This window comes from Pseudomonas sp. SDO5522_S412, assembly GCF_054071215.1.
In genome coordinates this window covers 1-50,610 of sequence record NZ_JBSVWQ010000025.1, presented here as the reverse complement: position 1 = coordinate 50,610, position 50,610 = coordinate 1, and the positions used below count along the sequence as shown (strand labels likewise).

The following is a 50,610-nucleotide window of genomic DNA, read 5'->3' as shown; positions in this document are numbered from 1 at the left end:
ATGCCGCCTCGGACGCTCTGCGTCCGCCTTCGTGACGCGGAGCGTCACGGGATGCATTCCCACGCGGAGCGTGGGAACGATCGACAGGTCTGCTTTGCCTTCTTCAATATCCTGCCGGCCTATGGCGCCCGCTCGCTGTTCAAGCGCTACATCACGGGCCCAACTGCACGCCAACTGATGATCGTTCCCACGCTCTGCGTGGGAATGCCGCCTCGGACGCTCTGCGTCCGCCTTCGTGACGCGGAGCGTCACGGGATGCGTTCCCACGCGGAGCGTGGGAACGATCGACATCACGCCAGTTTGCTTTTCAGGCTCTGCATGACGGCTGCCTTGTTTTCGAGGTAGTCGTTCAGGCCACGTGCGCGAAGGTTGCACGCGTCGCAGTTGCCACAACCCGTACCGATAATGCCGTTGTAGCAGGTCAGGGTCTGGTTGCGGATCAGGTCCAGCTGCTGGTGATCGTCCGCCAGGGCCCAGGTCTCGGCCTTGTTCAGCCACATCAACGGCGTTTCCAGGCGCACGTCGTATTCCATGCCCAGTTGCAGCGCTTTGTTCAGCGCCTTGACGAACTCGTCCCGGCAATCGGGATAGCCGGAGAAGTCGGTTTCACACACCCCGGTGATCACCGTTTCCGCCTTGACCTGGTAGGCGTAGATCGCCGCGAGGGTCAGAAACAGAATGTTCCTGCCAGGCACGAAGGTGCTCGGCAAACTCTCGCCCGAGCTGTTCACCGTGGGTACCGGAATGTTGTCGCGGGTCAGGCTGCTGATGGCCAGCTCGTTCAACAGCGACACGTCCATCACTTTGTGAACGGTGGCGCCCAGCTGTTTGGCGAGTTTCTGTGCGACTTCGATTTCCGCCACATGGCGCTGGCCATAATCGAAGGTAATGCAGTGCACCTCGTCATACAGCGCCAGTGCCTGGATCAGGCAGGTGGTCGAATCCTGCCCACCACTGAATACGATAACGGCTTTTTTACTCATCACGCTGCTTCCTGCATTTGTAAGATTTGGCATAGTTTAAAGGCCCCTCAATAAAAAACCCCGCGCTTCTTTCGAAGGCGGGGTTTTTTACTGCTCGATCACTCAGTGAGCGTACGTCAGCAGCAACTCTTTCGGCACCTGGAAATCCAGGGACATCATCACGCTCAAGGCGGTGATGGTGAAGATCGAGAAGACAAACAGCTTGCGTGCCCAGACGGTGTCATCCACCGCCTTGTAGCCGGTCCAGGCCATGTACAACCAGTACATGCCCATGGCGGCGGCAACGGCGAGGTAGCTCATGCCGGCGTAGCCACTGAAGGTCAACATCAAGGTCGCCACGAGGAAGGCCAGGATGTAGAGCAGGATGTGTTTCTTGGCGACCTTGATGCCACGCTTGACCGGAAGAACCGGAATCGAGGCAGCCAGGTAGTCGTTGAAGCGGAAGATCGCGATGGCATAGGAGTGCGGCATCTGCCACAGGCTGAACATCACCAGTAGCACCAACGCGGCCATGTCGAAGCTATTGGTCACAGCCACATAACCAATCACCGGCGGCATCGCCCCCGACAGACTGCCCACCAGCGTGCCGTGAACCGACTTGCGCTTGAGGTACAGGCTGTAGAAGCCGACGTAGATGACAAAGCCGATCACGGCAAACAGCGCCGCCAGCGGGTTGGCCACCTTGTACAGCAACACCACGCCGGCGATACCCAGGATGGTCGCGAAGATCAGTGCCAGTTTCAGGGAGATAAGGCCCTGGACCAGCACACGATTCTTGGTGCGTTCCATCTTGATGTCGATATCGCGGTCGATGCAGTTGTTGAATACACAACCGGAAGCTACCACCAGGGACGTGCCGATCATCGCAGCCAGGAAAATGGCCAGATCGACATGCCCCTTGGAGGCCAGGAAGAAACCGCCTGCCACAGAAAGCACGTTACCGAAAATGATCCCCGGTTTGGTGATTTGGATAAAGTGCTTAAGCGACATCGGGTCTTACCTCACTTCGCCATCATGAACGTATGGATGCTGAACATGATCCATACCGACAGGCCAACCAGCAGGAGGATCACCAAACCTGCGAACACGAAAGCAATCACGTTATCGCGCTGAGCCTTCGAGCGGTCCAGGTGCAGGAAGTACACCAGGTGAACCAGGACCTGGATCACCGCGAACGCCAGGACGATCATCAAGGTGATCGACTTCGGCAAGGTTGGGTACATCACCAGGCCGAACGGGATCAGCGTCAGGATGACCGACAGGATGAAGCCAATGGCGTACGACTTGACGCTGCCGTGGCTGTCATCATGGCTGTCATGGGAATGTGCATTAGCCATTACAGAGTCCCCATCAGGTAGACAACGGTGAAGACGCAGATCCAGACCACGTCCAGGAAGTGCCAGAACAGGCTCAGGCAGCTCAGGCGAGTCTTGTTGGTGTTGGTCAGGCCATGTTTGTTGACCTGATACATCATGGTCGCCATCCAGATCAGACCGGCAGTCACGTGCAGACCGTGGGTGCCTACCAGCGTGAAGAACGCCGACAGGAAGCCGCTACGGTGCGGGCCGTAACCTTCGGAGATCAGCAGGTGGAACTCGTTGACCTCCATGCCGATGAAGCCCAGGCCGAACAGGAAGGTCAGTGCCAACCAGCTCAGGACGCCTTTCTTGCTGCCCTTGTAGAAGGCCAGCATGGCGAAGCCGTAGGTGATCGAGCTGAACAACAGCAAGGCGGTTTCGCCGAGCACGTAAGGCAGTTCGAAGATGTCGTGGCCCGACGGGCCACCCGCTACGTTGTTTACCAGTACCGCGTACACCGCGAAGATCGACGCAAACAAGATGCAGTCGGTCATCAGGTAGAGCCAGAAACCGAATACGGTCATTGGCCCCGAGTCGTGGTGATGGTCATCGTGCCCATGGTCATCGACATGGGCGTGTCCAGCATTGGTCACTAAGTTCGACATGGTTTAAGCCTGTTCCAACGAGGTTTCAACACGGTTGGCCGGGATCTTCTTCTCGGCAACCAGGCGAGCGTGTTGCTCGGCTTCGATGCGTTCGATCACGTCGACCGGCACCATGTAGCCTTGGTCATCACGGGCAGCGTGAACGATGAAGTAGCCGATGGTGCCCACCAGGCTCACGATGGCCAGCCACCAGATGTGCCAGATCATCGCGAAACCGAACACGGTCAACAGCGCGCCCATCACAACGCCGGTAGCGGTGTTGTTAGGCATGTGGATCGGTTCGTAACGCGCAGGCTTCTGGTACGCAGTACCGTCTTCCTTGGCTTCGGTGAACGGATCGATGCTGTCAGCCTTCGGCAGTACGGCAAAGTTGTAGAACGGCGGTGGCGACGAAGTCGACCATTCCAGGGTGTGTGCATTCCATGGGTCGCCGGATTCGCACATGTTCTGCTTGCGATCACGCACGCTGACATACAGCTGGATCAGCTGGCAGGCGATACCCACAGCGATCATCAGTGCACCCACCATGGCAACGTACAGGTACGGTACCCACTCAGGGTTGGTCGTGGCGTTCAGACGACGGGTCATGCCCATGAAGCCCAGAGCGTAGAGCGGCATGAACGCGACGAAGAAGCCCGAGATCCAGAACCAGAACGCAGCCTTGCCCCAGCCTTCGTGCAGCTTGAAGCCGAACGCTTTCGGGAAGTAGAAGCTGAAACCTGCGATGTAGCCGAATACTGCGCCGCCGATGATCACGTTATGGAAGTGAGCAATGACGAACAGGCTGTTGTGCAGTACGAAGTCAGCACCCGGGATGGCCAGCAGTACGCCGGTCATGCCGCCGATCGCGAAGGTCACCATGAAGCCCAGGGTCCACAGAACCTGGCTGGTGATACGCAGACGACCGTGATAGATGGTGAATAGCCAGTTAAATAGCTTCACCCCCGTCGGGATGGAAATCAGCATCGTCGCCAGTCCGAAGAACGCGTTGACGCTGGCCCCCGAACCCATGGTGAAGAAGTGGTGCAGCCAAACCATGAAGCCCAGTACCGAGATCGCGCCCGAGGCGTAGATCATCGAGTGGTGACCGAACAGGCGCTTGCCCGAGAAGGTCGAAATCACTTCAGAGAAGATACCGAACGCTGGCAGGATCAGGATGTACACCTCAGGGTGACCCCATGCCCAGAACAGGTTCACGTACATCATTGGATTGCCACCAAGTTCATTGGTGAAAATGTGGAAATCCAGGTAACGGTCAAGCGACAGCAACGCCATGGTTGCAGCCAGGATCGGGAACGATGCAACGATCAGTACGTTGGCCCAGGTGCAGGTCCAGGTGAAGATCGGCATGTCCATCAGCTTCATGCCAGGGGCGCGCATTTTCAAGACGGTGGCCAGGAAGTTGACCCCCGTCAGTGTCGTCCCGAGTCCTGATAACTGTAGCGCCCAGATGTAGTAATCCACACCCACGCCCGGACTGTAGGCCAGGCCCGACAATGGCGGATACGCAACCCAACCGGTCTTGGCGAATTCGCCGACGCCCAGGGACAGGTTGATCAGCACTACGCCGGATACCAGCAGCCAGAAGCTCAGGGAGTTCAGGAACGGGAACGCAACGTCACGCGCACCGATCTGCAGCGGCAAGGCAAGGTTCATCAGGCCGGTGAAGAAAGGCATCGCCATGAAGATGATCATGATCACACCGTGGGCGGTGAAGATCTGGTCATAGTGTTCAGGAGGCAGGTAGCCAGGCGAACCCTCGGTGGCCATGGCCAACTGGGTACGCATCATGATGGCGTCGGCAAAACCACGCAGCAGCATGACCATGGCAACGATGACGTACATGACGCCGATTTTCTTGTGGTCGACCGAAGTCAGCCACTCGGTCCACAGGTAGGTCCACTTCTTGAAGTAAGTGATACCTGCAAACAGTGCCAGACCACCCAGCGCGATCATGGCGATGGTCACCATCACGATCGGCTCGTGGAACGGGACCGCATCCCAACTTAATTTACCAAACATCGTTTACTCCTCTGCCCCAGCAGTTGAATGCGAGCCCGTGTCAGAACCTTCAACCGCGGCCACTTCTTTCTTCTCGTGCTCGATCGGCTTGCCTGGCTTCATACCTTCGTACTTGTCGACGATTTTCTGAAACAGGTCCGGCTCGTACGTGGAGTACAGGGCGACTGGGTTGTTCTGGCTTGGTTTGGCAAGGGCGTCGTATTCAGCTTGATCAAGCTGTTTAGGTGCGGCCTTGACTTCGGCTACCCAGGCGTTGAAATCTTCCTGGCTCGTCGAGATCGCTTTGAATTTCATGCCGGTGAAGCCAGCACCGCTGTAGTTGGCGGAGATGCCTTCCATTTCAGCTTTCTCGTTCGCGATCAGGTGCAGACGGGTCTGCATGCCTGCCATCGCGTAGATCTGGCCACCCAGTGCAGGGATGAAGAACGAGTTCATCACGGCGTCGGAGGTGATCCGGAAATTAAGCGGGGTGTTCTCCGGGAACCGGATCTGGTTCACAGTGGCGATACCCAGGTCCGGGTAGATGAACAGCCACTTCCAGTCCAGCGCGACCACTTCGATGTTGATCGGCTTGACGTCGGAGTCCAGCGGACGGTACGGGTCCAGCTCATGGGTCGACTTATAGGTGATGTAACCCAGGGCGATGATGATGAGGATCGGCACCAGCCACACCGCGATTTCAATCTTGGTGGAGTGCGACCACTTCGGCGCATAGGTGGCGCTGGTGTTCGACGCGCGGTATTTCCAGGCGAACGCGAACGTCATGATGATCACGGGCACCACGACCAACAGCATCAGCAGGGTGGCGGTGATGATCAGGTTGCGTTGATCCAGACCGACCTGACCTTTAGGGTCGAGCAAGGTCCACTTGCAGCCTCCCAGCATTAACATCATGCCAAGCAGCGGCAAAAAGCCTAGTAATCGGGGGTACCTGTTTTTACTCATCTCACGACCTCTAAAGCAGCTTGCGCAATGCAGTTGGGTTTTGATCGCCAACACTTCACCCTGCCAAGGGTTGGCATTTCTCTTCGATTGAATAAGGGCCTGCCCGTCGCACCTTGCGCGAATCGACACGTCCCGGGCTAGCGGTGAGTTCTTATTCGAATTCGTTGGTCAAAGGCCTTGTTACAGACCAATTCCATTTGGTGCGGATAGTTGAAAGGCTGCCGGCACCTGGGGTCGCATGAAACGTTACATCCGCTTCTCGACCGCCCTAGTTTGCTCAGGGGTGAGCAGCACCGGACATTCAGTGCGGGCGATTGTAGTTAGCTAGCGATGTATAAACCATGTCTTATCCAGAAATAATTTTTATCGTTTCCAGCAATAATCCTTCACCATTATTGCAAAGGTCCGCGATCGTATCGCGTTTGATTCTCGACAAAAACCACAAAAAATGCCGTGTTATTGGGCAATCTGCCACATCCCTTACAGCCTGTAAGGGCATCGAAAACGGATCCAAGTCCCCTAAAAACAAGGCATTCGGACATCGGGCAATGTCGCCGACCGCACGCCACTCGCGGCGTCGGCCAGACGACGAACTGACAGCCATAAAACGCCGCTTCATGCAAATTTATGGCGCGTTTACGAGCGTCAGAAACGTCCTGCGGCAGCTTCCGTGTGACAACATGTCGCACGCTGCGCACACCCAAACTTGCCCCGCGTCACGGCCTCTTCACAAATGCCTACAAACAAAAACGCCCCAGCCTTCTTTAGAGGAAGGCCGGGGCGTTGAGTTGTAACCGCTTAGGCTTTGCCCTGGCGATTACGGTAAATGCCCAGTGGCACCAGGATCACCGTCAGCACAAAGGCCACCAGCGCCCACTGGGCCAGGGACAGGCCGAGCACGGGCGGGTACGGCGTCTCGCAGAAGCCGTCGACCTGGAACCCCAGGGGAAACACCGAGGCCAGCGGCAAGCCATCGACAATCGGTTGCAGCACGTCGATGCCGCAGCTGACCTTCGGAAAGAACTGGATGTACACGTGATAGCCGGCAGCGGCGACGCCCCCCAGGGCGCTGAGGGTCACCAGTGCTTCAAACACCGTGACACTGCGGGTGGTGCGCATGGCGGCACCGATGAAGGCGAAGATCGCGATCAGCAGCAAGGCATAACGTTGCAGGATGCACAGCGGGCAAGGGGCCTCGCCCAGCACCACCTGCATGTACAGCGCCCCGCCGATCAGCGCCAGGCAGATGATGCCCAGCAGTACCAGAAAGCGTCGCTCCCTGCCCAAACGCAATTCGTCGATCATCCCCGTTTCCCTTTAGCCAATGATGGTTGTGCCAATGGCCGCAAGTTTACACGCGGACGGTGAAAGTTGAGCAGTTGGCGTGTGGAGGTTTAAACAGGAGGCATTAACAGGAGATTAATCAGGGAAAATGGAGATCAAAATGTGGGAGCGGGCTTGCTCGCGAAAGCGGAGTGTCAGTCACTGAATGTGTGCCTGATACACCGCCTTCGCGAGCAAGTCGAATCGTCGCACCGCCGCTCCCACATTTTTGACCGAGTAAGTTATTCCAGAGCCGACGCCGGCCCAAAGAACTCATACCGGCTCTGCGCTTCCGGCACACCCAGGGCCTTCAAGTGACGCTTGATCGCCGCCATGAAGCCTTTAGGCCCCAGGAAGTACGCATCCACATCGCGCTCCTGGGGCAACCACGCCGCCAGTTGCTCCTGGCTCAGCATCCCGACCTTGTCCGCCGCCGGGCTCACGCCATCATCCTCGGCGTAGCAATAGAAGCGCTTGAGCTGCGGATGCTGCGCGGCCAGGCCATCCACCCACTCACGGAACGCATGCACGCCGCCATTACGCGCGCAGTGGATAAAGTGAACCGGACGCTCGGTGGCCAGCGCCGCTTCGAGCATCGGCAATGTTGGCGTGATGCCCACGCCGCCGCTGATCAGCACCAATGGCTTGTCGCTGGCCGCCAGGGTGAACTCCCCCGAAGGCGGGAACAGATCGATGGTCGCACCCACCTGGAACTGGTCATGCAGGTAGTTCGACACCCGCCCACCGGCTTCGCGCTTGACGCTGATGCGGTACTGGCCCGAATCGCCACGCGCCGACAGGGAATAGTTGCGGCGCACTTCCTCGCCCTCCAGTACCAGCTTCATGCCGATGTACTGCCCAGGCTCGGCGGCCAGGATCGGGCCGTTATCCACAGGCGCGAAGTAGAACGAGACAATTTCCGCGCTCTCCTCCACACGCTTGACCAAGGTGAACGGCCGCGCGCCACGCCAGCCGCCCGGTGCTTGTTCCTTCTCTTTATAGATAGCCGCCTCGGCACCGATCAGGATGTCGGCCAATTGGCCATAGGCGGCGCCCCAGGCACTCATCACTTCAGGGGTGGCGATTTCGCTGCCCAGCACTTCGGAAATTGCCCGCAGCAGGCAGGTACCGACAATCGGGTAATGCTCCGGCAGGATCTGCAGGGCCACGTGCTTGTTGATGATCTTTGCCACCAGATCGCCCAACTGGTCGAGTTGGTCGATATGCCGGGCGTACATCAGCACGCCGTTGGCCAAGGCCCGGGGCTGGTCGCCGCTGGCCTGGTGGGCCTGGTTGAACAGCGGACGTACTTCTGGGTATTCGGACAGCATCATCCGGTAGAAATGGGTGATCAGGGCTTCGCCGCCACTTTCCAGCAGGGGCACGGTGGATTTGACGATGGCACGGTCTTGGGCACTAAGCATGGCAGACTCCTGAGTCTTCTTACTGAATACCCTTTACTACTCAGTATTCATGCCAACCAATAAATCCTTATAAATCAAATGCTTAATATTAATATAGTCAATATGACTTCCTACGTTATATAGTCACTATGACTACAAGGAGTCATTATGACTGCGAAGCCGCTGCTCACCACCCTGCTGCCCCTGGTCGCCGACCTGTCCCGCGAGTTGCCCGAAGGCGAGCGTTACCGGCGCCTGCTCCAGGCCATGCGCGCCCTGCTACCCTGCGACGCGGCCGCCCTGCTGCGCCTCGACGGCGAATGGCTGGTGCCGCTGGCAGTGGATGGCTTGAGTACCGACACCCTCGGCCGGCGCTTCAAGGTCAGCGAACATCCGCGTTTCGCCGTGCTGCTCAGCAGCCCCGGCCCTACCCGCTTTGACAGCGACAGCGAACTGCCCGACCCCTATGACGGCCTGGTGGATGGCCTGCACGGGCATCTGGAAGTCCACGACTGCATGGGCTGCCCGCTGTTTGTCGACGACCGGCCCTGGGGCCTGCTGACCCTCGACGCCCTGGATACCGAGCGCTTCGAACGGGTGGAACTGGACGCCCTGCAAGCCTTCGCCAGCCTCGCCGCCGCCACCGTCAATGTCGCTGAACGCATTGAACGCCTGGCCCTGCGCGCCGAAGACGAACACCAGCGCGCCGAAATCTACCGCCAGGCCAGCGGCCAGCAGCACAAGGAAATGATCGGCCAGAGCAAGAGCCACAAACGCCTGGTGGAAGAAATCAACCTGGTGGGTGGCAGTGACCTGACGGTATTGATCACCGGCGAGACCGGCGTGGGCAAGGAGCTGGTGGCCCAGGCGATCCATGCCGCATCAAACCGCGCCGAGAAACCGCTGATCAGCCTCAACTGCGCCGCCCTGCCGGAAACCCTGGTGGAAAGCGAACTGTTCGGCCACGTGCGCGGGGCGTTTACCGGCGCGCTCAACGAACGCCGGGGCAAGTTCGAGCTGGCGAATGGCGGCACGCTGTTTCTTGATGAAGTGGGCGAGTTGTCCCTCACCGTGCAGGCCAAGCTGCTGCGGGTGCTGCAAAGTGGCCAGTTGCAGCGCCTGGGGTCTGACAAGGAGCACCAGGTGGATGTGCGCCTGATCGCCGCCACTAACCGGGATCTGGCCGAAGAAGTACGCAGCGGCCGCTATCGTGCCGACTTTTATCACCGTTTGAGTGTGTACCCGCTGCAAGTCCCGGCGCTGCGTGAGCGCGGTCGCGATGTGCTGTTGCTGGCGGGCTTTTTCCTTGAACAAAACCGCTCACGCATGGGCCTGGGCAGCCTGCGCCTGACCAGCGATGCCCAGGCGGCACTGCTGGCTTATACCTGGCCGGGGAATGTGCGCGAACTGGAACACTTGATCGGCCGCAGCGCCTTGAAAGCCCTGGGTAACTGCCGGGAGCGCCCGAAGATTCTCAGCCTCAGCGCGGCGGATCTGGACTTGCCGAACGCCACCGCGCCACCGCTCGAAGCGCAGCCCGACCCCGTGCCGGACGTCACCGGCGACCTGCGCCTGGCCACCGAGAACTACCAGCGCCAGGTCATCAGCGCCTGCCTGGAACGCCACCAGCACAACTGGGCCAGTGCCGCCCGCGAGCTGGGCCTGGACCGGGCCAACCTGGGACGAATGGCCAAGCGCCTGGGCCTGAAGTAATGAACGGTGATTCTCAGGTAAAGGAGATCAAATGTGGGAGCTGTCGAGCCCCCCACACTAAACCTGCTTCGCCTTGTAGATTGGATTGATCGGCGCGCCAGCCTTGGGCTTGCGAAACACCAACACATTCCCCAGCATCACCAGCACCAACCCCGCCAACGCCGGCGCCGTCCACTGATAGCCCTCGGCAAACGCCGAGACGTTCAACGCCACCACCGGGAACAGCACGGTGCAATACGCCGCCCGCTCCGGCCCCATGCGCCCGACCAGGGTCAGGTAGGCGGTAAAGCCAATCACCGAACCCGGGATCACCAGGTACAGCAGCGAACCGATGTACCGGCTGTTCCATTCCATGTCGAACGGAATGCCCTGCACCGCGCAGTACATCGCCAGCATCGACGCACCATAGGCCATGCCCCAGGCATTGGTGGTCAGTGGCTTGAGGCCGGCCTTCTGCTGCAGGCTCGACAGCATATTGCCCGCCGAGAAACACATGGTGCCGAGCAATGCCAAACCCAGGCCGAGCAAGGTTTGCGGGCTGGCGGTGTGCCCCACCAGTTCCGGCCAGAACAACAGCCCGAGGCCGAGCAAGCCAAGGCCGCCTCCCATCAACACATTGCGTGCGACCTTCTGCCCGAAGAACACCCGGGCGTTCAGCGCGTTCCACAAGGTGGCCGTCGAGAACACCACCGCCACCAGGCCGCTGGGAATCCACTGGCTGGCGGTCAGGAAGCACATGAAGTTGACGCAAAACAGGCACAAGCCCTGGGCCAGGCAGATCAGATGCCCGCGCCGGTTCATCACCTGCAGCTTGCGGCTGAGCAGCAGCATCACGAACAGCACCAGCGCCGCGAGGCCAAAGCGATAGACGATGGACACCGGAATCGCCACCACGCCCAGTTGCCACTTGAGGGCAATCCAGGTGGTGCCCCAGATCAGTACGGTGAGTAAATACAGGAAAAGGTTCATGGCGGGCTCCGAGGGTTGAGCTACAGTTTCGCCCCTGGCGGCACCAGGTCTCTTGCACATTCTTGCGCTTTTGTCGGCTGCCGGGATCACAGCCGCCGCCGCGGGGAGTAGGATGCAAGCCGTCAGAGAGTACGAATATGCCGCCACTGGAAACCCTGCAAGTCTTTCAATCCCTCAACCGTTCGCCCAACGCTCGCCTCGAGCTGTGCGCCGAGCTCGGTGACGGCTTGTCTGCAGCCTTGTGGAGCAACCATCACGACGCCCAGGATTACGAAGCCCCCGACCACCACACCTTGTCCTGCTACATCGGCGGCGGCACCGGCACCTTTCGCCGCGACCAGCCCGGCACCAAGGGCGGCCCGGACAAGCTGTGCATCCTGCCGGCCGAGCATCAGTCGGCCTGGGTGATCAACGGCGAAATCCGCCTGGCCCACGTGTATTTCAGCCCCGAGCAATTCGCCCTGGGCTGCGTCACCTTGCTGGACCGCGAACCCCGCGAGTTGCAACTGCGCGAGAGCACCTTCCTCGACGATGCGCGGCAGGCCCGGCGTTTTCACCAGTTGATCGGCCTGAACTGGAAAGAGCCCGGCGAACGCCTGCTGACCAGCAGCCTGGCCCATGAAATGCTCAGCCATACCTTGCTCAGCCAGGTGGGGATGCGCGAGGGTTTGCGTTTGAAAGGCGGGCTGGCCGCCCACCAGCGCCGGCAACTGGTGGAGCACATCGACCAGCAGCTGGCAGAGCCGATCAGCCTGGGGCAGTTGGCAGGCTTGTGTGCGTTGTCGGAGTACCACTTTGCGCGGATGTTTCGCGAGAGTTTTGGACTGCCGCCCCATCAATATCTGCTGGCGCGGCGCCTGGCCCGCGCCCGGGAGTTGTTGCGGGGTGGGTCGTTGCCGCTGGGCGAGATTGCCCTGGCGTGCGGGTTTTCCAGCGCGAGCCACTTTACCAACCGGTTCCGCCAGGCGATGGGCGCAACCCCTGGTGAATACCGGCAGGCGTTCCTGCCTTGAAATGCAATCTGCCTGACAGCACAGGTCCAATGTGGGAGCGGGCTTGTTCGCGAAAGCGCTGGATCAGTCAGTACATCTGTTGACTGTCACACCGCATTCGCGAGCAAGCCCGCTCCCACCTTTGATTTTCGGTGCTCAATAGTCCGTGCTGTTGGCCAGTGCCGTGGCCAGGCGGTTTTCCAGCGTCTTGACCCGCGCGCCTGCGACCACGTAATTGTTGGTCACCATCGAAAACACCAGCTTGCGCCCATTGGCATCGGTGACATACCCGGTCAACGACGACACGCCGCTCATGGAGCCGGTCTTGCCGTGCAGGTTGTTTTCCGCAGCGGTGCCCCGCAGGCGGTAACGCAGGCTGCCGCCCACCAGGCGCTGCGGATTACCGGCAACCGGCAACGCGTTGTACCAGGCGCTGAACCAGGGCTGTTTGCTGGCGGCCAGCAGCACATCCGTGAGGTTCTGCGACGACACCAGGTTACGCCGGGACAACCCCGAACCGTCCACCTGGTTCAACGTCGCCGTATCAATCCCCTGACGTTTCAGGAACCCGCCCACCGCCGCCACACCGGCAGGCGCCGTACCGGCATTCACGGTCTTGCGCCCCATGCTCTTGAGCAAGGCTTCAGACATGTTGTTATTGGAAAGCTTGAGCAACGGCGTGATCAGTTCCTGCAACGGCGCCGACTCATGCAGCGCGAGCACCGTCGCCGTGGTCGGCGTCACACCCCCGATCATCCGACGCCCCTGCACGACAATCCCCTGCTGCGCCAAGGCCTGTTCAAACAGGTTGGCCACCAGTTGCGTCGGCTCCCACACACTGACCAGTTGCGGGCTCTGCCTGCCCGGCGCCAGCGCGCCACTGAGGCGCAACAGGTTGGTGCCGTGCTGGCGATTGATTCCATAGCTGTTGCCTGTGCCGCTGACCGCACGGTTGCTGAGCTGCACGTAATCGGTAGCCGGGCTGATCTCCACCGTCACCGGGCGCCCTGCCACGACCGGCGCCCTGGCCGTGACCAGCAGGGAGCCCGCATCAAAGTCGTCATTGGGCGATACCGTCAGCGCCGAAATCTGCGCGCCGTAGTAGGTGCTTTCATCGTCCTGGGACCAGTCGGTGCCCAGGCGCTCGGCGTCGAAGAACGTGTCGTCGAACACCAGGTCGCCCCGCACCTGCCGGATGCCCTGCTGCGCCAGGTTGGCCGCCAGCGCCTGGTAATCCGCCCACTGGATCGTCGGGTCGCCCAGGCCGCGCAGGTAGAGGTTACCGTCAAGCACCGCGCCCTGGCGGATGCCGTCGCTCAACAGTTGCGTGGAAAACCGATACTGCGGCCCCAGCACATCCATCGCCGCCGCGGTGGTCAACAGCTTGAGGCTCGAAGCCGGGCTCAGCCGCGTACGCGGGTTGTGCTGGTAGAGCGTGTTGCCGCTGCGGGCATCGCGCACCATCAGCGACACGCTGGCGCCGTGCAGTGCCGGGTCGGCCAGCAACTGGTCGAGACTGGCGCTGGTGGAGGTTTTCGGCGCCGTGGCGCAACCGCCCAGCAACAAGCTCAAGCCCAGCAGCAGCCCGCCGGTGTGTATCCATCGTCCCAACTGCATCGCTATCGTGTTCCCGCAAAGTCATTAATGGCGGCCACGCTAGCAGCTCGACAACCGTATGGCGAGGCAGCCGGCTACCGCGCCATAGGGTGTAGCCGAATTTAGAACGTCAGAGTGCTGGACACCGACACCTGCCGCGCATCGCCGATGGACACGAACTGGGTGTTCACGGCCGAGGTGTAATAGGTGCGGTCAAACAGGTTCTTCACGTTGAGCTGGAACTTGACCTTCTGCCCCTCGATTTTAGTGTCATAGGTGGCGAACGCATCGGCCACGGTGTAGCCCGGCAGTTCGAAGCTGTTGGCCGCGTCCCCTGCTCGCTCGCCGACATAACGTGCCCCGGCGCCGACCCGCAGTTGGTCGCCACCGAGAATGCTGCCGAAGTCATACACCGCCGACAGCGAGCCGGTGTTCTTCGCCACGTTTTGCAGGCGATTACCTTTGTATTCGGGGTCTTCGGTGACTTCGGCATCGGTGTAGGCATAGCTGCCGATCACGCTCCACTTGTCCGTCAGTTGGCCGCTGGCATCCAGTTCCAGGCCTCGGGAGCGCACTTTGCCGGCGACGCTGTAGACCGAGGTCAGGCCATCGCCGACCTGCACCAGCACGTTGCGTTTTTCGATGTTGAACAGGGCGGCGCTGGCGGTGATGCGCCCCGGTATGTCGAGCTTGGTCCCCAACTCCCAGGACTTCGACTGCTCCGGCTCAAGGCTGCCATCCAGCACACTTTTGTTCGCCAGCGGTGCGATGGTGGAGTTGGGCTTGAACGACTCGGTGTAGCTGCCATAGAACGACAGCTCGTCAGTGTAGCGGTACACCAAGCCCGCGCGTGGCACCCACTTCTGGCCATTGCCGTCGGTGTTGGCGGTGAACGGGACACCCTTGCCGGCGTATTGGTCGTACATCTGATAACGCGCGCCACCCACCAGGATCCACTGGTCAGTGAGGTGGATCGCATCCTGCAGGAACAGCGAGTCGCTGCGCAGCAGGTCCATCTGGTTGCTGTCCGGCGCGCTGACGGTGGTGCCCGCCACTTCATTGCCATAGACCGGGTCGTTGTAGTTGAACGTGCCACGGGGCGCCTGGCGGATCAGGTCGGCCCGGTAGATCTTGCGGTATTCGTCATCCAGGCCGAAGGTCAGGTCGTGCTGCATGCCTGCGACGTTGACCTTGCCTTCAAGGCTGGCGGTGGCGAAGCGGTCGGTGGTCAGTGCGCCCTGGGTGCCGTCCATGCTGCGGGTCAGGGTGCCATTGGCGTTGACCTTGACCACACGCACCTGGCTGGCGTCGTAGGTCTCGCGGTTCCAGCTGTAGCCGAAGTGGGCTTTCCAGTCGTCATTCAAATCGTGATCGGCCTCGAAGCGGTACAGGTCGGAGCGGCCTTCCATGTTGTTGAAGGGCTCGTCCAGGCGGCGAGTCGACGGGATGTTGAGCGGGTGGTTGGTCTTGGGGTCGATGGCGGTGCCCCGGTCGAACGGCGAGAGAAACTCCCGGTGCTCATAGGCAAACAACAGCTTGGTGTTGTCGCCGTACCAGGCCAGCGACGGTGCGATCAGGCTCTCGCGGTGAGTGCCGTAGTTGCGCCAGTAATCTTCGTCTTCGTGATCGACGATCAAGCGGTACGCCAACCCGCTGTCACCGATGGGCCCTGTGGTGTCGAGGTTGCCGCCGCTGCCGTTCTTGCCGTCGCCAAAGGTCGAGCCGCGCACGGTCAGCGAGGTGGATTGGATCAGCTCGGGTTTCTTGCTGACGATATTGACCACGCCGCCCGGATCCTGGATGCCATACAGCAACGACGACGGGCCCTTGAGCACTTCGACGCGCTCGGCGGTGGAATTCAGCGCGCGGCCCTGCACCAGCGGCATGCCGTCCTGCATGATTGAACCGTTTCGGTTGTCACCAAAACCCCGCAGCATCACCGCGTCCTGGGTGCTGCCCAAGGTGTTGGCCTGGGTGATGCCACTGATGTTGGTCAGGGCATCGTCGAGGTTGCGCGGCTGTTGATCGCGCATCACCTGGGCCGGTACAACGTTGACAGTCTGTGGGGTTTCCAGCAGCAGGCCGTGGGAACGCATCACCGAACTGGTAGGCGGCGGTTGATAGCTGGTGGTATCCGAGGCCAGGGCGGCACCGTTGATGGTGGTGGCGCCGAGGTTCAGCGCGCCGTCGGTGGGCAGCGGTTCCAGGGCCAGGGTGCGGGCGTCGATCTGGCGGAAGGTGAAGCCGGAATTACCCAGCAGGCGTTGCATGGCCTGGGCCGCACTCATCTGCCCGGTGATGGCCGGGGCCTTGATGGCGTACGGCGCTTCGTCGGTGTAGACCACGCTGATGCCGGTCACCCGGGTGAAGTCGCTCAAGGCCTGGGGCAGCGGCTTGGCGGCCAGGGCAAAGTTGAACAGCGTGCTCTGCTGCTGCGCCTCGGCCGCCTGCGCCACGCCCAGGGGCAACAGCGCCAGCCCCGAAACTGCCAATACCGAGGCTCCCAGCCAATGTTTAACCGAACCCGCCGACGTTGCCCTGGACTTCATGCTTGAGAACCCGTGTGTAAAAAACGCTGTTAATGCGAATTAATCGCAGTTTCAAGCACTACACGGATGGCCGACAGGTTTACCTCACACCGATTTGAAAATAATTTCAGTCACGCCGGTTGGATCCGAAATCCGAAGCGCGGAACGTGCACATGCACGGTGCCGGCGCGGTCATCGGTGCGCCGCAGAATCAGCTCTTCGCGGCCGGCAAACAGCAACTCCCCGGCCACCGGATCGGTGCCGTAGTCGGTGGCGCTGATGGTCACTTGCTGGCCGGGCTTGAAGCCGTTCGGGTCTTCGAAGATTTCTTCCGGCAGGTTGGCCGGCGTGGCATTGCGCGCGACTTCCAGGGCTTGCTCGGCACTCATCTGGCTCGACGTGCCATGCCCGAAACCCAACACCCGGGCGAGCCAGGCGGCCACCGCAGGATAGGTTTCCACCAGCGGCGAGGTCACCGACGATCCCATGAGGAACCACAACGGGTGCGCCAGGGCGAAGTCGGCAATCGACGGCTCGCCGAACAGGAAGTCGCCCTGCTGGTGCTGCAACTGCTGATTGATACGACCGATGATCACCGGCCATTGATGCTTGGCCTGATCCAGTTGCACACGGGTGGCCGTGCCGCCACTGAACAATTTGCTGCGGTCGGCCACCAGCACCTGGAGCATTTCCGGCGGCACTTTGGCGAACTTGACCGCCAGGGATTCCGGCTGGAACACCAGGCTCACGGCATGGGAGAACACCGTCGAATCAGCCCAGGCGGCGAAGCTTTGGCTGACCAGTTCCAAGCCTTGGGGAAACAGCGCCGGCGCGGACTTTTCCTGCTCCAGGCGGCGGGCGATCAGTGCGGTGTCGCAGTAGATATCGGCGCCCACCTGCAACACCGGGGTCTTGCGATAACCACCGGTGAGGGCCGTCAAGTCAGGCTTGGGCATCACCGGCGAGATGTGCACCGAACGCCAGGACAAGCCCTTGAAGCCCAGCAACAGGCGGGCTTTTTCGGCAAACGGGGATTGCGGGTAGTGGTGCAGGATCAACTCAGTCATGCCAGGCTCCGCTCAATGAGTGAGCGTCCAGCTTAGCCTGCAAACCCGGCAAAGGCGCGCATGGGAACCTATCAGTCAAACTGATGGGCCGATCGCCGCCAGGCACTCCTTGGCGCTTTTCTTGAGTTTCTTGATCAGCCGTTCCTGGCGCAGCGCCTCGGCCTTGCTGATGCATGCCTCGGTGTACACCAGCGCCACGGCGGGGCTTGAGAGGAAAAACCGTGCGCCCTTGCCACTCTGGTGCATGGCAAAGCGGCGCACCGGGTCATTGCTGATGCCGCAATAGAGCGAGCCATTGGCGGCGCGCACCAGGTAGACAAACCACGGTTTGGCTTCAGAAGGAGTCGTCACGGATCAATTCGGCAAACCAAAGGAACGCCAATCTTATCAACGACTGGCCTGGAACGCCTTCAACCCTTTCAGCGCCTGGGCCCGCACGGCGTTTTTCACCAGCGGCGTCCAGCCCAGCAACAGGCCTTTGGTGCCCAACGCCTGCCGCGACCAGCGCCACAGGTCAAAGTGGTCGTGATGCTCGCAGATCTTGCCGTCACGAAACACAAAGCGCGCCCGGATATCGTTGACTACGGTGTTGCCCGTCGCACTGAACAGGTAGGTCGCCACCCAGTGGGCGCTGCCGGTGATTTCATCGCTGCGCACACTATCGAAGGTCAGGGAAAAGTCCTTGGCCCGGGTGGTCAGCATGCGCCACATGTCGCCGGCATCACGGCCACGCAGTTCACCGAATGCCGGGTCGCTGAACACCACGTCGTCGCTGTAGCAGGCGCTCATGGCCTCGGCATCCAGGCGCTGGAAGGCACTGTAGAACTCGGTGATCAAGGCGTTATGGGCGTCGCTCATGGGCAGGTTCCGCAAAAGAAGTTGGGATGGCCGGTACGATAATCCCCAAGGCCGGGGAACACTACTGGCATCAACGCCAGGAATACCTCATCCCGTCCCTTCAGGGCACCATTCCGCTGCTGCGAGCATAGTGGAACAAATCCACATCGGTGGAGATACACAGCCGGTTCATCGCGGTACTTTTCTGTTTGCTGATGGTGGAGATGCTGCGATTGACCCGCGCGGCAATCTGGCTGACGGTCATGCCGCTGGCCAGCATGCGCACCACTTCGCGTTCCTTGCCCGACAGTTGCGGCGGTTGTGATTGATCGCCCGTGCCGGCCTGCACCAACTGGGTCCGCAGGGACTCGCTGACGAAGGTCTTGCCCTCGCAGACTTCCTTGATGGCCGTGGGCAACTCCTTGGCCGATGCACTCTTGGCGACAATGCCTCGGGCGCCCTCGGCGAACGAGGCACGCAGGGTGGCGATATTGGCGAACATCGTCACCAGGATCACCGGCACCCCGGGGTATTGGCGTTGCAACAAGCCCAACAACACATAGCCGTCAGCCTGCTGCCCGCCCGGCATGGCGAAGTCCGTCACCAGCACATCGCAAGGGGTGCTGCCCAGTACCCGCAGCAACTCATCCGGGCCGTTGGCCTCACCGACCACCTTGCACTTGCCGTTGGCCTCGATCACCACCTTCTGCCCGATCCGAACAATGGGATGATCGTCAGCAATAATTACGCGAAGCATAGAAACCCATGAGTGATGGCAAATTGATTTGCGCAAAATAACCCTGTCCGTCCCGGGCAACAACCGCCCACCTGGGAGCGGTTTTCAATGGCGTCCCGTGTTCTTAAGCGGGTGATTTTTTACTTACAACAAAAAAGGAAACCACCTACAAACTAAGCCCACAGACAGAGGTAATACCCCCTACAGAATCGCTGAAAATGTCATAAATCTGTCAAATAGCGCAGATACACCAGCAGGTCCTGGTCGAACCGCTGCAATGCCCGCCTGTTGCACCGGATCCCGTGCTTGCGCACCTGTTCGATCAACTCCCCCGCACAGCGATCCAGCTCCGTCTCGCCAAAAAACGCCAGGCTTCCCGCCAGGCGATGCAGGCAGTCGACCAATGCATGCGGGTCGACGATGCGGCAAGCCTGTACCAGGCCGGCGTAATCAGCCTCGGCCTCGCGCACCAGGGTGCGCAACATCTGGTTCACCACCTGTTCATCACCAAATGTCCTGATCAGTTCGGCACGAGTCGGCCAGTGCGCCGCGGCGCAGGCTGTGGCAGGCGGGTTCGTACTGGCGCCCGGCGGCTGTGGCAGCCACTGCTCCAGCACCCCGCGCAATTGTTCCAGGGTCAGCGGCTTGAGCAGCCAGGCATCCATGCCGGCCTCAAGGCAGCGGCGCGCATCGTCCGCAGAGAGTTTGGCGGTCAAGGCAATGATCGGCACACGCGGGCGGCTGTGTACGGCCTCTCGCCGCCTGATCTCACGAGCCATGCTATAGCCATCCAGCACCGGCATGCGGCAATCGCTGATCACCAGGTCGAAATGCCGCAGGGCGATGGCGGTCAACGCGGCCTGCCCGTTGCACACCAGTTCGTGATCGACTTCGAATTTTTGCAGGAACCAGCCCATCAAGGCGCGATAGGCCTGATGGTCCTCGACGATCAGCACGCTCAGGTGCTTCCAGTGAACAGGAGGACTGCGCCATGGCACCGTTTGCTGCCTGGGGGCGTCGTCAGCAAACACGCTTGGCATCATGGCCACCTCGATATCGGCGCCGACCTGCCAGGGCCATCAGACGGCCCTGGCATATCGTCTAGTGAGGGTGCGCTTGACGGTGATCCTTAACCCATCCGCCTGGCACCCATTACCGAATCAAGCTATCCACATGAATACCACTCTTGCGATACAAGAACTACGAAAAGACAGTTTTTCCTACAGCTCCGCCCACCTATTCCGACTTGACGCAGGCGAGCTAGAGGGATAGCGGATTGTCGTAATTCTTGTATTTCCCCTCCTCCCCCCCGGCGCTAAATTGCGCCCCACCCCAAGAGGGCAACCCGCCAACTCACCTGGCGGCCAACTATCCGAACTGACCCGACGCCCAACCGCGCCTCTTTCTGCGCTGCGGTGAGCTGCACCCGTCAGTTGATCCAACACCGAGACAATACAACCATGAACAAGCACCTGATCGCCGTCGCCAGCGCCCTGCTGATCACTGGCACCGCCCCCGCCTTCGCCGCCAGCACCGTGGACCTGACAGTCAAGGGCATCATCACCCCGAATGCCTGCACGCCGAGCCTGTCCAGTGGCGGGGTCATCGACCACGGCAAGATGTCGGCCAAGGACTTGAACGCCACCCAGATCACCCTGTTGCCGAAAGTCACGCTGCAAATGACCGTGACCTGCGATGCGCCGGTGATCTTCGCCCTCAAGGCGACCGACAACCGTATTGGCTCCGGCAGCGGCAGCGGCTTCGGGCTGGGCTTTATCAACGGCACGCAAAAGCTGGGTTCCTATAGCTTGACCCTTGGCGCCAACGGTAGCCCGCCCCAGGCCGACGGCGAAACCGTGCAAGCCATCGGGTCTTTCGACAATGGCGTCACCTGGGAGCGTTGGAACAGCTTTGAAACCGGCACCTATCTCTCGGTCGCCACCCTGGCAGACGCCAGCACCCCGCGTGCCACCCAGCAACTGGTCACCCCCGTGGCCTACAGCGGCTACATCAACCGCACCGACGGCCTGGACCTGAGCAACGAAGTCAATATCGACGGCTCGGCCACCATTGAAGTGCTCTACCTGTAACCCACCTTCGCCCCTGACCTGCAACCAAAAGGTGCTGCTCGATGATGAATTCCTCACCCGCTGTCTTTCTCGCCACGTTGCTGCTGGCCCCCACCGTCCTGGCCGCCAGCAGTACCGACTTCGCCGTCACGGGCACCATCACGCCGAATGCCTGTGAACCCATGCTCTCCGGCGGAGGCGTGGTGGATTACGGAAAAATGCCGGCCAAGGAACTCAACACCGACAGCCCGACCTCACTGCAGCCGCAGACCATGCAAATGGAAGTCCTGTGTGAAGCGCCAACGTTCATCGCGCTGAGCACGATCGATAACCGCGCCGGCACTTCGGCAATTAACGACTACTGGCATGGCCTGGGGCTGACGGACAGTGGCGAAAAACTTGGCGCCACCGCATTCGGCCTGCTCAACCCGGTCGCGGACGGCGTCACGGTCAAGACGATCAACTCGACCGATGGCGGGGTGACCTGGCTCCCGTCGATTTACCTGGGCCACTACACCCAGACCTCGGTCGCCACCAACGGCGGTGCGAACACCCCGATTGCGATACGGCAATTCAGTGCCGACCTGCGCGTGTACACGATGGTCGACGGCACCGACCGCCTGACCGTGCTCGACGAAGTGCCGCTGGACGGCCATGCCACCGTGCAACTGAAGTACCTGTAACCCTTTATTCAACCGGCCCCACTCGAAAGGAAACGTGTGCCCCATGAAACTTACGCTCAATGCCCTGGCCACCGCGCTGCTGCTCAGCACCAGCGCCTCTGCCCTGGCGGCGTCCACCGTCGACCTGACTGTCAAAGGGGTGATTACCCCCAACGCCTGCACACCTGGCCTGTCCGGCGGAGGGATGGTGGACTACGGCAAGATCTCCGCCAAAGACCTGAACCTCACGACCCCCAAACAACTGCCACGCACCACCTTGCAACTGACCATCACCTGCGACGGCGGCACCCTGTTTGCCGTCAAGGGCACCGACAACCGCGCCGGGTCCAACTCCACCGGCGGCACCTACGGCCTGGGGTTGATCAACGGTACCCAGAAGCTGGGGGCCTACGACCTGATGCTGAATAACGCAGTCGCAGACTCTGTCGCCGTCACGGTGCTGGAATCCGGGGATAACGGCACGACCTGGGCAGAGTCGGCGGACGCGATCCTGCCACCCAGCGCATTGGCGGCTTTCGGCGATAGAACCTCGGGCACCTGGCTGCCGGTACCGATCCAGCAAGTCGTCAGCGACCTGGTGGTGTATGCGCAGATCGCCCGGGCCGACAGCCTGGACCTGAGCGATGAACACCCGATCGACGGCTCGGCCACGCTGGAAGTGAAGTACCTGTAAACCCGCGGCCTCGTCGTTCGCGGCGAGGCGCCTTACTTGCACCGAACACATTGAAGACCGAATGATGAACAGAACCCTACGCCTGTGCACGGCGCTGTTATTGCTCAACACCGGCTCTAGCGTGTTTGCCAGCACCGCCACCGAGATGACCCTGTCGGGCCTGGTTACCCCCAGCTCCTGCACCATCGCGCTCTCCGGCAGCGGCATCATCGACCACGGCACCATCCCTGCCCATCTCCTCAACCAGGTGGCTCCCACCCCGTTGCCCACCCAATGGCTGGAGGTAGAGATCCACTGCAGCGGCCCCTTGTTGTTTGGCCTGATTGGCCTGGACAGCCGCGAAGATTCGTCCGCCGCACCGGACACTACCTACGGCCTGGGGAGAAACCCCATCGCGCCCGCGGAGCAGTTGGGTTACGTCGACCTGGCGTTCGAAGCGGCGCAAGGAGACGGACAGGCCATGCAGTCACTTGTGTCAAACCCCGAAGGCGGCCTCTGGGCTCCCCAACCGGCCATCCACCCCAAGACACTCATGGGCTTTGCCCGTCCCGGCCGACCGTTTCCGGAACCCATCGTCACCCTGACCACCCGGATCCGCGCACAGACCACCATCCACCCGGCGAACCGTCTGACCCTCAGGCAAGACGTTCCCCTCGATGGCTCACTGGTCCTGGATTTGCGTTACCTCTAAGCCCTGTGATCATTTTAGGAACTGCGTCATGAAGACCTATCCAACCTTGCTGGCCCTGGGCTGGCTGCTGAGCACCCAGGCGTTTGCCGACGGCATGGTGCCCGACACCTCGGTGGTGATCGTCAACGAGGCCGACGGCGAAGCTTCGGTGTCGGTGACCAACACCGACGGCGAACTGGCCCTGCTGCACGTCACCCTGGAAGACATTCCGGAAGACACCGAATCGCTGCTGTTCGTCACCCCGCCCCTGTCCCGGGTCGAGGCCGATAAAAGCCAGCTGGTGCGCTTTATCCTGCGCAACCCCACGCCCCTGAAAACCCAACGCCTGAAGCGGGTGATCTTCGAAGGCATGCCCAAGGACCGTGACGCCGCCCAGGCTGGCCATGCGCGGGTGGGCGTGACCGTGCGCCAGAACCTGCCGGTGATCATTCATCCCAAGGGCCTGGCGCCGAACCGCACACCCTGGACCGGGCTGACCTGGTCGTTGAACGCCGGTCACCTGAACGTCGCCAACCCCACGCCTTACGTGGTGCGCCTGGCCCAGGAGCTGCAATTGCTGCCCGGCAAGCAGAGCCTGGTGCTGCCGCGCACTTATGTGTTGCCCGGCGAAACCCTGCGGCTCAGCACGCCCCACACCGCCACGGCCGTACGCCTGCAACCGGCCACCGTGTACGGCTTTGCCGTCGCCGCCTATGAAGCACCGATAACCGCCGCAAACGCTGAATAACGAAGTGACAGCCCTGTGACTGTCACCGGGAAGCCCGCCAACCGTTGCCGGCTTCCATAACCTGAGTGCCTTTACGTGAACACAGTAACCACTGACCCGGCTGGCGAAGCCGTGCCCGACTGTCCTTTACGCCCCGCCCGGATGCGGGCCGCGCTGCCACTGACCATGGCGTTGCTGTCGGCCGATGCCTGGGGCGACGCCTTCGACGCGCAAACCCTGCACCAGCGCGGTATCGACCCGGAACTGGCCTACCTGTTGCTGGACGCACCGCGCTACACCAGCGGCCGCCACGCCGTGAGCCTGACGGTGAACGGCCAGCGCCGTGGCCGCCTTGATGTTCAGTTCGACAGCCAGGGGGCGCTGTGCTTTGACCGCCCGCTGCTGGACGCCGCCGACCTGGTGATACCCGCGCCGCTGGGCGACAGCACCTGCCATGACTTCCTCGGCGAATACCCGCAAACCGTGGTGGAGCAAGACCCCGCCAGCCTGAGCGTGAGCCTGATGGTGCCCACCGATGCCCTGCGCCCGCGCCAACGTGAGCTGTCCGGTTATGAAACCGGAGGGTTCGCCGGCTTGCTCAACTACGACCTCACCGGTTTGTACAACCGTTATGGCGACGACGCCAGCCGCTTCGGCTCGGCCAATACCGAGCTGGGCTTCAACGCCGGCGACTGGATCGTGCGCAGCCGCCAGGTACAGACCTGGCAAGACTCCCGGTCCCGCAGTACCCACCTGGAAGCCTATGCCCAGCGCACCTTCGCCGAGCAGCAGGCGGTGTTGCAGGCCGGGCAGATCAACCTCTACAACCCGGTGCTGTCGTCCGCGCAGATCACCGGCATGCAGCTGTTTACCGAACAGGCCCTGCAGGACCAGGAACAGGGCTCGACCATCAGCGGCATCGCCAACAGCCCGGCCCAGGTCGAGGTACGCCAGAACGGCGCGCTGATTCACTCCACGGTGGTGCCGGCCGGGCCGTTCTCGCTGACCGACGTGAGGCGCCTGAACACACGCTCGGACGTTGAAGTGACGGTCAAGGAAAGCACCGGCGAAGAGCGGCGCTTCACCGTGCCGGCGGCGATGCTCGGCATCGGCTTGCCAGCGCCGGGTTACTCGTTGGGAGCAGGCCGGGTGCGCAATATCGGCGATACACGGGGCGACGATCCATGGGTAATCAGCGGCGGCTGGAGCGGTGCGTTGAACCCGCGCCTGAGCCTGGGGGCCGGCGCACTTGCCGCCGAAGACTACCGTGCCACGGGTGCCAGCCTCGGCCTGTTGCCGTGGCCAGACGGCCAGGTACAACTGTCGACCCAGATTGCCGATGCTCAACGCCTGGGTGAACGCGGCGTACAGACCGACCTGAGCCTGTCCCAGCGCCTGGGCCGGCAATGGTCGATCACCGCCGGCACCTCCCACCGCACCATGGGCTACCGGGAGCTGGAAGACGCCGCCTACTACGACTCACGGGACGACGAGGGTCGCCTCACCCGCTATCGCGACCAGCAGAGCCTGGCCCTGGGCTGGGCCCATCCATGGCTGGGCGCCTTCAATGCCGGCCTGTCGCGCACCACCACGTTCAACGGCGAAAACAGCAGCCGTGCCCTGGCCTCATGGGGCACCAGCGTGCGCGGCGTGTCGCTGTCGGCCAGTGCCGAGTGGCAGGTCAGCGGCCGGCAGAATAACGAGAACGCGGTGTACCTGAACCTGAGCGTGCCACTGGGTGAGAACCGGCGTGGGCGCTCCTGGGTGCGCAACTCCGGTGGCGAGCATCGCATCGGCCTGGGGGTGAACGAGCAGGTCAACGATCAACTCAGTTACCGGGTCAGTGCCGAGCACGACAGCCGCGACCAACAAGTGGAATCCACCCTCGGCGTGTCCTATCTGCCGCGCTATGCACAACTGGACATGAACTACAGCCGCTCTGACGCCGAGCGCTCCAGCTACCAGGGCGGTGTGCGCGGTGCAGTGGTGGCCCACAGCGGTGGCGTGACCTTCTCGCCTTATCCGGTGCGCGACACCTTTGCGCTGGTGTCTGTCGGCGATATGGCCGGGGTCAAGCTCACCACGCCCAGCGGCCCGGTGTGGACCGACTTCCAGGGCCAGGCCGTGGTACCGCAGGTGTCCGCCTACGGGCGCAGCCCCGTGGAAGTGCAAACCCAGTCGCTGCCGCGCAACGCCGATATCAGCAACGGCCTGGCCGTCATCAGCGCCGGGCGCGGCGCGGTGGATCGCGTGGAGTTCGGCGTGGCGCTGACCCGTCGCGCCTTGCTCACGGTGGCAACCGACCACGGTACGCCACTGCCCCGTGGCGCCACGGTGAGTACCGCCGATGGCGAGTTCGTGACCCTGGTGCAGGAAGGCAGCCAGGTGTTCCTGCCGAACGTGCTGGACCCACGTCCCCTGTGGGTCAAGGCACCGGGCATGAGCCGCTGTGAACTGCAGGTTGAACTCGCGGAAAAAGCCGACCCGCAGGTGTATTTCGAAACCGCCCCGGCCCGCTGTGTGACGCCATGAGGAAGACTGTGATGAAGCGATTGTTACTGCTGGGATTGGCCCTGGGCGCCATCGTCCAGAGCCGGGCGCACGCCGACGAATGCCAACTGACCCTAAGCCAGTCGCGCCTGGATTTCGGCGTGATGAACCGCGCCGTGCAGCGCAACCCCGGCGCAGAAATCCTGCTGGGAGAACGCCGCCTGAGCCTCAACCTGAACTGCCCGACGCCCACCGATATGCACGTGTTCTACCGGGCCCTGGCCGCGACCGCCGAGCGCTACCGCTTTACCGAGCGTGGCAGTTACCGCGTGCACATCAGCGATGCGGTACTCGACGGCCAGGCTGTTGAACTGGGGTTGACCAGCGGGCAAGGCCAGGCGCCCAGTGCCAGGGGCAGGACACTCGACTGGCGGCCCGACCAGGCCATCGTACCGTTGCGCGACGGTGCGCCGACCACCGGCAGCAGCTTCTCGGCGCAATTGCTGGTCAATGCCTGGGCGCAGGCCGACGCCCTGCAAGTGCGCGACGCGGTGACCTGGGAAGCCAGCGGCTTGATCGACGCCGTCGCCAGCGAACGCGCACGGGAGTTGTCGCTGCAAGCCGGCTTCGCTCCGGCGGCCTGCGAGACCACGCTGTCCAACGGCGGCATCATCGACTTTGGCCGTATGTGGTCCAGGAGCCTTAACACCGACAAGGAAACCGGGCTGGTCTCCCGCAGCCTGCTGCTGAGTATCGGCTGCGACGGCCCGACTCATTTCGCCTTGCGCATGCATGACAACCGCAAAGGCTCGGCCACCGGCGGCACCGATGAAACCGCCTACGGCCTGGGCGTCGATGACAGCCGCAATAAGATCGGCCGCTACTTTCTCTACTTCGACCCTTTCGACCTGCGCGCCGACGCCCTGCCCCAGGTGTACCGCACCGACTCCACCACTGGCGGCGTGGCCTGGAGCAGTTCCAGCGCCTACCCCATTCCCATCGGCAGCAGCAGTTTGCTCGGCTTTACCGCTCTACCCGGCAGCAATGCCGGCCCGACCGCGATCCAGAACCTGAGTGGGCAGATCAGCGTGCGCGCCGTCCTGTCCCCCATGAACAGCCTGGACCTGCGTACGGAAGTACTGCTCGACGGTTCGGGCACGATTGAAATCATCTACCTCTGATCAAGGAGTATGGTCATGCACCTACGCCAGCTTTCTCTCGCAACACTTGCCCTGCTGACCCTCAGCAGCGGTGCCACGGCAGCCTCCAGTGTCGAACTCGGCATCACCGGCTTGCTCACTCCCAGTGCCTGTACACCGGCGCTGTCGAGCAACGGGCTGATCGACTACGGCAAGATTTCCCAACAGGAGTTGAACATTGATCGCGGCAAACGCCTGCCGGTGCGCTACCTGAGCGTGACCATCAACTGCGAGGCAGCGACTCGCTACGCCCTGCGCATGAGCGACAACCGCGACGGCACCGCCAACGTCAACAGCGAAATCTACTACGGGCTGGGACTGGACCCAAGCGGCAACAAGATCGGGCTGTACTCCCTGACCTTCGACCCCAAACAGACGGTGATCGACAGCCTGCCTGAGGTTTACGGCACCGAGTCCACCAGCGGCGGGATCGCCTGGCGCACCGCCAACAGCAACCCGATCGACATCGGTTCGCGCAGCTTTCTCGGCTTTACCGACACCGTCGGCAGCACCAGCGGGCCGACGGCCTTCCAGACGCTGAGCAGCCTGGTCAGGGTCGATACGGTGATCGCTGCCAAGAACAATCTCGACCTCAGCAGCGACGTGCATATTGATGGTTCCAGCACCATGGAAGTGCTGTACCTCTAGACCTTTTCGCTGGTCACAGCGACATACCGCGCACGCCCGGCGCCCAACCCCGCGATGATCGCGCCCAGGCCGATCACCGCGAAAATCCAGCCGGTGGCGTTCCAGCCACCGGTCCAGTCATGCACCAGCCCGACCGCGAACGGCCCCATGGACGCCAGGGTGTAGCCGATGCCCTGGGCCATGCTCGACAGGTTGGCGGCTACATGGGAGTCCCGTGAACGCAGCACGATCAAGGTCAGCGCCAGGCTGAAAGTGCCACCCTGGCCCAGGCCCAGCAGAATCGCCCAGCCCCACAAGCCGTCCAACGGTGCATACAGGCAACCGAACAGGCCGCCCAGGGTCAGCACCATCACCACCACGATGGCCAGGCGCTGGTCCTTGCCGCGGGTGGCCAGCCAGGGCGCAGCCAGGGAACTGGCCAGTTGCACAATCACCGAACCGGAAAGCACCAGGCCCGCCTGGGTGGCGCTCAGGCCACGGCCGATCAGGATCGACGGCAGCCAGCCAAACACAATGTACGCCAGGGAGGATTGCAGGCCCATGTACAGGGTCACCTGCCAGGCCAGCGGATCACGCAACAAGCCCTTCACGCGATAGGCCACCTGGTGCGCGCCGTGTTTCTGGCCAACTTGCGGCAACCAGAACAACGCCGCGACCAACGCCGGGAGAATCCAGAACCCCAGGCCGATGTTCCAGCTGTCGCCGAAGTAATGACTCAGCGGCACCGTGGATCCCGCCGCCAGCGCTGCACCCAGGCACAGGGCCATGGTGTACACGCCGGTCATGGTGCCGGCCTGTTTGGCGAAATCGCGCTTGACGATACCGGGCAACAGCACCCCGATGATGCCGATACTCGCACCCGCCAGCAGGCTGCCGGCGAACAGCCCGGCCTCACCGAATGAACTGCGCAGGATGATGCCGCCGGCCAGGGTCAGCAGAATGCCCAGCACCACCCGCTCGGCGCCAAAACGTCGGGCCAGGATCGGAGCCAGTGGCGCGAACAGGCCCAGGCACAAGACGGGCAGCGTCGTCAGCAACCCGGCCTTGGCCGCCGAGAGACCCAGGCTGTGGGAGACCTCAGCGAGCAGCGGCGCCATGCTCGACAACGCCGGGCGCAGGTTCAGCGCCACCAGGATCAGGCCCAACAGCAACAACCACGGACGGCTTACCACCGGCGGGCTGTGCTGGACCTCATCGTCATCGGCTTCGGCGTCGATCAGCAGTTCATCAAGGGCACTTTCTGAACGGGGCATAGTGGTCTCGGGTTCAAGGTTCATTGATCAACTGCCGGGACAGGGCCTTGGCGCGTTCCGGGTCCTGTTGCTCCACGGCATCGAGCAAGGCGCCGTGCAGGTCGAATACCGCTTGCCGACGCGGCTGGATGTTCAGGGTCTGGCGCAGTTGCGCGCCGACGATGCTCGAGAAGTACTGATACAGCTCGCTCAAGGCCGGGTTGTGGGCCGCGTCCACCAGGCGTTTGTGGAACACCAGGTCGCAGCTGATGTAGTGCTCAAGATCACCGTGGTAATGGTCGCCGCTGGCGTTGAGGGCCGCGCGCAAAGCGACCAGGTCTTCATCGGTGCGGCGCAACGCGGCCAAGCCGACTGCCTCGACTTCAAGAATCTGCCGCGTCTCCTGCGCCTGAGCCAGGGTGCAGTGGGACAAGGCTTTCATCGCGCCCAGCGGGTCGGTCATGGAGCGCAAATAGCTGCCGTCGCCCTGGCGGATCTCGATCAACCCGGAGAATGCCAATACGCGCATGGCTTCACGCACGGTGTTGCGGCTGATCCCCAACTCGGCAGACAACTCGGGCTCGGTGGGCAGGCGTTCGCCGATGGCCCATACGCCTTGGGTGATGCGCTGGCGCAACTGTTCGAGGGCTTGATCGACGAGGGAGCGTTTGATCAGGGGGGCGATGTCTGTCATGGGTTTCGTCCTTTCATCCAATCATAGGATGAATTTTCCCACAGCCTATTCGGAGTTGCCTACAAAGGCAACGCACTAGGGTTCTTGGGCAGGCAAAGGAGCAGTATTTTCGATTGGTAAAATTACCCTCAGAGGGTAATTATTGGACTCAGGTGTCTTATGGAAAAGTACACACCTCATTACGATCTGGCGGTGATAAAGGCGGATGTCAGGCGGCTTGGCGCCAAGGCTTTCACACGTGCGGCAAAGAAAACCGCAGAGGCGCTCGACCTTGATCTCTCGGAAATGCAGGCCGTTATTTTCGAACTGCAAAACAGGATGTTGTACAAGTCGATGACCACCTATGTGGATCATCGGATCTGGCATGACGTCTATCACATCCATTCACACGGTCTGGAGATTTACATCAAGGTGACTTACTGCTCCGGCAGCAACCCTCCGGTGATCTCCTTCAAAGGGATGAACCTATGAACACCCAACATTGCTTCATCTGCGGAGCCCCCGACGCCATGACGCGTTTTGAAGGCCGCAGCGAAACCATGCGTATAAAAGGCATGGAGCGGCGCATTGATGATCTTTCGGGCTGGGAATGTCAGGTGTGCGAGGACGGCATGTATGACCCCGATAGCTGCGAGCGTCATGCCAATGCCGGTGATGATCTGCTCCACGCCGCCCGAGGGATAATGGGCGCCGAACTGAAGCGAATCCGTCGCAAGCTGCACCTCACGCAAAAAGAAACCGTGGGCTTGCTCTCCGGTGGCGGCCACAACGCATTCTCACGTTACGAACGCGGTGAAATAACGCCACCCAAACCATTGATGGTACTGATGCGACTGCTGGATCGTTACCCCCACTTGCTCATCGATGCCAAAGAACTGGCCGAAGGCGCAGACCTGCGCAACGCCTTCACCTACACCATCAACGACAAGACGCAAGAAGCCCTAAACGCCTCCTAGACAGGCAAAAATAAACCCGGCACCAGGCCGGGTTTATTGTTTCAAGCATCACTCATCGATCAATGCAAAATCTGGCTCAAGAACAACTTGGTCCGATCATTCTGCGGGTTGTCGAAGAAGTCATTCGGCGCCGCCTGCTCAACGATCTCGCCCTTGTCCATGAAGATCACGCGGTTGGCCACGGTGCGCGCAAAGCCCATTTCGTGGGTCACGCAGAGCATGGTCATGCCGTCTTCCGCCAGGCCGATCATGGTGTCCAGTACCTCTTTCACCATTTCCGGATCGAGCGCCGAGGTCGGCTCATCGAACAGCATGATTTTCGGCTTCATGCACAGCGCACGGGCAATCGCCACGCGCTGTTGCTGGCCGCCGGACAACTGCCCCGGAAACTTGTGGGCCTGCTCCGGAATACGCACGCGCTCAAGGTAGTGCATGGCAATTTCTTCAGCCTTGCGCTTGGGCATCTTGCGTACCCACATCGGGGCCAGCGTGCAGTTCTGCAGGATGGTCAGGTGCGGGAACAGGTTGAAGTGCTGGAACACCATGCCGACTTCGCGGCGGATCGCTTCGATCTGCTTGAGGTCGTTGGTCAGTTCCACGCCATCGACCACGATGCGGCCCTGCTGGTGCTCTTCCAGGCGGTTGAGGCAGCGGATGGTGGTGGACTTGCCGGAACCCGACGGGCCGCACAGCACGATACGTTCGCCCTGCTTGACGTTCAGGTTGATGTCTTTCAACACGTGGAACTGGCCGTACCACTTGTTGACGCCCTGCATCTGAATAATGCCTTCAGGGCTCACAGGCTGTTTGATCGCTTCACTCATCACAAAACTCCTAACGCTTGTGGCCTGTGTCCAGCTTGTGTTCCAAATGAATGGAATAGCGGGACATACCAAAACAGAAAATCCAGAACACCAGGGCGGCGAACACGTAGCCTTCAGTGGCCATGCCCAACCATTTCGGGTCGGCGGCGGCTTGCTTGACGCTGTTGAGCAGGTCGAACAGGCCGATAATGATCACCAGGCTAGTGTCCTTGAACAACGCGATAAACGTGTTGACGATGCCCGGGATCACCATCTTCAGTGCCTGGGGCAAAATCACCAGGCCCATGCTGCGCCAGTAACCCAGGCCCATCGCGGCCGCAGCCTCGTATTGGCCCTTGGGAATCGCCTGCAAGCCACCGCGTACCACTTCGGCCACATAGGCCGACTGGAACAGGATCACGCCGATCAAGGCCCGCAGCAATTTGTCGATGCCCATGCCTTCTGGCAGGAACAGCGGCAACATTACCGACGACATGAACAGCACCGTGATCAACGGCACGCCGCGCCAGAACTCGATGAAGGTCACGCAGACCACACGAATCGCCGGCATGTTCGAACGCCGACCCAACGCCAGCACGATGCCCAGCGGCAAGGCCCCGGCAATGCCGACGGTGGCGATCACCAGGGTCAGCATCAAGCCGCCCCACTGGCTGGTGGCCACGTTGGTCATGCCGAAGATCCCGCCGTGCAGCAGGAAGTAGGCAACGATCGGGTACACCACCAAAAAGCTCAGGCCGTAGACCGCCTTGCGCGTGAAGCGCGAGATGAACAACGGCGCCACACCCACGATGGCCAGCCACACGGTCAGGTCGACACGCCAGCGCAGGTCGCCGGGGTAGTAGCCGTACATGAACTGCCCGAAGCGCTGTTGGATAAACACCCAGCAGGCGCCCTCCTTGGTGCAGTCGGCGCGGGTGGTACCGACCCAGTTTGCATCGAGGATCGCCCAGTGCAGGATCGGCGGCACGACCAGGTAGATCAGGTAGAACGCCAGCAATGTCAGCAGGGTGTTGAGCCAGCTGGAAAACAGGTTGGCGCGCATCCATGCCATCGGCCCGAACACTTTGTTCGGTGGCGGCATATCAGGTTTGAAAGTATGCGTACTCATGCAGGTTTCCTCACCGCTCGATCAGCGCAATGCGCTTGTTGTACCAGTTCATCAGCAGGGAAATGCTGATGCTGATCGCCAGGTACACGCTCATGGTGATGGCAATAACCTCGATGGCCTGGCCGGTCTGGTTGAGCACCGTGCCGGCAAACAGCGAAACCATTTCCGGGTAACCGATACCGGCCGCCAGTGACGAGTTTTTCGCCAGGTTCAGGTATTGGCTGGTCAGCGGCGGAATGATCACGCGCAGGGCTTGCGGGATGATCACCTTGCGCAGGGTCGGACCGTTGCGCAGCCCGAGGGAACGCGCCGCTTCGGTCTGGCCGTGGCTGACGGACTTGATGCCTGAACGCACGATCTCGGCGATAAACGCCGCGGTATACACGGTCAGGGCCAGGGTCAGCGCCAGCAACTCGGGAATCAGTACCCAGCCGCCGACGAAGTTGAAGCCTTGCAGCTTGGGCATTTCCCAGTGCAGCGGCGCGCCGAACACCAAAGCGCACAGCGCAGGGATCACCACCAACAGCGCCAGGCCGGCCCAGAACTTGTGGAACGGAACACCGGTGGCTTCAAAGCGTTTATTTGCCCAACGGGCCATCAGCACAATGGCGATGATTGCCACCACGACGCTGATCACAAACGGCCAGAAACCCTCCGCCATCAACGCGGCGGGCATGTTCAGGCCACGGCTGCTGACAAAGAACGTGTCGCCGAAGTTGTGGCTGTTGCGCGGCCCCGGCATCGTCAGGAATACCGCGAAGTACCAGAACAGGATTTGCAGCAGCGGCGGAATGTTGCGGAACACTTCCACATACACCGTGGCCAGCTTGTTGATCATCCAGTTGGGCGACAAGCGCGCCACACCGATGATGAACCCGAGGATGGTCGCCAGGACCACACCGATCACCGTCACCAGCAGGGTGTTGAGCAGACCGATCACAAAGACCCGGGCATAGCTGTCCGATTCGGTGTAGTCGATCAGGTGCTGAGCGATGCCGAAGCCGGCACTGCGCTCAAGAAAGTCGAAACCCGAGGTAATGCCCCGGTGTTGAAGGTTGGTTTGCGTGTTGTTGAACAGGTACCAGCCCAACGAGACCACCGCCACAATCGTGATGATCTGGAATAGCCACGCACGCACTTTTGGATCACTGAAGCTGAGCTTCTGTTTTGGTGCGCCGATTTGATTTTGCATTAAGTGCCCCAGAAATAATGGAACAGAACATCACCCGGCGGTTGGCCCACCGGGTGATAGAACCATCAGCGATCAGCGCACAGGTGGTGCGTATTGAATGCCACCGTTGGTCCACAGAGCGTTCAGGCCACGATCGATTTCCAGAGGCGTGCTCTTGCCGAGGTTTTTCTCGAACACTTCGCCGTAGTTACCGACCTGCTTGACGATCTGTACGACCCAGTCCTTCTTCACTTTCAGGTCTTTGCCGTATTCGCCGTCAGCACCCAGCAGACGGGCAACGTCCGGGTTCTTGGTGGACTTGGCTTCAGCTTCGACGTTTTTGGAGGTGATACCGGCTTCTTCAGCGTTGAGCATGGCGTAGCCAACCCAGCGCACGATGGCCAGCCACTCGTCGTCGCCGTTACGCACGACAGGGCCCAGTGGTTCTTTGGAAATGGTTTCCGGCAGTACCACGTAGTCTTTCGGCGAAGCCAGCTTGCTGCGCTGTGCGTAGAGCTGGGACTTGTCGGAGGTCAGTACGTCGCAACGACCGGATTCCAGCGACTTGGCGCTTTCATCGGAGGTGTCGAACGTGATCGGGGTGTACTTCAGGTTGTTGGCGCGGAAGTAGTCGGAAACGTTCAGCTCAGTGGTGGTACCGGCCTGGATGCAGATGGTTGCACCGTCCAGTTCCTTGGCACTTTTCACGCCCAGCTTGTTGTTCACCAGGAAACCAACACCGTCGTAGTAGGTGATGAAGCCCGGGAATTTCAGGCCCATGCCGGCATCGCGGGAGCTGGTCATGGTGGTGTTGCGCGACAGGATGTCGACTTCGCCAGACTGAAGCGCGGTGAAACGCTCCTTGGCATTCAACTGGCTGAATTTGACCTTGGTTGCGTCGCCGAATACGGCAGCGGCAACAGCACGGCACACGTCAGCGTCGATCCCGAGGATCTTGCCGCTGGCGTCCGGCACCGAGAAGCCCGGCAGACCGTCGCTCACGCCACACTGCACGAAGCCTTTCTTCTGCACGGCATCCAGAGTGGCGCCAGCCTGGGCGAAACCACTGACACCCAGTACGGTAGCCGCGGTCACGATGGCCAGGGTGGATTTCAATACCTTCATTCAAACCTCCAGTTTTGCTCTTGTTGTGTCGGAGCTCGAACCCCACCGCACCCTTATGAGGCGACATCGACCCGTGTTGGCTTTTTTTGGGGTCAAACAGCATGAGGTTTTTGCTTTAAGTCCAGTTGCTATCCCACAGGCGCCAGTCACTGATAGTGTTACCGCCTGGGGTGAGCCTTGACATCGGGTTTCACATAGCAAGCCCCGTACCAGACTGATGGCTGAGTCGTTTCAGCCCATGGTCAAGAGCAAAAGATTCAACCTTGCGACATTCTCTTAACAGATCAACCCGTCGCGCACCGTTCCGACGCACTCAATCGGAGCGCACGCACATATATGGAGCAGACATGACCGAACCCTTGATTCTTCAGCCCGCCAAGCCCGCAGACGCCTGCGTAATCTGGTTGCATGGCCTGGGTGCCGATCGCTACGACTTCCTGCCCGTGGCCGAAGCCCTGCAGGAAAAACTCCTGTCGACGCGCTTTGTCCTGCCCCAGGCGCCGACACGCCCGGTGACCATCAATGGCGGCTACGAGATGCCGAGCTGGTACGACATCAAGGCCATGAGCCCGGCGCGTTCCATCAGTGTTGAAGAGCTGGAAGCCTCGGCAAAAATGGTTACCGACCTGATCAAGGAACAAAAAAGCAGCGGGATAGACGCCTCGCGGATTTTCCTCGCCGGTTTTTCCCAGGGTGGCGCCGTGGTGTTCCACACCGCGTTCCTGAAATGGCAGGGCGCCTTGGGTGGCGTGATCGCCCTTTCCACCTACGCGCCCACTTTCGGTGACGAACTCGAATTGTCGGCGAGCCAGCAACGGATTCCGGCGCTGTGCCTGCACGGCCAATACGACGACGTGGTGCAGAACGCCATGGGTCGCAGCGCCTATGAGCATTTGAAGTCGCGCGGTGTCACCGTTGCATGGCAGGAATACCCAATGGGCCACGAAGTGTTACCCCAGGAGATACACGATATCGGTGACTGGTTGGCCGCCCGCCTGGGCTGAAAACCACCCATTGTGTAGCCGCATGACCAACGCACTACGCCGCGCCCGATTCTTGCATTACACTGGCCGGCGTACATTCCTTAACCAATTGATGAGATGACCGTGCTCAAAGCACTCAAGAAGATGTTCGGTAAAAGCGAGGCTGAGCAGCTCGCGCCAGGTTCCAGTGCCCCCGCCCACGTTCAAGGCAGCCGCAATGACGGCCAGCAGCCTGGCCGGACCGCACCTGTAGCCTCGCCAAAAAAAGAGCCGGTGACCACACCCGCCACGGTTAACGTCGCTGAAGAGCCAGCCGCCGACCAACCACGCCAGGAGCCACGCCAGGAAAAGCCGCGCCGTGAACGCGCGCCCAAACCTGTGGTTATTCCCTGGAAACTGGAAGACTTCGCCGTCGAACCCCAGGAAGGCAAAACCCGCTTTCATGATTTCAAGCTCGCCCCGGAACTGATGCACGCCATCCAGGACCTGGGTTTCCCGTACTGCACGCCGATCCAGGCGCAAGTGCTGGGCTTCACCCTCGCCGGCAAAGACGCCATCGGTCGCGCCCAGACCGGTACCGGCAAGACCGCTGCGTTCCTGATCTCGATCATTACGCAGTTGTTGCAGACCCCACCGCCAAAAGAGCGCTACATGGGTGAACCCCGCGCACTGATCATCGCCCCGACCCGGGAGCTGGTGGTACAGATCGCCAAGGACGCCGCCGACCTGACCAAGTACACCGGCCTCAACGTGATGACGTTTGTTGGCGGGATGGACTTCGACAAGCAGCTCAAGCATCTGGAAGCGCGCCACTGCGACATCCTGGTGGCCACCCCGGGGCGCTTGCTGGACTTCAACCAGCGCGGCGACGTGCACCTGGACATGGTCGAAGTGATGGTGCTGGACGAAGCCGACCGCATGCTCGACATGGGCTTCATCCCGCAAGTGCGTCAGATCATTCGCCAGACCCCGCCGAAAAACGAGCGCCAGACCCTGCTGTTCTCCGCGACCTTCACCGAAGACGTGATGAACCTCGCCAAGCAGTGGACCACCGACCCGTCCATCGTCGAGATCGAGGCACTCAACGTCGCCAGCGAGAACGTCGAACAGCATATCTATGCCGTGGCCGGTGCCGACAAATACAAGCTGCTCTACAACCTGGTCAACGACAACGGTTGGGAGCGGGTCATGGTGTTTGCCAACCGCAAGGACGAAGTGCGCCGCATCGAAGAACGCCTGGTGCGTGATGGCGTGAATGCCGCGCAACTGTCCGGCGACGTGCCGCAGCACAAGCGCATCAAGACCCTGGAAGGTTTCCGCGAAGGCAAGATTCGCGTGCTGGTGGCCACCGACGTGGCCGGGCGCGGGATTCATATCGATGGCATCAGCCACGTGATCAACTTCACCCTGCCGGAAGTGCCGGACGACTACGTGCACCGGATTGGCCGTACCGGCCGTGCCGGTGCTGCGGGCGTGTCCATCAGCTTTGCCGGTGAAGACGACTCGTACCAGTTGCCGTCGATCGAAACCTTGCTGGGCCGCAAGATCAGTTGCGAAACGCCGCCGACGCATCTGTTGCGTCCGGTGGAGCGCAAGCGCCCTTAAGCTGGAAAGCCTCAGGCCGAATTCCATTCGGCCAGGATGGGTTGGCGAACACGCGAGGCCTCCTGCGAAAAGGTCTCATGGAAAGTGAAGCTGCTGCCCGACATATCGACAAGGCGATGGGCCTGAGGCTGGGGTTGCGGCTGCCCCAGTGGCTGCTGCAAGTTCTCGGCATCGCCCCCGATAGGCGCTGCCGGCTGGCGCTTTCTGATCCGACCGTCGACCGAGCGGTACAGATTGACCACGCGCAAGCCAAAACGCGTCACCCCCCAGGCTTGGCTTGGCAGCGTAATGTCATTGAAGAACTTGTAAGAAGCACCGGTCAGCAACTTGCCAGCGGCCTGCAATCCGGCCCTTGCTTGGGAACTCAATAGACTGAAGCTTCGGACCGCCGGGCTTGCGGCGACTTCAACCGCCCGGGAAGCGCCCGTCGCCGCTATGCCTGCGCCCCCTAAACTGGCCGCGACACCCACCGCTGCAAAGGTCAGCGATGCCCAGTTCAGGACGTTGATTTGACTGGAGCGATCCCAGCCCATCTGATTGTCGACCGCCTCAACGCTCAGTGCGGCAATCCCCAACGTCCCACCTACCGAGGCCGCGCCTGAGGCCGCCAACAGCGCACTCTTGCCGGCAATGGTCAGTACAGCGGCTTGAGCGCTGATGGCAGCGAGCAAGCCCGCAGTTGCAAGCCCAGCGGTGACCACCGACATGCCCAGTGCAACACCGGTCAGTGCCCACCGGGCCCATGTTGGAAAACTGAAGAGGCCGCTGGGGTCCGACCAATTCACCGGGTCACCGCCACAATAGGCGTAGCTGTTGATCCCGCCCTCGTCAAAAGGACTGAGGGGATCAGGAGAGAGAAACACCATGAGTTCGGGATCATAGGCACGGCGCCCATTACCCAGGTGATAGAGGTTGACCGGTACGTCCAGCCGTTCGCCGTTGTATGCGGGCAGTTGCAGATGGACCATCGAAGGAGGCGTGCCATCTGCCAAGGCGATCCTGGCGTCACCGTAGGGCGCGTACTGCCGGCGCACCTGCTCCATGCCCGGCGCCACCACACCGCGGACACTGCCAGCGCCGTCATTGACCAGTAGTTGCTCGCGATTACCGTGATCACGGTAGGCCAGCACCTGGTCGCCGTCGCGCACGTAATGCACCCGTTTACTGCCCTCCACCAGCGTGTCGAGCCGATCCCCGGCATAGGCCAGCATCACGGGGGCTTCGTTGCCTCGCGCAGCAAGCACCTGGCGTGCTTCGCCGTCGTATTGATAGCTGTACCTGAGGGCGTCGACCTGCACACCAGTGAGCTGGTCAAAACCGTTGTACGCAAAGCTGCGGCTGGAGGTGCCCTGCTGCAAATTACCGGAGGCGTCATAGCTCAGGGTCTGGTTTTGCACCGGGTTAGTGTGGGTTACGCGCGTCAGGCAAGCAGGATCTTGACCCTGGAAAAAACGCTCGCTACGGTCGCTACCGCCATCGGTAAATGTCGTCTGCACTTCGGTCATATTATCGAGACCGTCGTAACTGAAATGCTGCTGCTTGATCGCCCGACCCAATCGATCCATGGGGAATTGCGTGCCGTCGCACACATAGGATTTGAGCCGCGAATAACCATCGTAAGTGAACGTCTCGCCCGTGACCACGGCGTCATTCGCATCTTTCAACGTGCGAGTGGCCAGCAGGCCATCGTCGTAATAGGTGCTGACGATGTTCTGCAGTAGCGCACCGAACTGATCCAGCTTACGTTCTGACTCACGCCCCCATGCGTCATAGACCACCGAGTCGGTAAGACGCATGAATTGGTAACTGAGGGTTCGCGCCGATGGGCGCCCCAGGCTGTCGTAAGCCTGGATCGTGCCGATAAAACCGGTGGTTGTCTGTTGGAGGCGTCCGAACAGGTCATATTTCAGGTCACTGCGCTGCCCATCCGCCGAGGTATGCCGCAACAGCCGCCCACCCGGTGAGTAGCTGGTCAGGCTAGTCAATGCCTGATTGCCCAGCGTCTGAACTTCCTTGGCGAGATAGCCGTTCTCGTCGTAACTCATCTCATGCTTGAGCCCGGCTGTAAGGGATTGTCGCATCGCGCCACTGATGGGGTCGTACTCAAGGTCTATCGGCGCATGCCCTGCCATCTGGACGCCCGTCAATGTTTCCAGCTCGAGGTCATACCGGTACTCCTGGCGGTCACCGCGCGGCGAAGTCACCGCCACTGGCGCAACCTGGTTGGGCTTGTACTCCCAGGTCGTGGCTGTTGCGTTGCCACGCGCTTGGGAAATGACGCGGCCCAGGCTGTCGTATTCACGCGTGCCAAGCAGCTTGCTGTCTACGGTGAGGGTGCGCACCATTGGCTCACTGGTGCCAAGCGCATACGTCGTCAACCGCTCACGGGGCGGCGTTCCGTCGGATGGGGTTTCCAGGCTGCGCACCACACGATCAAAAATGTCATAGGCGTATTCAGTCTTGGTCTTCCTGGCATCGATGCGCTCCGTGCAGCGGCCCAGCCCGTCATAAGTACGGGTTTCCACCACAATGCGCGCACCGCCAACGCTCACGCGCTCAACCCGTGCAGGTTGATTGTGTTCGTTGAACCAGGTTTCCAGTTGCGCGTCACCTTGCACTCCCGTCACCCGGCGGTTGAGGAGCGGGTCATATTCATCGATCAATACCCGACCATCGGGTTGAGTTACCGTCCACGGGTTGCCCCAGATGTTATAGGCGTGGCTGGTTTTCAATGTACGTGGCCCATCACCCAGATAATCCAGACGGGTTTGCTTCACGAGCCGCCCGAGTGCGTCGTACGCCCAGGAACCCAGAAGCCTGTCATTGTCCGCGATGCCATCAAGCGATTGCGCAGCAGAGAGCTGGCGTCCCATGCCATCGAAATACGTGAAGAGCACGGTGCCTTGTGCGTCCGTGGTGACCAAATGGGCCATCTTGGCCCCGGCCGAAAAGTGATAGGCATAACGACGTCGGGCCATCTGGGGCTTGCCTGGCGCGGCGGTTTCCGATGTCAGCCGCCCACTGACATCGTACGTCATCGCCAGGCTGCCGACGGCATCACGTGTCATGTCGAGCAGACGCTGATTGGTCAGCGACCACGCGCGCGCGGACTCGAGCCATTGACCAGGCTCACGCCCCTTCAAGCTCCGGACTTCGGTGATCGAGTCGCCATTGAAGGTGCAGGTGAAATCGGAGACCAGAGAGAGTTTGTCGATCGTCGTCGTGGAGCTTTTCAAGCGACCATGCAGGGCGGGGTTGGCGGCCACAGAATGATAGGTATAAGACGTATGGGTGCCCCCTTCAAGGTTGATGGCAAGCGGCATGACGAAGTAGCCGCCCCCCGTTATCGAGACGTCGGTGTGGGAATGTTCAGTGGTCCGAGCCGCAGTGGTCGATCTGGCCGGGAAAAGCTTTTCCAGCTTCAGGTAACGTTGAAAGAGTCCATGGGGGTCGGCAGGGCATCTTCGGGGCTCGCCGGTCACCGGGTAATAAGTGTATTCGGTGCGTACGCCGGAGGCCTCGGTGCGGCTTAGTTCGTTGCCGAAGTCATCGGTGGTGATACTGACCACTTCCGCCCTTGGGGGTTTGCCACCCTGAGGATACAGCTCAAAGGTCTTGGTGATGCGGCTCGGAAGTTGGAGATTGGCGGGCTGATTTGGAAACTGGACGCCCCGAACTTCATTGTAGACAGTCTCGGTTTTGACCTGGCTGCCATTGGCTAGCATTAATTCCTCAGTCAACAGGTGAAAACGATTATAAGTGGCGCGGGTAGACCGCAGGGGCTTGCCATTATTATCAACGTAAGTTTCTTCCGCCCAATAAGCGTACTCGCTATCCACCCGATACAAATTATCCTGGCCCTGGCGAAATCCGCCATTAAGAGGATATCCCGTGAAGTTACGGTTGGGACTGTAGTTATAAGAGCGGACGACAGAGGGCTGCCCGCGTCCGGGGTTTTGCTCCCAGTAGGTGACGACCGGAATATACAAACGGGCATCGTATTGATGCCCATTGGGGTTATACCGAATTATCTCCTGCCCCCCCATGGGTGTCATAACCTGCGAAATAGCTACCATTGCATCAGGCAACCTGAGGTACTGAAACGAATAGGCCTCACTTGCGACTGGCCCGGCCAAGTCATAAGGAACCGTGACCTTGGTCAGTTGATTGTCGATATGAGTATATTCAAATCGCGTACGGGCATAACGATTACCATCAATTAGTGTATCGGCGGTTACCAGCGATCCGGCGGAATACTTTAACATCAACAGGTCGGTTTCTTTATCGTCAACAATGCTCTGCAATAAGTTATTACCGCCATACCGGAAGGTCAGCCGCTCGCCATTTTCGAACTGGATGGCACTGATCTTATAGGGACCGGGAATGCTGAGGGGACGCAGGATTTCGACAGTGCCATCCTTGTAAATTACGTGCAGCGTATTTTGCGCAACCCGTTTTATGGTGAGGTCCTTCAACTTATGGTCGGTAATAACAGCATTGTCCCCTACGGAGGGCAGCCCTTGGGTTAGATATTGTTCACCGTTGAGTAGCGTAAGCTTGAAGCTGTTCGGGTCAAATTCGGTATTCGACAAGCTCCAGCCTTTACCGTAGCCACTGTTGCGGGTATCCATCATCGAGAACGCCAAGGCAATCTCTCGGCTGATCTCTAACGGCCCTTTTGGGCTCAAGACTGCCAAACGAACCAGACACCCATACTGCCCGGTACGCAGGTCAACCGAACCGCCGAGGTGGGCACTGAAATTAAACGCGTTCGAATAGATGTCCATAGGTCCACCGCTTCGCACTTGGAGAGGGGATGAAATGCCTGGAACGTCAGGGTTTTGAAGTGGCGCGCAGCACCATCACATTGTAATTGTCGGTCTCGGTCAGGTAATAGTGATGCGAGCAGCCATAACTATCGACCATTGTCCAAATACTGGCCCCTTGTTGATCGGTGTTGGGGTTATCCAACCAGGCCTTGACTCGCGCAGCACGCATGATGGTATTGCGCTTGTTCGCAGGAATTGGGTCATTTCCCCCTGAAGATTTTTTCAGCAGGCTATTCATTGTGATGTTTCCAACAGTATTACCCCGTATGACACCGCCGATCTGTCTAATACCGTGCCCAATGTCCCGAGTGTAGTAAATATCAAAGTGATCCCCCTGAACAGATGAATCTTTTAATTTTACGGGATCAGTCGGAGGTATATTCTCGACAAATCTCAACCCAAGGGGGGGCGTCCAATAATAAATATCCACATCCACACCCTGCACTGAAAAGGCGTCGGTATCAGCCCAATGATCGAGCCGCTCAGCAGACAATGTATAGGGCTCTTGACACTTAACAGTGACAGATGATTGATAATTAACATTATCTCTCTCCATATTAGTTGTATATGTTTTACGTCCCACCGTAATTTTTGCCATAAACTGCTGATTACCACTTGATCTCAGATCACACCTCAGGTATCGCTTCTCATTTTCGAGCGGACCAATACCGGGCATCGGCTGAATAATAGGGTTAGAAGGGGCTGTAGCCATGCTGGGTTCCTCAAGCACCCCCGACCACCGACCCATGTTAAATTCGTTCCTTTTTGTATCACAATACCATCCGGCCGGAATTGTCGCTTCTGGGTTTGTGGAATACTCAACCACCGTGGCACTTTCAAGCTCCGTCGCCTCAAAGGCTGCCAGCTCCCATATACCTTCAGCGTTTCTCCTCTCCTTTTGGACAATTATATTGACTTGACATTGCTGTTTGCCACCCAGATACACCTCATTATTAACTACATTGCCACCATCGCGAGGAAATTCAATATCAAACGTTTTTAAACGAACATTGGGATCTTCCGCTTTCATTTCCTTCTCCTTATCCAACATAGAGAACAGTTATCATCAACGCCACATCTTGTACCGGCCTGATGCAAGTAAGCGCTTTATAGAAGGGACCGCCTACTGTTAGAAATAACAGTTTTTCCGGAATTTTCAGGTCAAAAGGAAATAGCGATTTCCTGCTTTATCGCCAGGCTGAATATAAATGTGAAAGCGGGCTTGTGGAGGAGCAAGCAAGCCTGCACATTTGGTTTCAGCATTTTCAAATCCAGGAGGAACACATGAACCAGGCCGACTACCTCATCATCGGCGGTGGCATCGCCGGCGCATCCGCCGGCTACTGGCTGTCACACCATGCCCGCGTCATCGTGCTGGAACGCGAGTCGATGCCGGGTTACCACTCCACCGGCCGTTCCGCCGCCCTGTACATCGCCGCCTATGGTACGCCCCAGGTCCGCGCGCTGACGCTGGGCAGCCGCGCCTTCTTCGATCAGCCGCCCGCAGGCTTTGCCGAACACCCCTTGCTCACCCCACGGGGCGAATTGCTGGTGGACTTGATTGGCGACCCCGGTGAGTTGCAGCGCCAGTACCTGAGTGCCAAAGCCCTTGTGCCAGAAACGCGACTGCTCGACGTCGAGGAGTCGATGTCCATGATGCCGATCCTGCGCCGGGAAAAAGTCCATGGCGGGATCTACGACCCGACCGTGTGTGACATCGATACCGATGCGCTCTATCAAGGTTACCTGCGCGGCATTCGGCGCAATGGCGGAGAAATCCACACCGACAGTGAGGTGCAGAAACTGACCCGTGACGGTCAGGGACTGTGGCAAGTGCGCACGGCCCAACAACACTTCAGCGCCCCGGTGATCATCAACGCCGCCGGCGCCTGGGCCGACCATATCGGCGAGTTGGCCGGTGCACAGAAAATCGGCCTGCAACCCAAACGTCGCAGCGCGTTCGTCTTCTCTCCACCCGCCGAGCTGAACATCCACGCATGGCCGGAGCTGGCGGCCCTCGACGGTTCGTTCTATATGAAACCCGACGCCGGCATGTTCCTCGGCTCACCGGCCAATGCCGACCCGGTGGAGCCCCACGATGTGCAACCGGAAGAGCTGGACATCGCCACGGGGATCTATCACATCGAAGAAGCCACCACCCTGAGTATCCGCCGACCTGCGCGGACCTGGGCCGGGCTGCGCAGTTTCGTCAGCGATGGTGATCTGGTCTGCGGGTTCGATCCACAGGTGGAGGGATTATTCTGGATTGCGGCTCAGGGCGGCTATGGGATTCAGACCTCACCAGCGATGGGCCAGGCCAGTGCGGCGCTGGTGCGCGGGAAGCCGTTGCCGGATGCATTGGCGGCGTTCGGGTTGACCGAAGCGATGCTGTCGCCCCACCGGCTGCAAGCCTCGACCTGACCTGTGTGGCGGGGGAGCTTGCTGTGGCGAGGGAGCTCCCTCCCACAGCAAGCTCCCTCGCCACACGTTATTTCCAGCGGTCAGCGGCTGCGTGATCGCTGTCGCGCCCTTCCACCCAGCGTGGCCCTTCGCTGGTGTTTTCCTTCTTCCAGAACGGAGCGCGCGTCTTCAGGTAGTCCATCACAAAGGCGCAGGCATCGAACGCGGCCTGACGATGGGCGCTGGCCGCCGCAACAAACACGATCGGCTCACCCGGCTCCAGGGCGCCAATGCGATGCAACACTTCCAGCTTGAGCAGCGGCCAGCGTTGCTCGGCCTCCACGACGATTTTGCCGAGAGCCTTTTCAGTCATGCCCGGGTAGTGTTCGAGGAACATCCCCGCCACATCCAGGCCATCATTGAAGTCGCGCACATAGCCGACAAAACTCACCACCGCGCCTACGCCCACATTGGCCGCATGCATCGCATTGACCTCGGCGCCGGGATCAAACGCCTCGGCCTGCACCCGAATCGCCATGGTCAGCCTCCGGTCACGGGCGGGAAGAATGCCACTTCGTCGCCAGCTTGCAGCGGCTCTTCAAGGTCGCACAGTTCCTGGTTACGAGCGCACATCAGGCTGGCCTCATTGAGCACTGCGAATTCCGGGTCACCGGCCAATGCCTGGCGTACAGCGTCGACCGTCGCGAAGTCACCTTCCATCTCCAGGGAGTCCAGGCCAATCGCTTCGCTGTAGCGCGCAAAAAACAGTACGTTGATGCTCATGCCTGGTCCGCCTTGAAATGCCCGCTCTTGCCGCCGAGTTTCTCCAGCAGCCGAATGGTTTCGATGGTCATGCCACGGTCCACGGCCTTGCACATGTCGTAGATCGTCAGGGCGGCAACACTGGCCGCGGTCAACGCTTCCATCTCCACGCCGGTCTGCCCGGAGAGTTTGCAGCGGGCGACGATGCGCACCGCGTCCAGGCCATCGGCACTGAGCTCGACCTTGACCCCGGTGAGCATCAACGGGTGGCACAGGGGAATCAGATCACTGGTTTTTTTTGCGGCCTGGATCCCGGCGATACGGGCCACGGCAAACACGTCGCCCTTGGGGTGGGCGCCGTCGACAATCATTTTCAGGGTCTCGGGCAACATGCGCACCCGCGCTTCGGCCACGGCTTCACGGAACGTCACGGCTTTTTCAGTGACGTCGACCATGTGGGCGCGACCTTGGGAATCGAGATGAGTCAGCACAGGGATACTCCTGATCAGGAGCTCCGATTGTAAACCCAACGCCGATCAAATGTGGGAGCTGGCTTTTGTGGGAGTCGGGCTTGCCCGCGATGCAGGCACCTCGGTATGTCATTTACACCGAGGTGATGCTATCGCAGGCAAACCAGCTCCCACATTGACCGTGGTTACAGGTGAGATTCGGCGTATTCGGCCAGAATCGAGCGAGGGACACCTTGCAGCGCAATGTGCACGCCGTTCGGGAAGTCCTTGAAGCGTTCCGTCAGGTAAGTCAGCCCGGAGCTGGTCGCGGACAGGTAAGGGGTGTCGATCTGTGCCAGGTTGCCCAGGCACACCACTTTGGAACCGGCGCCGGCACGGGTGATGATGGTTTTCATCTGGTGCGGCGTGAGGTTCTGGCATTCATCGATCAAAATCAGGCTCTGCTGGAAGCTGCGACCTCGAATGTAGTTGAGGGATTTGAACTGCAACGGCACTTTGCTGAGGATGTAGTCGACGCTGCCATGGGTGTTTTCGTCATCCATGTGCAAGGCTTCGAGGTTGTCGGTGATCGCCCCCAGCCACGGCTCCATTTTTTCCGCTTCGGTGCCGGGCAGGAAGCCGATTTCCTGGTCCAGGCCCTGCACGCTGCGGGTGGCGATGATGCGGCGATAGCGTTTGGTAACCATGGTCTGTTCGATGGCGGCGGCCAGGGCGAGGATGGTTTTCCCCGAACCTGCGGCGCCGGTCAGGTTAACCAGGTGGATGTCCGGATCAAGCAAGGCATACAGCGCCAGGCTCTGGTAGATATCACGCGGTTTCAGGCCCCAGGCTTCCTGGTGCAACAGGGGTTCCTGATGCAGGTCGAGGATCAGCAGCTTGTCGACCTGGATCTCTTTGATCCAGCCCACAAAACCCTGTTCGTCGATGATGAATTCGTTGATGTGCACAGCCGGCAGGTTGTCGATCAGCTGTACCTGGTGCCAGGTGCGGCCATGGTCCTGACGGGTTTCGACCTTGCTGACGCGATCCCAGAACGAGCCGGTCATGGTGTGATAACCACGAGACAGCATCGACACGTCGTCAACCAGTTGGTCGGTACTGTAGTCCTCGGCAGCGATCCCACACGCTCGTGCCTTGAGGCGCATATTGATGTCTTTGGTCACCAGCACCAGGCGCAGATCCTTGTCGCGTGCGTGCAGGTCGATCAATTGGTTGATGATTTTGTTGTCGTTCAGATTTTCCGGCAGCAGGCTGTTGGGCTCGCTGCGCTTGTTCATCAGAATCGACAGCAAGCCCTTGGGCCCGCCTTTGCCACGCTGGATCGGTACGCCCACCTCGACATCGTCGGGGGAGGCTTCGCCGAGGGTCTTGTCGATCAGGCGGATGGCCTGGCGGCATTCGGCGGCAACGCTGTGGTGCCCGCTTTTGAGTTTGTCGAGCTCCTCAAGCACGATCATCGGGATGGCGACGTGGTGTTCTTCGAAGTTGAGCAGTGCGTTTGGATCGTGAATCAGTACATTGGTATCAAGCACATAAAGGATTGGCTGGTCGGAAGAAGGGTTACGTCCATGATCATCCATACTCGGTCACCTTTGTGGGAGCCAGTCGACGCAATACCACGACAGTGCTGCGCCTCGATTCGACCGTCGAACGCACTTGAGGGGCGTCAAGTGCTGTGCACACAAGAGGTGTCTTGGAAGACGCCACCTGTGTTGCAGGTTTCGGCTGTCTGTCTTCGTAATACCGCAAAACACATGACAGGAAAAAGCACTTTGACGCTTTTTTGAAGTTTATTTTTCAGGATGACGAATAGCACTAGGCGCGCCGGCATTGCACCGTTAAAGTCGGAAGTCCGCCTGTATCGAAATACCTCCCAAATTCCCCCCTGAAAAACCTCAGCCCCAACAGGGCCGGGCTTTTCGTGCTTTTTCAGCGAAACGCTTCGCGGCAATCCTGCCAGCCGAGTCCACTTTCTGCCGTGGCGTGTAAAAGCCAGGGTAAAGCGATGCGCGCCTTGTCCTGGGTGTCGTGGAAGACGATCACCCCGCGCCGCCACAACAGCATCAGTGTGAGCACGCGGTTCGCCGACTCATCAGCCTTGAGCTTGCCGGGTTCGTCTTCCGAGTCGATGTCCCACAACGCTACTTGCAGCCCTTGTGACTGGAAAAATCCCTGGCTGTCGGACCGGCGCTGACCGTACGGCGGGCGGAACAGCGGCAGGTAGTTTTCCGGCATCAGGTTTTGCGCCAGGGAGGCGCTGCGGGTGATGGACGACTGCCAGTCGACCCAGTGGCTATGGGAGCGGTACTGCCAGCCCTGGATGCCGACGCACTGGCCCTGGTACAGCGCCTGCACATCGGTGGCCGAGCTTTTCTCGACGCGGGTTTGCAGGCTGTTGCCGAGCACGAAGAAGAGGCTGTGCATTTTCTGTTTGCGCAGGTAGTCGGCGAGCCAGTCAGTATTGCCGCTGACCGGGGACGGTCCGCTGTCGAAGGTCAGCAGGAACATCCGGTCGTTGAGTTCGTCGCCGTTGCGCTCGTGGTCGCCGAAGCGGGCGATTTCGCTGCTGATCTGGGGAAACAGGGCGGCCTTGCGCAACTGTTCATCCAGGTAGCGCTCGTGGAATGCGCGGCTGGGGCCGGCCCAGCCTATATAGAAGGAGTTGTCGCTGACTTCGAATTTGGCGGCTTGTTCGCGCAGGTCGTCCATGTTTTCCACGAGGTAGCAGAAGGAGGCGTCCTGTTCGCAGCTTTGTTGGGCGAAGGTGTAGTTTTCCAGTAGCCGTTGCCAGAGTTGACGGCGCAGGTCGTCGATCGAGGCCTGGTTGATGATCTTCAGGCCCAGGCGCTGCTTGAGGGCGGGCTCGTCGAGGGCTTCGCTGGCCAGCAGGGTATGGGCGAACATCAGGATTTCTGCGCGTGAGGCGACGTCGAACAGGGCGGGGCTGCTGAGGCGTTCGGGCCAGGTGCCGCGGTCCAGGGTCGCGACATCCACGGGGGCGGCTTGGGCGCCCAGGCAGATGAGCCAGGCTGACAGTAAAAGCGCAATTCGCACGAAGGGTCTCCCTTTCCAGAGTCGTCGGGCACTATAGCCGATCGTGTGGGGGCGCTATTGGGTTGGTGTGTATATGCGTTATTTGAGTGATGGCTTGTATTGGTTCCGCTCTTACAGCGGCTCACTTTTGAACGCTTTTGCAAAGTGACTCGCTGTAAGAGCGAAACCATAAGCCGCCGTAACCGCAGAAACGGATATGCCCCCCCCAACGACCGCACAGCTATCTATCACCATCATAGGTGGAGTCAAACCGCCCTACCCCCTAGAATCCCCCCACGATTAAAGGAGACGACTTCATGCTGACGGTGATTTCCCCCGCCAAAACCCTCGATTTCGAGTCAAAGCCGGTCACCCCGCGCTTCACCCAGCCGCAATACCTCGACCACTCCCAGGAGTTGATCGAACAACTGCGCGAACTCAGCCCGGCGCAAATCAGCGAACTGATGCACGTCTCCGACAAAATCGGCGGCCTCAACGCCGCACGCTTCGGCAGCTGGACCCCCGCCTTCACCCCCGCCAACGCCAAACAAGCCCTGCTGGCATTCAAGGGCGACGTCTACACCGGCCTCAACGCCGAAACCCTCAAGGACGCCGACTTCACCTACGCCCAGGACCACCTGCGCATGCTCTCCGGCCTGTACGGCCTGCTGCGGCCGCTGGACCTGATGATGCCGTACCGCCTCGAAATGGGCACCAAACTGCCCAACGCCCGTGGCAAGGACCTGTACGCTTTCTGGGGCACCCGCATCAGCGAGTGGCTCAACGAAGCCCTGGCCGAACAAGGCGATGACGTGCTGCTCAACCTCGCGTCCAACGAGTACTTCTCGGCAGTCAAACGCCCGGCATTGAAAGCGCGGATCATCAACACCGAGTTCAAGGATCTGAAAAACGGCCAGTACAAGATCATCAGCTTCTACGCCAAGAAGGCCCGGGGCATGATGAGCCGCTTCGTGATTGAAGAACGCATCAACGACCCGGCCAGGCTCAAGGAGTTTGACGTGCAGGGTTATCGCTTCAATGCGGAGCAGTCGAAGCCGGATAACCTGGTGTTCCTGCGGGATCACGCACCGGAATAACCTGACAACGAAGATCCAAATGTGGGAGCGGGCTTGCTCGCGAAAGCGGTGGTTCAGTCGATGCCTTTATTGCCTGACACGCCGC

45 protein-coding genes are annotated in these 50,610 nt (G+C 60.5%); 16 read left to right on the top strand and 29 right to left on the bottom strand.

What is annotated here, in order from left to right; genetic code table 11:
- Positions 1 to 290 precede the first annotated feature (290 nt).
- The 8 genes from queC to hmpA all read right to left on the bottom strand — a co-directional run bounded on the left by queC (position 291) and on the right by hmpA (position 8,660).
- On the bottom strand, positions 291 to 983 hold the full coding sequence (gene queC, locus ACW9I6_RS08625; RefSeq protein ID WP_003216378.1) for a 7-cyano-7-deazaguanine synthase QueC: 693 nt from the start codon (positions 981 to 983) through the stop codon (positions 291 to 293).
- A 102-nt stretch (positions 984 to 1,085) separates the two neighbouring features.
- Positions 1,086 to 1,973, bottom strand: a complete 888-nt coding sequence (cyoE, locus tag ACW9I6_RS08620) for a heme o synthase (protein ID WP_003216376.1) — start codon at positions 1,971 to 1,973, stop codon at positions 1,086 to 1,088.
- Positions 1,974 to 1,984: 11 nt separating this feature from the next.
- Positions 1,985 to 2,320, bottom strand: a complete 336-nt coding sequence (gene cyoD, locus ACW9I6_RS08615; RefSeq protein ID WP_003216374.1) for a cytochrome o ubiquinol oxidase subunit IV — start codon at positions 2,318 to 2,320, stop codon at positions 1,985 to 1,987.
- Complete coding sequence (locus ACW9I6_RS08610; RefSeq protein WP_008435616.1) at positions 2,320 to 2,946, bottom strand: cytochrome o ubiquinol oxidase subunit III; 627 nt, start codon at positions 2,944 to 2,946, stop codon at positions 2,320 to 2,322. The genes cyoD and ACW9I6_RS08610 overlap by 1 nt, the downstream gene beginning before the upstream one ends.
- A gap of 3 nt (positions 2,947 to 2,949) precedes the next feature.
- Positions 2,950 to 4,968, bottom strand: coding sequence for a cytochrome o ubiquinol oxidase subunit I (cyoB, locus tag ACW9I6_RS08605; protein WP_003216371.1), 2,019 nt, complete (start codon positions 4,966 to 4,968; stop codon positions 2,950 to 2,952).
- A gap of 3 nt (positions 4,969 to 4,971) precedes the next feature.
- Positions 4,972 to 5,913, bottom strand: a complete 942-nt coding sequence (cyoA, locus tag ACW9I6_RS08600) for a ubiquinol oxidase subunit II (RefSeq protein ID WP_008435619.1) — start codon at positions 5,911 to 5,913, stop codon at positions 4,972 to 4,974.
- A 798-nt stretch (positions 5,914 to 6,711) separates the two neighbouring features.
- The gene (locus ACW9I6_RS08595; RefSeq protein WP_008435621.1) at positions 6,712 to 7,218 is read right to left on the bottom strand and encodes a disulfide bond formation protein B; all 507 of its coding nucleotides are present in this window, start codon (positions 7,216 to 7,218) and stop codon (positions 6,712 to 6,714) included.
- A 260-nt stretch (positions 7,219 to 7,478) separates the two neighbouring features.
- A complete protein-coding gene (gene hmpA, locus ACW9I6_RS08590; protein ID WP_177040291.1) occupies positions 7,479 to 8,660 on the bottom strand; it encodes an NO-inducible flavohemoprotein in 1,182 nt (393 codons plus the stop codon).
- A gap of 147 nt (positions 8,661 to 8,807) precedes the next feature.
- Here hmpA and norR point away from each other — a divergent pair, with 147 nt between their 5' ends.
- The gene (gene norR, locus ACW9I6_RS08585; RefSeq protein WP_087692812.1) at positions 8,808 to 10,352 is read left to right on the top strand and encodes a nitric oxide reductase transcriptional regulator NorR; all 1,545 of its coding nucleotides are present in this window, start codon (positions 8,808 to 8,810) and stop codon (positions 10,350 to 10,352) included.
- 57 nt (positions 10,353 to 10,409) lie between these two features.
- Here the strand turns inward: norR and ACW9I6_RS08580 are convergent, their stop codons facing one another.
- Positions 10,410 to 11,321 carry a DMT family transporter gene (locus tag ACW9I6_RS08580; RefSeq protein ID WP_008435625.1) on the bottom strand — a complete coding sequence of 304 codons (912 nt, stop codon included), beginning with the start codon at positions 11,319 to 11,321 and terminating at the stop codon, positions 10,410 to 10,412.
- Between the two features lie 137 nt (positions 11,322 to 11,458).
- Between ACW9I6_RS08580 and ACW9I6_RS08575 the strand changes: the two genes are divergently transcribed.
- Complete coding sequence (locus tag ACW9I6_RS08575) at positions 11,459 to 12,334, top strand: helix-turn-helix domain-containing protein (protein WP_008435627.1); 876 nt, start codon at positions 11,459 to 11,461, stop codon at positions 12,332 to 12,334.
- A gap of 135 nt (positions 12,335 to 12,469) precedes the next feature.
- Here the strand turns inward: ACW9I6_RS08575 and dacB are convergent, their stop codons facing one another.
- From dacB to ACW9I6_RS08540, 7 genes are all read right to left on the bottom strand, one after another.
- Complete coding sequence (dacB, locus tag ACW9I6_RS08570; protein ID WP_457339185.1) at positions 12,470 to 13,930, bottom strand: D-alanyl-D-alanine carboxypeptidase/D-alanyl-D-alanine endopeptidase; 1,461 nt, start codon at positions 13,928 to 13,930, stop codon at positions 12,470 to 12,472.
- 101 nt (positions 13,931 to 14,031) lie between these two features.
- Positions 14,032 to 16,458 (bottom strand): TonB-dependent siderophore receptor, encoded by a 2,427-nt coding sequence (locus tag ACW9I6_RS08565; RefSeq protein WP_050550311.1) that lies wholly within the window; start codon positions 16,456 to 16,458, stop codon positions 14,032 to 14,034.
- A gap of 110 nt (positions 16,459 to 16,568) precedes the next feature.
- Positions 16,569 to 17,504 (bottom strand): glutathione S-transferase family protein, encoded by a 936-nt coding sequence (locus tag ACW9I6_RS08560; protein ID WP_008435631.1) that lies wholly within the window; start codon positions 17,502 to 17,504, stop codon positions 16,569 to 16,571.
- A gap of 75 nt (positions 17,505 to 17,579) precedes the next feature.
- Positions 17,580 to 17,855, bottom strand: coding sequence for a GIY-YIG nuclease family protein (locus tag ACW9I6_RS08555; protein WP_003216354.1), 276 nt, complete (start codon positions 17,853 to 17,855; stop codon positions 17,580 to 17,582).
- A 36-nt stretch (positions 17,856 to 17,891) separates the two neighbouring features.
- Positions 17,892 to 18,362 (bottom strand): nuclear transport factor 2 family protein, encoded by a 471-nt coding sequence (locus ACW9I6_RS08550; RefSeq protein WP_008435632.1) that lies wholly within the window; start codon positions 18,360 to 18,362, stop codon positions 17,892 to 17,894.
- Positions 18,363 to 18,462: 100 nt separating this feature from the next.
- Complete coding sequence (locus ACW9I6_RS08545) at positions 18,463 to 19,098, bottom strand: response regulator transcription factor (RefSeq protein WP_003216351.1); 636 nt, start codon at positions 19,096 to 19,098, stop codon at positions 18,463 to 18,465.
- 200 nt (positions 19,099 to 19,298) lie between these two features.
- The gene (locus ACW9I6_RS08540) at positions 19,299 to 20,033 is read right to left on the bottom strand and encodes a response regulator (RefSeq protein ID WP_008435633.1); all 735 of its coding nucleotides are present in this window, start codon (positions 20,031 to 20,033) and stop codon (positions 19,299 to 19,301) included.
- A gap of 504 nt (positions 20,034 to 20,537) precedes the next feature.
- Here ACW9I6_RS08540 and ACW9I6_RS08535 point away from each other — a divergent pair.
- The 8 genes from ACW9I6_RS08535 to ACW9I6_RS08500 all read left to right on the top strand — a co-directional run bounded on the left by ACW9I6_RS08535 (position 20,538) and on the right by ACW9I6_RS08500 (position 28,236).
- Positions 20,538 to 21,167, top strand: a complete 630-nt coding sequence (locus tag ACW9I6_RS08535; protein ID WP_087692818.1) for a DUF1120 domain-containing protein — start codon at positions 20,538 to 20,540, stop codon at positions 21,165 to 21,167.
- A 44-nt stretch (positions 21,168 to 21,211) separates the two neighbouring features.
- Positions 21,212 to 21,829 (top strand): DUF1120 domain-containing protein, encoded by a 618-nt coding sequence (locus tag ACW9I6_RS08530; protein WP_166742204.1) that lies wholly within the window; start codon positions 21,212 to 21,214, stop codon positions 21,827 to 21,829.
- Between the two features lie 43 nt (positions 21,830 to 21,872).
- Positions 21,873 to 22,502, top strand: a complete 630-nt coding sequence (locus ACW9I6_RS08525) for a DUF1120 domain-containing protein (RefSeq protein ID WP_457339184.1) — start codon at positions 21,873 to 21,875, stop codon at positions 22,500 to 22,502.
- Between the two features lie 64 nt (positions 22,503 to 22,566).
- Complete coding sequence (locus ACW9I6_RS08520; protein ID WP_250884758.1) at positions 22,567 to 23,193, top strand: DUF1120 domain-containing protein; 627 nt, start codon at positions 22,567 to 22,569, stop codon at positions 23,191 to 23,193.
- Between the two features lie 28 nt (positions 23,194 to 23,221).
- Entirely contained in the window at positions 23,222 to 23,920 is a 699-nt protein-coding gene (locus ACW9I6_RS08515) for a fimbria/pilus chaperone family protein (RefSeq protein WP_457339183.1), read from the top strand.
- 141 nt (positions 23,921 to 24,061) lie between these two features.
- Positions 24,062 to 26,431, top strand: coding sequence for a fimbria/pilus outer membrane usher protein (locus ACW9I6_RS08510; protein WP_457339186.1), 2,370 nt, complete (start codon positions 24,062 to 24,064; stop codon positions 26,429 to 26,431).
- Positions 26,432 to 26,442: 11 nt separating this feature from the next.
- A complete protein-coding gene (locus ACW9I6_RS08505) occupies positions 26,443 to 27,570 on the top strand; it encodes a DUF1120 domain-containing protein (protein ID WP_457339182.1) in 1,128 nt (375 codons plus the stop codon).
- A gap of 15 nt (positions 27,571 to 27,585) precedes the next feature.
- A complete protein-coding gene (locus ACW9I6_RS08500; protein WP_457339181.1) occupies positions 27,586 to 28,236 on the top strand; it encodes a DUF1120 domain-containing protein in 651 nt (216 codons plus the stop codon).
- Here ACW9I6_RS08500 and ACW9I6_RS08495 read toward each other — a convergent pair.
- A complete protein-coding gene (locus ACW9I6_RS08495; protein ID WP_457339180.1) occupies positions 28,233 to 29,513 on the bottom strand; it encodes a CynX/NimT family MFS transporter in 1,281 nt (426 codons plus the stop codon). The genes ACW9I6_RS08500 and ACW9I6_RS08495 overlap by 4 nt on opposite strands.
- Complete coding sequence (locus ACW9I6_RS08490; RefSeq protein ID WP_003216331.1) at positions 29,503 to 30,162, bottom strand: FadR/GntR family transcriptional regulator; 660 nt, start codon at positions 30,160 to 30,162, stop codon at positions 29,503 to 29,505. The genes ACW9I6_RS08495 and ACW9I6_RS08490 overlap by 11 nt, the downstream gene beginning before the upstream one ends.
- A gap of 159 nt (positions 30,163 to 30,321) precedes the next feature.
- Between ACW9I6_RS08490 and ACW9I6_RS08485 the strand changes: the two genes are divergently transcribed.
- Positions 30,322 to 30,633: a type II toxin-antitoxin system MqsR family toxin gene (locus ACW9I6_RS08485; protein WP_008435648.1), complete on the top strand. Its 312-nt coding sequence runs from the start codon at positions 30,322 to 30,324 to the stop codon at positions 30,631 to 30,633.
- Positions 30,630 to 31,118 (top strand): type II toxin-antitoxin system MqsA family antitoxin, encoded by a 489-nt coding sequence (locus tag ACW9I6_RS08480; protein WP_008435650.1) that lies wholly within the window; start codon positions 30,630 to 30,632, stop codon positions 31,116 to 31,118. The genes ACW9I6_RS08485 and ACW9I6_RS08480 overlap by 4 nt, the downstream gene beginning before the upstream one ends.
- A gap of 59 nt (positions 31,119 to 31,177) precedes the next feature.
- Here the strand turns inward: ACW9I6_RS08480 and ACW9I6_RS08475 are convergent, their stop codons facing one another.
- The 4 genes from ACW9I6_RS08475 to ACW9I6_RS08460 form a co-directional block, all read right to left on the bottom strand.
- Positions 31,178 to 31,942 carry an amino acid ABC transporter ATP-binding protein gene (locus tag ACW9I6_RS08475; RefSeq protein WP_003171943.1) on the bottom strand — a complete coding sequence of 255 codons (765 nt, stop codon included), beginning with the start codon at positions 31,940 to 31,942 and terminating at the stop codon, positions 31,178 to 31,180.
- 10 nt (positions 31,943 to 31,952) lie between these two features.
- Positions 31,953 to 33,050, bottom strand: coding sequence for an amino acid ABC transporter permease (locus ACW9I6_RS08470; RefSeq protein ID WP_003216325.1), 1,098 nt, complete (start codon positions 33,048 to 33,050; stop codon positions 31,953 to 31,955).
- Between the two features lie 10 nt (positions 33,051 to 33,060).
- Positions 33,061 to 34,242 (bottom strand): amino acid ABC transporter permease, encoded by a 1,182-nt coding sequence (locus ACW9I6_RS08465; protein WP_003216323.1) that lies wholly within the window; start codon positions 34,240 to 34,242, stop codon positions 33,061 to 33,063.
- A gap of 72 nt (positions 34,243 to 34,314) precedes the next feature.
- A complete protein-coding gene (locus ACW9I6_RS08460) occupies positions 34,315 to 35,346 on the bottom strand; it encodes an amino acid ABC transporter substrate-binding protein (RefSeq protein ID WP_003216321.1) in 1,032 nt (343 codons plus the stop codon).
- Between the two features lie 347 nt (positions 35,347 to 35,693).
- Here ACW9I6_RS08460 and ACW9I6_RS08455 point away from each other — a divergent pair, with 347 nt between their 5' ends.
- Together ACW9I6_RS08455 and rhlB are read left to right on the top strand one after the other, a co-directional pair.
- Positions 35,694 to 36,350: an alpha/beta hydrolase gene (locus tag ACW9I6_RS08455; RefSeq protein ID WP_003216319.1), complete on the top strand. Its 657-nt coding sequence runs from the start codon at positions 35,694 to 35,696 to the stop codon at positions 36,348 to 36,350.
- A gap of 96 nt (positions 36,351 to 36,446) precedes the next feature.
- Positions 36,447 to 37,934 carry an ATP-dependent RNA helicase RhlB gene (rhlB, locus tag ACW9I6_RS08450; RefSeq protein ID WP_032899430.1) on the top strand — a complete coding sequence of 496 codons (1,488 nt, stop codon included), beginning with the start codon at positions 36,447 to 36,449 and terminating at the stop codon, positions 37,932 to 37,934.
- Between the two features lie 11 nt (positions 37,935 to 37,945).
- Here the strand turns inward: rhlB and ACW9I6_RS08445 are convergent, their stop codons facing one another.
- Complete coding sequence (locus ACW9I6_RS08445; protein WP_457339179.1) at positions 37,946 to 42,721, bottom strand: RHS repeat domain-containing protein; 4,776 nt, start codon at positions 42,719 to 42,721, stop codon at positions 37,946 to 37,948.
- Between the two features lie 46 nt (positions 42,722 to 42,767).
- On the bottom strand, positions 42,768 to 43,793 hold the full coding sequence (locus ACW9I6_RS08440; protein ID WP_087692829.1) for a hypothetical protein: 1,026 nt from the start codon (positions 43,791 to 43,793) through the stop codon (positions 42,768 to 42,770).
- A gap of 254 nt (positions 43,794 to 44,047) precedes the next feature.
- On the opposite strand from ACW9I6_RS08440, the gene ACW9I6_RS08435 reads away from it, so the two are divergent.
- The gene (locus ACW9I6_RS08435; protein WP_457339178.1) at positions 44,048 to 45,184 is read left to right on the top strand and encodes an NAD(P)/FAD-dependent oxidoreductase; all 1,137 of its coding nucleotides are present in this window, start codon (positions 44,048 to 44,050) and stop codon (positions 45,182 to 45,184) included.
- Between the two features lie 67 nt (positions 45,185 to 45,251).
- On the opposite strand, the gene moaE is transcribed toward ACW9I6_RS08435, so the two are convergent.
- From moaE to ACW9I6_RS08410, 5 genes are all read right to left on the bottom strand, one after another.
- Positions 45,252 to 45,701, bottom strand: coding sequence for a molybdopterin synthase catalytic subunit MoaE (moaE, locus tag ACW9I6_RS08430; RefSeq protein WP_003216307.1), 450 nt, complete (start codon positions 45,699 to 45,701; stop codon positions 45,252 to 45,254).
- Positions 45,702 to 45,703: 2 nt separating this feature from the next.
- Positions 45,704 to 45,946 carry a molybdopterin converting factor subunit 1 gene (moaD, locus tag ACW9I6_RS08425; protein ID WP_003216306.1) on the bottom strand — a complete coding sequence of 81 codons (243 nt, stop codon included), beginning with the start codon at positions 45,944 to 45,946 and terminating at the stop codon, positions 45,704 to 45,706.
- Positions 45,943 to 46,416 carry a cyclic pyranopterin monophosphate synthase MoaC gene (moaC, locus tag ACW9I6_RS08420; protein WP_008435663.1) on the bottom strand — a complete coding sequence of 158 codons (474 nt, stop codon included), beginning with the start codon at positions 46,414 to 46,416 and terminating at the stop codon, positions 45,943 to 45,945. The genes moaD and moaC overlap by 4 nt, the downstream gene beginning before the upstream one ends.
- A gap of 164 nt (positions 46,417 to 46,580) precedes the next feature.
- The gene (locus ACW9I6_RS08415; protein ID WP_008435664.1) at positions 46,581 to 47,975 is read right to left on the bottom strand and encodes a PhoH family protein; all 1,395 of its coding nucleotides are present in this window, start codon (positions 47,973 to 47,975) and stop codon (positions 46,581 to 46,583) included.
- A gap of 349 nt (positions 47,976 to 48,324) precedes the next feature.
- Positions 48,325 to 49,449, bottom strand: a complete 1,125-nt coding sequence (locus ACW9I6_RS08410) for a polysaccharide deacetylase family protein (protein WP_457339177.1) — start codon at positions 49,447 to 49,449, stop codon at positions 48,325 to 48,327.
- A 296-nt stretch (positions 49,450 to 49,745) separates the two neighbouring features.
- Between ACW9I6_RS08410 and yaaA the strand changes: the two genes are divergently transcribed.
- Positions 49,746 to 50,525 (top strand): peroxide stress protein YaaA, encoded by a 780-nt coding sequence (yaaA, locus tag ACW9I6_RS08405; RefSeq protein ID WP_102606060.1) that lies wholly within the window; start codon positions 49,746 to 49,748, stop codon positions 50,523 to 50,525.
- The last annotated feature ends 85 nt before the right edge of the window (positions 50,526 to 50,610 follow it).

Coding starts and splice junctions, on each gene's coding strand:
- hmpA (WP_177040291.1), bottom strand. CDS start 8,660: ATGCTTAGTGCCCAAGACCGTGCCATCGTCAAATCCACCGTGCCCCTG.
- cyoA (WP_008435619.1), bottom strand. CDS start 5,913: ATGAGTAAAAACAGGTACCCCCGATTACTAGGCTTTTTGCCGCTGCTT.
- ACW9I6_RS08415 (WP_008435664.1), bottom strand. CDS start 47,975: ATGGATGATCATGGACGTAACCCTTCTTCCGACCAGCCAATCCTTTAT.
- cyoB (WP_003216371.1), bottom strand. CDS start 4,968: ATGTTTGGTAAATTAAGTTGGGATGCGGTCCCGTTCCACGAGCCGATC.
- ACW9I6_RS08525 (WP_457339184.1), top strand. CDS start 21,873: ATGAAACTTACGCTCAATGCCCTGGCCACCGCGCTGCTGCTCAGCACC.
- ACW9I6_RS08580 (WP_008435625.1), bottom strand. CDS start 11,321: ATGAACCTTTTCCTGTATTTACTCACCGTACTGATCTGGGGCACCACC.
- ACW9I6_RS08565 (WP_050550311.1), bottom strand. CDS start 16,458: ATGAAGTCCAGGGCAACGTCGGCGGGTTCGGTTAAACATTGGCTGGGA.
- ACW9I6_RS08530 (WP_166742204.1), top strand. CDS start 21,212: ATGAATTCCTCACCCGCTGTCTTTCTCGCCACGTTGCTGCTGGCCCCC.
- ACW9I6_RS08445 (WP_457339179.1), bottom strand. CDS start 42,721: ATGGACATCTATTCGAACGCGTTTAATTTCAGTGCCCACCTCGGCGGT.
- ACW9I6_RS08465 (WP_003216323.1), bottom strand. CDS start 34,242: ATGCAAAATCAAATCGGCGCACCAAAACAGAAGCTCAGCTTCAGTGAT.
- norR (WP_087692812.1), top strand. CDS start 8,808: ATGACTGCGAAGCCGCTGCTCACCACCCTGCTGCCCCTGGTCGCCGAC.
- ACW9I6_RS08515 (WP_457339183.1), top strand. CDS start 23,222: ATGAAGACCTATCCAACCTTGCTGGCCCTGGGCTGGCTGCTGAGCACC.
- ACW9I6_RS08550 (WP_008435632.1), bottom strand. CDS start 18,362: ATGAGCGACGCCCATAACGCCTTGATCACCGAGTTCTACAGTGCCTTC.
- ACW9I6_RS08520 (WP_250884758.1), top strand. CDS start 22,567: ATGAACAGAACCCTACGCCTGTGCACGGCGCTGTTATTGCTCAACACC.
- cyoE (WP_003216376.1), bottom strand. CDS start 1,973: ATGTCGCTTAAGCACTTTATCCAAATCACCAAACCGGGGATCATTTTC.
- moaD (WP_003216306.1), bottom strand. CDS start 45,946: ATGAGCATCAACGTACTGTTTTTTGCGCGCTACAGCGAAGCGATTGGC.
- ACW9I6_RS08475 (WP_003171943.1), bottom strand. CDS start 31,942: ATGAGTGAAGCGATCAAACAGCCTGTGAGCCCTGAAGGCATTATTCAG.
- ACW9I6_RS08470 (WP_003216325.1), bottom strand. CDS start 33,050: ATGAGTACGCATACTTTCAAACCTGATATGCCGCCACCGAACAAAGTG.
- ACW9I6_RS08460 (WP_003216321.1), bottom strand. CDS start 35,346: ATGAAGGTATTGAAATCCACCCTGGCCATCGTGACCGCGGCTACCGTA.
- ACW9I6_RS08455 (WP_003216319.1), top strand. CDS start 35,694: ATGACCGAACCCTTGATTCTTCAGCCCGCCAAGCCCGCAGACGCCTGC.
- ACW9I6_RS08480 (WP_008435650.1), top strand. CDS start 30,630: ATGAACACCCAACATTGCTTCATCTGCGGAGCCCCCGACGCCATGACG.
- ACW9I6_RS08545 (WP_003216351.1), bottom strand. CDS start 19,098: ATGCTTCGCGTAATTATTGCTGACGATCATCCCATTGTTCGGATCGGG.
- ACW9I6_RS08490 (WP_003216331.1), bottom strand. CDS start 30,162: ATGACAGACATCGCCCCCCTGATCAAACGCTCCCTCGTCGATCAAGCC.
- moaE (WP_003216307.1), bottom strand. CDS start 45,701: ATGGCGATTCGGGTGCAGGCCGAGGCGTTTGATCCCGGCGCCGAGGTC.
- ACW9I6_RS08610 (WP_008435616.1), bottom strand. CDS start 2,946: ATGTCGAACTTAGTGACCAATGCTGGACACGCCCATGTCGATGACCAT.
- ACW9I6_RS08435 (WP_457339178.1), top strand. CDS start 44,048: ATGAACCAGGCCGACTACCTCATCATCGGCGGTGGCATCGCCGGCGCA.
- ACW9I6_RS08500 (WP_457339181.1), top strand. CDS start 27,586: ATGCACCTACGCCAGCTTTCTCTCGCAACACTTGCCCTGCTGACCCTC.
- ACW9I6_RS08505 (WP_457339182.1), top strand. CDS start 26,443: ATGAAGCGATTGTTACTGCTGGGATTGGCCCTGGGCGCCATCGTCCAG.
- dacB (WP_457339185.1), bottom strand. CDS start 13,930: ATGCAGTTGGGACGATGGATACACACCGGCGGGCTGCTGCTGGGCTTG.
- queC (WP_003216378.1), bottom strand. CDS start 983: ATGAGTAAAAAAGCCGTTATCGTATTCAGTGGTGGGCAGGATTCGACC.
- ACW9I6_RS08535 (WP_087692818.1), top strand. CDS start 20,538: ATGAACAAGCACCTGATCGCCGTCGCCAGCGCCCTGCTGATCACTGGC.
- ACW9I6_RS08485 (WP_008435648.1), top strand. CDS start 30,322: ATGGAAAAGTACACACCTCATTACGATCTGGCGGTGATAAAGGCGGAT.
- yaaA (WP_102606060.1), top strand. CDS start 49,746: ATGCTGACGGTGATTTCCCCCGCCAAAACCCTCGATTTCGAGTCAAAG.
- rhlB (WP_032899430.1), top strand. CDS start 36,447: ATGACCGTGCTCAAAGCACTCAAGAAGATGTTCGGTAAAAGCGAGGCT.
- ACW9I6_RS08440 (WP_087692829.1), bottom strand. CDS start 43,793: ATGAAAGCGGAAGATCCCAATGTTCGTTTAAAAACGTTTGATATTGAA.
- ACW9I6_RS08575 (WP_008435627.1), top strand. CDS start 11,459: ATGCCGCCACTGGAAACCCTGCAAGTCTTTCAATCCCTCAACCGTTCG.
- ACW9I6_RS08495 (WP_457339180.1), bottom strand. CDS start 29,513: ATGAACCTTGAACCCGAGACCACTATGCCCCGTTCAGAAAGTGCCCTT.
- ACW9I6_RS08560 (WP_008435631.1), bottom strand. CDS start 17,504: ATGACTGAGTTGATCCTGCACCACTACCCGCAATCCCCGTTTGCCGAA.
- ACW9I6_RS08595 (WP_008435621.1), bottom strand. CDS start 7,218: ATGATCGACGAATTGCGTTTGGGCAGGGAGCGACGCTTTCTGGTACTG.
- ACW9I6_RS08510 (WP_457339186.1), top strand. CDS start 24,062: ATGCGGGCCGCGCTGCCACTGACCATGGCGTTGCTGTCGGCCGATGCC.
- cyoD (WP_003216374.1), bottom strand. CDS start 2,320: ATGGCTAATGCACATTCCCATGACAGCCATGATGACAGCCACGGCAGC.